This window comes from Pseudanabaena yagii GIHE-NHR1 (assembly GCF_012863495.1).
Taxonomy (GTDB): Bacteria; Cyanobacteriota; Cyanobacteriia; order Pseudanabaenales; family Pseudanabaenaceae; genus Pseudanabaena; species Pseudanabaena yagii.
Map to the genome: position 1 here is coordinate 1 of NZ_JAAVJL010000005.1, position 57,671 is coordinate 57,671.

Annotated in this window: 52 protein-coding genes and 4 pseudogenes (1 of these 56 running past the window's edge); 38 read left to right on the top strand and 18 right to left on the bottom strand. The window is 43.2% G+C overall.

What is annotated here, in order from left to right; genetic code table 11:
* The 4 genes and pseudogenes from HC246_RS23935 to HC246_RS23955 all read right to left on the bottom strand — a co-directional run.
* A pseudogene (locus tag HC246_RS23935) lies at positions 1–501 on the bottom strand (Eco57I restriction-modification methylase domain-containing protein); the annotation flags it as partial.
* A complete protein-coding gene (locus tag HC246_RS26115; protein ID WP_263972570.1) occupies positions 387–2,636 on the bottom strand; it encodes an endonuclease domain-containing protein in 2,250 nt (749 codons plus the stop codon). The pseudogene HC246_RS23935 and the gene HC246_RS26115, both read right to left, overlap by 115 nt.
* A 1-nt stretch (position 2,637) precedes the next feature.
* On the bottom strand, positions 2,638–3,990 hold the full coding sequence (locus HC246_RS23950) for a HEPN domain-containing protein (protein WP_169365953.1): 1,353 nt from the start codon (positions 3,988–3,990) through the stop codon (positions 2,638–2,640).
* A gap of 14 nt (positions 3,991–4,004) precedes the next feature.
* Positions 4,005–6,875: a helicase-related protein gene (locus HC246_RS23955; RefSeq protein ID WP_169365954.1), complete on the bottom strand. Its 2,871-nt coding sequence runs from the start codon at positions 6,873–6,875 to the stop codon at positions 4,005–4,007.
* A 316-nt stretch (positions 6,876–7,191) separates the two neighbouring features.
* Here HC246_RS23955 and HC246_RS23960 point away from each other — a divergent pair, with 316 nt between their 5' ends.
* From HC246_RS23960 to HC246_RS23970, 3 genes are all read left to right on the top strand, one after another.
* Complete coding sequence (locus tag HC246_RS23960; RefSeq protein WP_169365955.1) at positions 7,192–7,983, top strand: ParA family protein; 792 nt, start codon at positions 7,192–7,194, stop codon at positions 7,981–7,983.
* Positions 7,984–8,056: 73 nt separating this feature from the next.
* Entirely contained in the window at positions 8,057–9,178 is a 1,122-nt protein-coding gene (locus HC246_RS23965) for a ParB/RepB/Spo0J family partition protein (protein WP_169365956.1), read from the top strand.
* A 9-nt stretch (positions 9,179–9,187) separates the two neighbouring features.
* Positions 9,188–11,377 carry an AAA family ATPase gene (locus HC246_RS23970; RefSeq protein WP_169365957.1) on the top strand — a complete coding sequence of 730 codons (2,190 nt, stop codon included), beginning with the start codon at positions 9,188–9,190 and terminating at the stop codon, positions 11,375–11,377.
* Here HC246_RS23970 and HC246_RS23975 read toward each other — a convergent pair.
* Both HC246_RS23975 and HC246_RS23980 read right to left on the bottom strand, forming a co-directional pair.
* On the bottom strand, positions 11,367–14,570 hold the full coding sequence (locus tag HC246_RS23975; protein WP_169365958.1) for a hypothetical protein: 3,204 nt from the start codon (positions 14,568–14,570) through the stop codon (positions 11,367–11,369). The genes HC246_RS23970 and HC246_RS23975 overlap by 11 nt on opposite strands.
* A gap of 499 nt (positions 14,571–15,069) precedes the next feature.
* Entirely contained in the window at positions 15,070–15,849 is a 780-nt protein-coding gene (locus HC246_RS23980) for an HAD family hydrolase (RefSeq protein WP_169365959.1), read from the bottom strand.
* A gap of 225 nt (positions 15,850–16,074) precedes the next feature.
* On the opposite strand from HC246_RS23980, the gene HC246_RS23985 reads away from it, so the two are divergent.
* Genes HC246_RS23985 through HC246_RS26130 form a run of 4 tightly spaced genes read left to right on the top strand, consistent with a single transcriptional unit; the run spans position 16,075 to position 20,796 of the window.
* Complete coding sequence (locus tag HC246_RS23985; RefSeq protein WP_169365960.1) at positions 16,075–16,302, top strand: hypothetical protein; 228 nt, start codon at positions 16,075–16,077, stop codon at positions 16,300–16,302.
* 14 nt (positions 16,303–16,316) lie between these two features.
* Positions 16,317–19,844, top strand: a complete 3,528-nt coding sequence (locus tag HC246_RS26120; RefSeq protein WP_169365961.1) for a hypothetical protein — start codon at positions 16,317–16,319, stop codon at positions 19,842–19,844.
* Complete coding sequence (locus HC246_RS26125; protein ID WP_225903108.1) at positions 19,805–20,350, top strand: hypothetical protein; 546 nt, start codon at positions 19,805–19,807, stop codon at positions 20,348–20,350. Before HC246_RS26120 ends, HC246_RS26125 begins: the two co-directional genes overlap by 40 nt.
* Positions 20,236–20,796: a hypothetical protein gene (locus tag HC246_RS26130; protein ID WP_169365962.1), complete on the top strand. Its 561-nt coding sequence runs from the start codon at positions 20,236–20,238 to the stop codon at positions 20,794–20,796. Before HC246_RS26125 ends, HC246_RS26130 begins: the two co-directional genes overlap by 115 nt.
* Before the next feature lie 19 nt (positions 20,797–20,815).
* Here the strand turns inward: HC246_RS26130 and HC246_RS24005 are convergent, their stop codons facing one another.
* The 4 genes from HC246_RS24005 to HC246_RS24020 all read right to left on the bottom strand — a co-directional run bounded on the left by HC246_RS24005 (position 20,816) and on the right by HC246_RS24020 (position 23,344).
* Entirely contained in the window at positions 20,816–21,130 is a 315-nt protein-coding gene (locus HC246_RS24005; protein WP_169365963.1) for a HigA family addiction module antitoxin, read from the bottom strand.
* Positions 21,131–21,147: 17 nt separating this feature from the next.
* The gene (locus tag HC246_RS24010; RefSeq protein WP_169365964.1) at positions 21,148–21,441 is read right to left on the bottom strand and encodes a type II toxin-antitoxin system RelE/ParE family toxin; all 294 of its coding nucleotides are present in this window, start codon (positions 21,439–21,441) and stop codon (positions 21,148–21,150) included.
* 322 nt (positions 21,442–21,763) lie between these two features.
* Positions 21,764–22,660 (bottom strand): DUF2326 domain-containing protein, encoded by an 897-nt coding sequence (locus HC246_RS24015; protein WP_211167947.1) that lies wholly within the window; start codon positions 22,658–22,660, stop codon positions 21,764–21,766.
* Positions 22,657–23,344 (bottom strand): IS1 family transposase gene (locus HC246_RS24020; protein WP_169365965.1). Its coding sequence is split into 2 segments (ribosomal slippage): positions 22,657–23,013 and positions 23,015–23,344, totalling 687 coding nucleotides; the frame shifts between segments, so codons are not numbered across the junction. The genes HC246_RS24015 and HC246_RS24020 overlap by 4 nt, the downstream gene beginning before the upstream one ends.
* A gap of 312 nt (positions 23,345–23,656) precedes the next feature.
* Between HC246_RS24020 and HC246_RS24025 the strand changes: the two genes are divergently transcribed.
* The 7 genes from HC246_RS24025 (at position 23,657) to HC246_RS24055 (ending at position 30,661) form a co-directional block, all read left to right on the top strand.
* Positions 23,657–26,077 (top strand): arylsulfatase, encoded by a 2,421-nt coding sequence (locus HC246_RS24025; protein ID WP_211167948.1) that lies wholly within the window; start codon positions 23,657–23,659, stop codon positions 26,075–26,077.
* 58 nt (positions 26,078–26,135) lie between these two features.
* On the top strand, positions 26,136–26,528 hold the full coding sequence (locus tag HC246_RS24030; RefSeq protein ID WP_169365966.1) for a carboxymuconolactone decarboxylase family protein: 393 nt from the start codon (positions 26,136–26,138) through the stop codon (positions 26,526–26,528).
* Positions 26,528–27,178, top strand: coding sequence for an HAD family hydrolase (locus tag HC246_RS24035; RefSeq protein ID WP_169365967.1), 651 nt, complete (start codon positions 26,528–26,530; stop codon positions 27,176–27,178). Before HC246_RS24030 ends, HC246_RS24035 begins: the two co-directional genes overlap by 1 nt.
* Positions 27,179–27,193: 15 nt before the next feature.
* Complete coding sequence (locus HC246_RS24040; RefSeq protein WP_169365968.1) at positions 27,194–28,111, top strand: bile acid:sodium symporter family protein; 918 nt, start codon at positions 27,194–27,196, stop codon at positions 28,109–28,111.
* Positions 28,112–28,135: 24 nt separating this feature from the next.
* Positions 28,136–28,792 carry a class I SAM-dependent methyltransferase gene (locus HC246_RS24045; RefSeq protein ID WP_169365969.1) on the top strand — a complete coding sequence of 219 codons (657 nt, stop codon included), beginning with the start codon at positions 28,136–28,138 and terminating at the stop codon, positions 28,790–28,792.
* 624 nt (positions 28,793–29,416) lie between these two features.
* Complete coding sequence (locus tag HC246_RS24050) at positions 29,417–30,196, top strand: hypothetical protein (RefSeq protein ID WP_169365970.1); 780 nt, start codon at positions 29,417–29,419, stop codon at positions 30,194–30,196.
* Positions 30,197–30,508: 312 nt separating this feature from the next.
* The gene (locus HC246_RS24055; protein ID WP_169365971.1) at positions 30,509–30,661 is read left to right on the top strand and encodes a hypothetical protein; all 153 of its coding nucleotides are present in this window, start codon (positions 30,509–30,511) and stop codon (positions 30,659–30,661) included.
* Between the two features lie 61 nt (positions 30,662–30,722).
* Here HC246_RS24055 and HC246_RS24060 read toward each other — a convergent pair whose 3' ends face one another.
* Positions 30,723–32,207, bottom strand: a complete 1,485-nt coding sequence (locus HC246_RS24060; protein WP_169365972.1) for an arylsulfatase — start codon at positions 32,205–32,207, stop codon at positions 30,723–30,725.
* A gap of 142 nt (positions 32,208–32,349) precedes the next feature.
* Here HC246_RS24060 and HC246_RS24065 point away from each other — a divergent pair.
* The 18 genes and pseudogenes from HC246_RS24065 to HC246_RS24150 all read left to right on the top strand — a co-directional run.
* A pseudogene (locus HC246_RS24065) lies at positions 32,350–33,618 on the top strand (MFS transporter).
* Positions 33,619–33,630: 12 nt separating this feature from the next.
* Positions 33,631–35,019, top strand: a complete 1,389-nt coding sequence (locus HC246_RS24070) for an MFS transporter (RefSeq protein ID WP_169365973.1) — start codon at positions 33,631–33,633, stop codon at positions 35,017–35,019.
* 137 nt (positions 35,020–35,156) lie between these two features.
* Positions 35,157–35,831, top strand: a complete 675-nt coding sequence (locus tag HC246_RS24075; RefSeq protein ID WP_169365974.1) for a class I SAM-dependent methyltransferase family protein — start codon at positions 35,157–35,159, stop codon at positions 35,829–35,831.
* Between the two features lie 166 nt (positions 35,832–35,997).
* On the top strand, positions 35,998–37,650 hold the full coding sequence (locus HC246_RS24080) for an FAD-binding protein (protein WP_169365975.1): 1,653 nt from the start codon (positions 35,998–36,000) through the stop codon (positions 37,648–37,650).
* Positions 37,647–37,988: a 4Fe-4S binding protein gene (locus tag HC246_RS24085; protein ID WP_169365976.1), complete on the top strand. Its 342-nt coding sequence runs from the start codon at positions 37,647–37,649 to the stop codon at positions 37,986–37,988. The genes HC246_RS24080 and HC246_RS24085 overlap by 4 nt, the downstream gene beginning before the upstream one ends.
* Positions 37,989–38,105: 117 nt before the next feature.
* Positions 38,106–38,246 (top strand): annotated as a pseudogene (locus HC246_RS24090) (orotate phosphoribosyltransferase); the annotation flags it as partial.
* Positions 38,247–38,322: 76 nt separating this feature from the next.
* Positions 38,323–39,384 (top strand): IS4 family transposase, encoded by a 1,062-nt coding sequence (locus HC246_RS24095; protein WP_169362074.1) that lies wholly within the window; start codon positions 38,323–38,325, stop codon positions 39,382–39,384.
* Between the two features lie 30 nt (positions 39,385–39,414).
* Positions 39,415–39,792, top strand: coding sequence for an orotate phosphoribosyltransferase (locus tag HC246_RS24100; RefSeq protein ID WP_169365977.1), 378 nt, complete (start codon positions 39,415–39,417; stop codon positions 39,790–39,792).
* Positions 39,793–39,794: 2 nt separating this feature from the next.
* Positions 39,795–40,415: an HAD-IA family hydrolase gene (locus HC246_RS24105; protein ID WP_169365978.1), complete on the top strand. Its 621-nt coding sequence runs from the start codon at positions 39,795–39,797 to the stop codon at positions 40,413–40,415.
* Between the two features lie 2 nt (positions 40,416–40,417).
* On the top strand, positions 40,418–41,275 hold the full coding sequence (locus HC246_RS24110; RefSeq protein WP_169365979.1) for an aminoglycoside phosphotransferase family protein: 858 nt from the start codon (positions 40,418–40,420) through the stop codon (positions 41,273–41,275).
* 20 nt (positions 41,276–41,295) lie between these two features.
* Positions 41,296–41,832: a GNAT family N-acetyltransferase gene (locus tag HC246_RS24115; RefSeq protein ID WP_169365980.1), complete on the top strand. Its 537-nt coding sequence runs from the start codon at positions 41,296–41,298 to the stop codon at positions 41,830–41,832.
* 46 nt (positions 41,833–41,878) lie between these two features.
* Positions 41,879–42,175, top strand: coding sequence for an antibiotic biosynthesis monooxygenase family protein (locus HC246_RS24120; protein WP_169365981.1), 297 nt, complete (start codon positions 41,879–41,881; stop codon positions 42,173–42,175).
* Positions 42,176–42,178: 3 nt separating this feature from the next.
* Entirely contained in the window at positions 42,179–42,646 is a 468-nt protein-coding gene (locus tag HC246_RS24125; protein ID WP_169365982.1) for a GNAT family N-acetyltransferase, read from the top strand.
* 16 nt (positions 42,647–42,662) lie between these two features.
* A complete protein-coding gene (locus HC246_RS24130; RefSeq protein WP_169365983.1) occupies positions 42,663–43,232 on the top strand; it encodes an ATP-binding cassette domain-containing protein in 570 nt (189 codons plus the stop codon).
* Positions 43,233–43,414: 182 nt separating this feature from the next.
* A complete protein-coding gene (locus tag HC246_RS24135) occupies positions 43,415–44,299 on the top strand; it encodes a CmcJ/NvfI family oxidoreductase (protein ID WP_225903109.1) in 885 nt (294 codons plus the stop codon).
* Positions 44,300–44,365: 66 nt separating this feature from the next.
* Positions 44,366–44,674, top strand: a complete 309-nt coding sequence (locus tag HC246_RS24140) for a 2-oxoglutarate and iron-dependent oxygenase domain-containing protein (protein WP_169365984.1) — start codon at positions 44,366–44,368, stop codon at positions 44,672–44,674.
* 52 nt (positions 44,675–44,726) lie between these two features.
* Positions 44,727–46,019, top strand: coding sequence for an NF041680 family putative transposase (locus HC246_RS24145; RefSeq protein ID WP_169364407.1), 1,293 nt, complete (start codon positions 44,727–44,729; stop codon positions 46,017–46,019).
* Positions 46,020–46,130: 111 nt separating this feature from the next.
* A pseudogene (locus HC246_RS24150) lies at positions 46,131–46,871 on the top strand (isopenicillin N synthase family dioxygenase); the annotation flags it as partial.
* 162 nt (positions 46,872–47,033) lie between these two features.
* Here the strand turns inward: HC246_RS24150 and HC246_RS24155 are convergent.
* Positions 47,034–47,723: an SDR family NAD(P)-dependent oxidoreductase gene (locus HC246_RS24155; RefSeq protein ID WP_169365986.1), complete on the bottom strand. Its 690-nt coding sequence runs from the start codon at positions 47,721–47,723 to the stop codon at positions 47,034–47,036.
* Positions 47,724–47,943: 220 nt separating this feature from the next.
* Here HC246_RS24155 and HC246_RS24160 point away from each other — a divergent pair, with 220 nt between their 5' ends.
* From HC246_RS24160 to HC246_RS24170, 3 genes are all read left to right on the top strand, one after another.
* Entirely contained in the window at positions 47,944–48,546 is a 603-nt protein-coding gene (locus HC246_RS24160) for a Uma2 family endonuclease (protein ID WP_211167949.1), read from the top strand.
* 119 nt (positions 48,547–48,665) lie between these two features.
* On the top strand, positions 48,666–49,199 hold the full coding sequence (locus HC246_RS24165) for a hypothetical protein (RefSeq protein WP_169365987.1): 534 nt from the start codon (positions 48,666–48,668) through the stop codon (positions 49,197–49,199).
* Positions 49,148–49,462, top strand: a complete 315-nt coding sequence (locus HC246_RS24170; RefSeq protein ID WP_169365988.1) for a hypothetical protein — start codon at positions 49,148–49,150, stop codon at positions 49,460–49,462. The genes HC246_RS24165 and HC246_RS24170 overlap by 52 nt, the downstream gene beginning before the upstream one ends.
* Before the next feature lie 80 nt (positions 49,463–49,542).
* On the opposite strand, the gene HC246_RS24175 is transcribed toward HC246_RS24170, so the two are convergent.
* The 4 genes from HC246_RS24175 to HC246_RS24190 form a co-directional block, all read right to left on the bottom strand.
* Positions 49,543–50,199: an HAD family hydrolase gene (locus tag HC246_RS24175; protein WP_169365989.1), complete on the bottom strand. Its 657-nt coding sequence runs from the start codon at positions 50,197–50,199 to the stop codon at positions 49,543–49,545.
* A gap of 22 nt (positions 50,200–50,221) precedes the next feature.
* On the bottom strand, positions 50,222–50,653 hold the full coding sequence (locus tag HC246_RS24180; protein ID WP_169365990.1) for a class I SAM-dependent methyltransferase: 432 nt from the start codon (positions 50,651–50,653) through the stop codon (positions 50,222–50,224).
* A gap of 69 nt (positions 50,654–50,722) precedes the next feature.
* On the bottom strand, positions 50,723–50,911 hold the full coding sequence (locus HC246_RS24185) for a hypothetical protein (RefSeq protein WP_169365991.1): 189 nt from the start codon (positions 50,909–50,911) through the stop codon (positions 50,723–50,725).
* Positions 50,912–50,921: 10 nt separating this feature from the next.
* Positions 50,922–52,226 (bottom strand): MFS transporter, encoded by a 1,305-nt coding sequence (locus HC246_RS24190; RefSeq protein ID WP_169365992.1) that lies wholly within the window; start codon positions 52,224–52,226, stop codon positions 50,922–50,924.
* A gap of 228 nt (positions 52,227–52,454) precedes the next feature.
* Here HC246_RS24190 and HC246_RS24195 point away from each other — a divergent pair, with 228 nt between their 5' ends.
* Positions 52,455–53,210, top strand: a complete 756-nt coding sequence (locus HC246_RS24195; protein WP_169365993.1) for a class I SAM-dependent methyltransferase — start codon at positions 52,455–52,457, stop codon at positions 53,208–53,210.
* 63 nt (positions 53,211–53,273) lie between these two features.
* Here HC246_RS24195 and HC246_RS24200 read toward each other — a convergent pair whose 3' ends face one another.
* Entirely contained in the window at positions 53,274–53,918 is a 645-nt protein-coding gene (locus HC246_RS24200; protein ID WP_169365994.1) for a glutathione S-transferase family protein, read from the bottom strand.
* 131 nt (positions 53,919–54,049) lie between these two features.
* Positions 54,050–55,021, bottom strand: coding sequence for an integron integrase (locus tag HC246_RS24205; protein WP_169365995.1), 972 nt, complete (start codon positions 55,019–55,021; stop codon positions 54,050–54,052).
* A 483-nt stretch (positions 55,022–55,504) separates the two neighbouring features.
* Here HC246_RS24205 and HC246_RS24210 point away from each other — a divergent pair, with 483 nt between their 5' ends.
* Together HC246_RS24210 and HC246_RS24215 are read left to right on the top strand one after the other, a co-directional pair.
* Complete coding sequence (locus HC246_RS24210; protein WP_169365996.1) at positions 55,505–56,239, top strand: CHAT domain-containing protein; 735 nt, start codon at positions 55,505–55,507, stop codon at positions 56,237–56,239.
* A 40-nt stretch (positions 56,240–56,279) separates the two neighbouring features.
* A protein-coding gene (locus HC246_RS24215) for an NB-ARC domain-containing protein (protein ID WP_169365997.1) crosses the window boundary here: on the top strand, positions 56,280–57,671 show its 5' end (the start). It continues 2,574 nt past the right edge of the window; the window shows 1,392 of its 3,966 coding nt (coding positions 1–1,392); it begins with the start codon at positions 56,280–56,282; its stop codon lies beyond the right edge, outside the window.

A 57,671-nucleotide genomic window follows, 5' to 3' on the forward strand; every position in this document is an offset into this window, starting at 1 on the left:
CTTCTTTTGCTTCACAAACTCAGGCGTATTCTCAGGAATCAAATCCAACTCCTGCCATGCCGAGGCAATTTCCGCTAAATCATCAACCAACTGCACCGCCGTCGAGAGTTGCCCTTGAAGATCAGTTGCCTTTGACTTCTTATTCGCCTTCTTCAACTGAGTAGACAGCGCCTTATCATCCCCCGTCACCGCCTTAAACGCCTCATCAGGAATCCCTTTCTTTAATACATCAAGATTTAAAACACCCACCAACGAGTTACCGCACTTAATGCGATGGTCGAGGAAATTAAGGGGCATCCCCTTCGCAAAACCCTCAATCCAAAGCGCCACCTTGCAAAGGTCAACGGCTAGGGGATTAATATCCACGCCATAAATGCAATGCTGAATCACATCACGAGTCGCCTCACGCAAAGGTTCAGGACTAGGCGCAGCCTCACCCGTCCGCACTTTAGCCAATTCCTTCCCAATCCGCCGTGCTGCTGCCAACAGGAAATGTCCCGACCCACAGGCAGGATCGCAGACTTTAATGGAGAGGAGGGCGGCTTCTTGAAGTTGTTGAAGACCCTCACCCCCAGCCCCTCTCCCAAGGGGGAGAGGGGAGCAAGATCTTCTCCTGTTCCTATTCCCCCTCTCCCTTTTTGGGAGAGGGGGCTAGGGGGTGAGGGTAAACTATTGGCATAGCTAGTAGAGTTTTGGGAGAGGGGAGCAAGAGCTTGTTTGATGATTTCTAGAGCTTTTTGGAGGTTGGTTTCTACCAGATGGCTACTGATTCTGACAAAACGCAATCCTAGCGATTCAAGAATTTCTTGGCGCTGTCGATCTAGATCTTGTTGTAAATCGTGAATGCTGCCATCAATTTCTACGATTAAACTCTCAGAAGCACAAAAGAAATCAACCACAAAACTACCAATCGTCTGTTGGCGCTTAAATTTATATCCTTCTAGTTGGCGATTCCTTAAGGCTTCCCACAAGATTGACTCACTCTTAGTTGATTCACGACGCAATTGACGAGCAATTTCCGTCATTCGCGATCGCAACCCCGCAGAAATCTCTAAATAATTCTCAGAACCCCTCTCCCCCCTTGGGAGAGGGGCAGGGGTGAGGGAATTCTTCGCCTCATTCATCCTTTCTGCAATCACAGGCTCCAAGGCACTCTTCACCAACTGCGCCACAAGCTCCGATGGCGTGTAATAGGCTCCCGTCGTTTTGCGATCGCTACCTGCCACTAATAAAAACTCATACTTACCCTGAGACAAACTCACCTGTGGATGAAAATCTAACAAACTCTCGTAAACACTGCCCAACTCCTCCACATCCAGCGCCGCATAATTAACCCGCCGCAGTTGCGCCTTATCGGTCGGTGCATAGAGCGATAGATTACGAATGACAACCATCAGATCGTAATTATCTAAGGCACTGACATTTAGCTCTGGCAAAGTCGTTGAGCCGAACAAATCACCATTTAGCGGTGATAGCCCCAACAACTCACCGCGCCAGTTTTCATCAAAAAGGCAAAACGTCACCCGCAAACCTTGCCATAGGTCTTGAAATCCTTCGCGGCGAGGAACGATCGCCTTTTCTGCTAGAGCGCGTAAACGCTCAATGCTGTAATACTCTTCATAAATGCGTACCTTTTCAGGATCTTCGCCCGTCAGTAACAAATTGCGCGACTCCGCCACCATCAAGAATAACAGGCGATAGATCAGCAACAGGATTTGTCGATAAAAATCGCGATCGCTAATTTTGCCCTCACCCCCAGCCCCTCTCCCAAGGGGGGAGAGGGGAGCAAGAGTGGGAGTAAGAGCATCCCTCAGTGCTTGATTTTTTGGATGCTGTAAGAAACCATTACCTAATTGGGCGATCGCTTTTTCGACACCATCGCGTAGGCGATCGCGTACCCTACCGCCCTGCTGTAAAGTTTCTTGATGATAAAACTCCAACAGGCACTCATGGGCATCGTCCATTCCTATCGGTAAACGCGATCGGTGAAACAGACGATAAAACAACCCAAATTCCGCAAAGTTCTCTCCTTCTAAAATTTGCTCAAGATCAAACTCAATATAAGTAAGCCGCGTCATCAAAGAAGAATCACGCAACAACCGCCACTGCAAACCATTGGTAGTAATCCCCCATAGATGCTCAGTCCGATTGAGATATTCCTGCATCAACCCATGAGCCGACAGCCTCGGATTTCCACTCGGCGGCTTATGGTCAAGTCTTATTCTGCATCCAGTAATGTGAATCGGAGGTGTTTCCGTAGTAGTTGCTTTAGCAACCTCCCCATCCCCAACTCCCGCCCGATGCGAAATCGCAAAACTCTGTCCATCAATAACTTCCGCCTCACCCCTAAAAGTAGGCAAATATCCCAAGTTATAAAGCAAAGGCACAACCCAAGCCTTGCGCGTTTCCGTAGTCCCTGACTCCGAGAAACTTGATTCTTCACGGGATTTTTTAAATCCTGCCCAAAACTTTTTCGCCTCACCCCACACCGTCGCAATCTCATCCGCCAGCTTATCCGCCTTGGCAAAGCCAAAGTCTTCAGGTGCTTGTCCCTTGATATTGCTTCCAAATAAATCGGCAAGAATATCACCCGCAATTAAGTTGCCTTCGATATGTAAACCTGTAGTTATACTCATGTCAATCAGCCCTCAAATTAGTTTGAGTAGCTTCGACACACGAATATTTTTGCTGCTGCATCCATTTATAAAACTCTTCAATGGAATTCATTGATTTGAAATTAGTCTCAGTAGTCATTTTCAAAATTACACGCTTGATAAGATCTATAGCTTCATCAAGCTCTATATCAGAAATACTACTGCTACCTCCATGAGCTATAGCCGATCTATTACCATAAATAGTCTTGGCTTGTTTCTCACAAACAATTCGTTCTTCAAGATTTGTTCCCAAAATAAACGCTACAGATTCAGATATCTGATTAGCAATGCCTGGAGACACAAGAACATTTTTTTCTTGAAAAGTAAAAATTGATTCAAAAGCAAAAACCACTTGAACAAAGGCTCTTGCATTATCATTATCCCTAATAGCTTTTCCCACCCACTCAATGGCAGTAATTATTTTACTTTGCAACTTTGTAGGATTAGGCGTGCTAGCTACTTCCCAAATCCATTCATGTCCAAACTGTGCATTCTTGAAATAATATTCGGGCATTGAGCTAAACTGCTCTTGATCCATGCCTTCAAAACGAATTGGAAATTTCCCATCTAGCTCTACAGGTTGGAAAACACCATTAATTCTAGACCTAGAATGGTGGTTTTTTGGTGATGAAAGCAAAAAGACTTTTTCTATAGATGCTCCAACATACTCAAACACTCCTACATCCAAGGAATTATCTAAGCTTCCCAACATATATCTGATAATGTTGTCAAATTGATGAAACTTTGAACAGGCTAACTCATCTGCCTTAACTGCGTCACGAGCATCAACTTTAACACTTATTATTAAGTGATGTTGAGCAGTATCAGGATTGGATCTTGTCAATAAATCGAGATGTGGAATCTCTTTAACAGCTTCTTGATACTTTGGAATTGAATAAATCTTATAGCCCCCTAGTTCAAAAGTTTCACTTGAGATAAGCTCTGCTCCGTAAAAAGGACGAAAAACTTCCCATGTTTGAATAGGCATCACACTTTCTATTTCCTTCATAAGTCTATCTATAGTTTCTTTTGTTGGAATAGTTCCATTTTTTATGCAGTCAAGAACTATATTCCTCAATTCGTTTTGGAAATATTCATTGGATATACTCTTTTTAATTTCTTTGTATTCACATAAAATTTTTTCGGCACTCTCTTTTAAAATATCTGGTGATAGTAATAGTCTTGAATCACCATACACATCAATTTGCTTTTCTTCATTACAACTCAACAGAGCTAAAATATTTTCTTGCAAATTTGTTGAATCGTCTGTCAATTTTGCATTAGCTACAAGAGTTTTTAATACTTCCAATACATTTGTTTTGTTTTTCTGAGACATGATGAGTTCCCTCGTTATTTTGATTTTAAAACATAGACACCGAGCAGATCCATCGGTAACTGAGCCTTCACTTTGACCTGTCCCTCCTTCGTAATTGCTCTAACTCTACGATGAGATTGCGCTAAATCTTGCGATCGCGACTTCGCAATTAACTCTAATTCCTCCTGTAAATCTTCCATACTTTCTAACAAGTCGCGCATATCCGATCGCACCAATCCCAAACTAGGCGGATCGGCTACGGGTTCGGCAGTTTCAATTAACCGTAAAGCCTCACTTTGCTCTAGCCAAATCGGATTTTCAGATGTTCCTGTAAAACCAACCACTAAACATTCTTCAGCTAATAGGCTTTTATCCTCCTTAAGTCCTTGTTTGGGGCTATCAATCAAATGCCGTAAGCGCAATAGTAATAACGTCGTGCGCTTAGTTACCGCATCTGTCACCGTAAAACCACAACGCGCCGCCACAGGATTAGTGGTATTAGTCAAGACATTCTCTAATAGATACCTCGCCAAGCTTTCGACTAGGGGATGATTGCGCCCAATAAATTCGACTCCTTCTGGTGTAGGACTGACAAAGGAAAGGGTTAGCTTTTGGCGATCGCCTAAGAATGCGGATAGATTTGGCGCAATCTGGGGCGGAATATTTGGCAGCACATAGCAAGGATGCTTTTGGATTGTTTTGGGAATGAGTGAGGCATTCAAACGCCCACAAGCTGATCGCACAAAGCGCTCGATTTCTGTCGCACTACCCAACACGCGATCGGACTCAATTAATTCCTGTTGCACATCTTCAGAAGTAATTGCCCTCTGAGCAAACCTTGTACGGCTAACTTTTTCTTCAGCTTGCTCCCAAATCCGATTCATTTCCTTATCCAGTAGCGCCAACTGTGAGCCAGCATCAAACAGTGATAGCTGTACGCCTGCCGATTCGTATTCAAATAGGGAGTTAAAAATTCGCTCGGTAATATTGGCGTTATCCATCGGCACAGGCACGGTAATTCCCAAGGAACGATGGATTTTCACTGCCTTGCGAATCAATACTTTTAAGACCACATCATCAATGGGATTGTCCTGTCCACAGAGTAAAGCGCATTTCACCTCCGATGCTTTTTGACCATAGCGATCGACCCTGCCCTCACGCTGTTCTAGTCGGTTCGGGTTCCAAGGTAAGTCATAGTGCAGCACTGCTGAGAAATGCTCTTGCAGGTTCACACCTTGACTGAGGCAATCCGTTGCCACTAATACTCTTTGTTCATAGCTGGCAAGCTCATTTAAAAATATCTCCCGTTCATCTTCCGACTGCTCACCCGTAATCGCCAAGACCCGCAAGCGATCGCCCTTTTTATCAAGCTTTTGCTTCAGCACATCGCCTAAATGTTTTGCCACATAATGCGCCGTCGCAATATAGCGACACCAGATAATCGGATGATGTCCTTCATTGAGCAACGTGATCGCCGTAGCGATCGCCTGTTGGAGTTTGGCATCCTTTGCGCCGTAAAGTTTTTCAGCAGACTGGACAAAAGCTTTGAGCTTTTTGCGATCGCTATCTCGATATTGTTGCTGTCCCTGCTCGATCGCCAATGTGGGCTGAGCATCAGCAGACTGCTCCTGTTCTGTCGGATCATAAACATAGGATGCCATCAAGTCTTCATCGATCGATTCTTCCTCTAACTGCTCCGAAACCTCACGTTTTTCCACCTGTTTACTCAAGGTCGCTACCGCAGCCGCAGGGGATGACATCACACAACGAATTAGCGCCAACGCCGCCCAATACCGTCCCCGCTTTTGAGCATAGGACATATCATCGGTAACACCATTAACTAAGCCCCGCGCAAAATCATAAACCGCATTAAATAATTCGCGATATTCTCGCGTCAGCTTGTAACTAAGCTCAGTGGATAGTCTTTCAGGAAATGGGGTTTCACTGCCTAGCCACTGCTTCACGTCAGCGCGACGACGTTGGATAAAATGATTGGCTAAGTTGATTCTCTCTTTCTCTGAGAGATGTTCTAAATTCATCGCCGCAAATTCTGGTTTAATAAAGCCCAAAATTGACAAAAAAGATTCTTCAATACCGCTATGGGGCGTTGCTGATAGCAGCATTAAATGTTGATCTTGCTTTGCCGCGATCTCATTCACTAACTGATGGCGCTGCTGTTGCGAAGCACTTTGACCACTCGGACGCGAACAGGTATGCGCCTCATCAACAATTACTAACTCTGGACAATGGGCTAAAAAACTCGCTCGCCGTTTATCGGACTTGGCATAGTCGAGACTAACGATGATATGGGGATAGTAGCCAAATACATGATGATCTCCCGCAGGTAGCGATCGCTCTAATTTGCCCACTGTCCCCGACCGAATCACGACTGCTTCAATATGAAATTTTTCCCGTAATTCCCTTTGCCACTGATCGCAGAGGTGCGGAGGGCATAAAACCGCAAGGCGCTTAATTTCATGGCGATCAAGCATTTCTCTTGCAATCAAACCCGCCTCAATCGTCTTGCCTATCCCCACATCATCGGCAATCAACAATCGCACTGTCGGCAACCGCAAAGCCATCAGCAAAGGAACCATCTGATAGGGACGCGGATAAACCGACAATCTCCCCAAACTTCGAAAAGGTCCCGCCCCATTCCGTAAACTTAGCCTTGCAGCATCCATTAATAACAAAGCAGCTTGACGATCTTGAATCGCTTCAGGTTGTGGTGCAGGGAACTCGGCTGACTCAATGACTTCCAATCCCAGTTTATTGAAAATGCCACAAATCTCATCCTCGTTACCGCTTAGAGGTCTTAGCCTGATTACATCAGCATGATCTGATGGCAAAACCACCCACTGGCGATCGCGACAAGTAACTACAGAACCAATGTTATAACTAGGCATTGTTGGCATTTTATATGGTCAAGCGCATCAAAATAATCTGCGTAAATGAAAGAACTAGAAAGAGCTAATATGTCGTATTTTAAAATACGACACCCAATAGCAACCAATTTAGCATTAAATTTTCACAATAACTACAGCAAAGCAATTTTTGTTCAGGATATCAACCGAGAGAACAAGTGGTAGGACTTTCTCGTTTTTACTAGAGCTAAACACACTTTAAAGATAAAGAACCCAAAAGTTATGGGATCCGCAACGTATCCCGTAACTTTTGGGTTCTTTGTGTCGTATATTAAAATACGACATCGCTGGCAATGACATGAGCAGAAAACAAATCATCATAGGAATCGTTGCAAATGCAGGCGGCGTGGGGAAATCAACTCTCGCTGTCCACCTCGCCTATGAATTGAGCAAGCATAAAATATCTGTTGCATTAATCGATCTCGATCCTCAACGCGCCCTAGATGTTTTCTGTGGGCTTCCACCCGCCACTCCAGAGACATCCATAGTTGGGGCTTTGTCTAAAGAGTTTACAGGAGATTGGACATTAGTTCCCGCATGGGATATTCCTAACATCGAAGTCTGTCAAGGACATCCAAGTATGGCAAGACTAGCCGATGATCTAGTAATTCGTCGCCGAGGCGAGTACGCTCTTGCTGATCGCTTAAAAAGTCATCCCCTCCGTCATGATGTTGTGATCTTAGACTGTCCCGCCACAATGGGCATCATTTGCGAAAATGCGATCGCAGCTAGCACAGGATTACTTGTGCCAATCCAACTAGAAATGAAATCCATCTCTGGAGTCGCGGATTTAGTTGAATGGGTGATCGCCATCACCGACGATCTCAAACTCGAGCCTTCTCCCCAAATACTTGGACTAGTCCCAAGCCTCTATGACAGTAGCCGTGCAATTCATAGACAATATTTACAACAGTTGCCAGAAATAACTGAGCAGTTAAAGATCAAACTATATCCTCATATTCGAGACTCATCAGAATTTAAAAACTCTAGCGCTAATGGGTTGCCATTACAGAAATATCGCCCGAATCATCCTGCTTGTAGTGATTTTCAAGAGATCGCCAAAGACATCATTAAATTATCAAAAGGCTAAATCATCAAAAGTTTAGGGTTGACGATACAAAATGCTAACCCTATTCAAATCAACCTAAACAGAGAGTACAACAATGGGCAAAATTCCAGCAATTTCACAAAGATTTACTAGTGCAATCCAAGCAACAGATCAAGCACAACGTATTAGCGAACTACAAGCCGAAGTAGAAAAGCTGCGATCTTCTCAATCTCCTGTCCTAGAAAAGCAAATTGAAGCCCTTAGATCTCAGCTACAAGAACAGTCGGGGGAAAAAGATATTGAGGTAAGCAAGATTCAAGCTAATCCTCATCAACCACGTCAGACTATCACCAATGAAAGTATTCAAACCATTGCTAGAAGTCTCGAAAAAGATGGACAAATCACACCATTAATTGTGATACCTCAAGATGACAACTATCTCCTATTAGATGGTCAACGCCGTTGGGAAGCAGCCAAAATCTTAGGCTGGCAAACATTGCGATCGGTCATCGCCATCATGCCCGATGACTTACATCGAAAAGCACTACTGACATTTATTCACCATGAGGATCTTAACCCTCTGGACAAAGCAGAAGCAATTTCTAAAGAAGTTGCCGATGTTACCAGTATGAGTACTGAGGAGATATTGACAGTTCTGGCAACAGTGTTAAGACGTTTAGAAAGACAAAAACAAACAAGTCAACTCACCAGTCTTATCACTGTTAGTACTGAAGAACAAAAATTAGGGCTTAAAAGTTTAGGCGTTAATGAAGCTGAAGAAAAATTACTATTAGTGTTGCTAGGATTAGCCCTCAATCCTACATCAGTCAAAGCCAATCTAATGCCGATGCTCTCCCTACCTAATGATTTAAAGCAATCCATTAGAGAAAAAGGACTCAAGGGAGCTCATGCCTTAGCACTTTCTGTCTTATCAGCCAAAGCCTTAGGAATTTCGGAAAAAATAGCTTCCAAAGAACGTATTAAAGCTACAGAGCAAGTATTATCCCAAGAGTTAAATGTAGCCAAGACCAGAGAACTTGTTTCTCAAATTAAGGCTAAATACATTAAATCAGATCATAGTTCGTCGAAACAAATTATGGCGATACAGCGAAGTGTAGAGAAATTATCTAAGGAAAATATCTCCAACATAGATTCACAACATCTCACAGATCTACGCACATTGTTTCAGCAAAAGCTGGCAGAAATTGAATCTATCTTAGAAATTACAAATGGTTAAGCAAAAATCTTGAACCTATTCGAGAACCATCGTCAACAAATCACCGCATCAGAAGCCCCCCTAGCCGATCGCCTACGTCCGCGCCACCTCGATGAATTCATCGGGCAAGAACATATCCTCGGACAAGGAAGACTGCTACGCCGTGCCATTCAAGCAGATCGCCTATCATCCCTCATCTTTTATGGTCCCCCTGGCACAGGCAAAACTACTCTAGCCCGCATTATCGCCAACACCACCAACGCCCACTTTATTGCTATCAATGCTGTGCTCGCAGGTGTAAAAGAAATCAGAGAAGCAATTGAAACCGCCCAAACCCAACGCGGCTATCACAATCAACGCACGATCCTCTTTGTCGATGAAGTGCATCGCTTCAACAAATCCCAACAGGACGCATTACTGCCTTGGGTAGAAAATGGCACAATCATTCTCATCGGTGCAACTACCGAAAATCCCTTCTTTGAAGTAAATAAAGCATTAGTCAGTCGATCGCGTTTATTTCAATTAAAGCCATTAACTGAAGCGGATTTACGGCGCGTATTAGAACAAGCAATTAGCGATCGCCAAAGAGGTTACGGCAATCTCAATGTAAATGTTACTGAAGAAGCGATCGCCCATTTAGCCAATGTCGCCAATGGTGATGCAAGGTCATTGCTGAATGCCTTGGAGCTAGCAGTAGAAACAACGGAACCCGATAAAGATGGCGCGATCGCTATTACTTTATCCGTAGCCGAAGAATCGATTCAACAAAGAGCAGTTCTCTACGACAAAGAAGGCGATGCTCACTTCGATACGATTAGCGCCTTCATCAAAAGCGTGCGCGGTTCCGATCCTGATGCTGCTCTCTATTGGTTAGCCAAAATGGTCTATGCAGGCGAAGATTCGCGCTTTATTTTGCGACGATTACTGATTTTAGCGAGTGAAGATATCGGACTTGCAGACCCACAAGCAGTGGTAGTCGTGAATGCTTGCGCTGAAGCCTTTGACCGCATTGGCTTACCCGAAGGTCGCTATCATCTAGCCCAAGCCACACTCTATCTTGCCAATGCTCCCAAATCAAACAGTCTCATGGGATTTTTCGATGCGATCGCCGCCGTAGAGCAGGAACGTCAATCCGATGTTCCCAATCCCCTCAAAGATAGCAGTCGCGATAAAAAAGGCTTCGGTCATGGAGCCGGCTATCTCTATCCCCACGCCTATCGCGACCATTGGATCGAGCAGCAATATTTACCCAGCAGTTTGCAAGGACAAGTATTCTATCAACCATCAGATCAAGGGGCAGAAGCTGCGATTAAGTTACAAGTAGAACGCCGCCGCGAAGCTCAATTAGCCGCAATGGTGAGCGGAGTAGTCATAGAATTGCCTGAAATCCTCATCTTTAGCCCCACTGATACTAAAAGCGATCGCTGGTTACAACGCACCATCGGACAGGCAGGTGAAAGATTAGCCAAAATACGCGATCGCCTATTCTCCAAATTATCGCTACAACGTCATCATGTAGTTCTCAACCTAAATGCCGCAACAGGTTTAATGACATGGGAAGCATTGCGATCGGTTCCAGAAGGCGGAGTCTATGCAATGACTTATCAGGAAAATGAGGCGATCGCTTTGCAAGAACAAGCAGCAAGTTTGCCCGAACTGTTGCGTCCAGAAGTTTCGTATGGCTCTTTAATAGAACTGCCAGAAGCGATCTCCTCTATACAGTTTGAGGCGATTATTGGCTATAACGCTTTGATGCGAGAACCTGATAAATTATCCTGCATTCAGCTATTAGCAAATCTCTTGCAACTTGATGGCAAAATTGCTCTCTATGAATCAATTCCCAAACACACACAACGAATTTATCGATTGCTTGATTTACCTGATGAATTTGGCGATCGCTGGATGCAAGCTGAAGAATCAATCTATGCCAATCTTGATGATCCGATGACAAATTGGGATATTGATGATTTGCGATCGGCTTTTGAGAAAGTTAGTTTAAAGGTTGAAATAGAAGTAGAACGCATAATCACACCCATGCAAATTTCTACGGCTTTGTTAAACCGTTGGTTTAGCAAAGCTCAGGCAAAGCCATCCTATGTTAGCCACCTAGCCAAGTTTCTCACTGATGATGAAATTGCGATCATTCAACAATTACTGACAAATAAGCTATTGAATAAAACAGTAGATTGGACAAGTTCAGCAGCAATGATTATTCATTAACCGCCAAGACTGCCAAAGTGGAAAATAACTTATGACGGGCATTAGTCGAAAGTCTCTCCAGAACATGACCATGTAAATAGTTGGGAATATGTTCCGCAAAGAACTCAAAAATGCCAGCCAAAGTCTCCTTGATTGGGATCTCTTCAGACAAAAACAACTCAGTAGTGCCAACCCAAAGATCAACAATTGCTAGATCCTGAGAATCAGTAAGAGCAAACAGACTTTCATTAAAACTATGGATCAATTGGTTATATAAAGTATCTAATAACGAATTGATCCAATCCAAATGATGTAGCAAAGCACCACGAGAAATATCAAAATACTGGCATAGCTGACGTTGAGAAGCATTGAGCAAATCAAAACCACCATCGGTAACAGAGTTAATCACCTGAGATACCTTAAATTGTAAAAGCTCCAAATTAGACATCGCTTCCGCAGTGATATCACCAGATTTAATAAGAGTATGGGGCATATCACCCAAATCAAAATCTGACAAAAAGTAAATAACATCACCCTGATTAAAGCGATCGCCCGCCTTACGACCAAAACACTGCTGGACAGTAGCCAAAATATGGCGATCAACAAACGCCGCAAAAGCAGGATCTTTATCAATTGGATGTAAACCCATCATCGCCACATAATTAGCACGAAGCATCGCAATATTGGCACAAGGAGTGCCGACAACCACAAAAGTCTTTGCATCCTTAAAATCATTAGAACCACGGGAATCGCGGAACCAGAAACCATGTGCATCCGACTTGGCAAACTTCTTAAAATCAATCACCCTAGTAGTGGGATCAAGATTGACAAGATGATTAATGATTGCCTCAACCTTAGCCGACTGAGCATTACTACGCTGCAAACCCAAACGCCCCAGATTATACACCTGAAAAATTTCGGGCATCACCAGTTCACCCGATTGCTTAATCCTATGCACAGGAGCATTGAGGCGCATTTCCAGATCCGACCCATCAATAGTGGCATCGAGATAAAGATTTGCCGCTGACCTGTGAGCAATATCCCGTAAACGCTCATCCAAGAGAGACACCGTTAATTTCTCATATTGAATATGCAAATCCCCATGAGTAATAGCCCCAGAAAGAATATCAAGAAACTCCACCAACCACTGCTTCAAAACCTCACGGTCAATCTTCTTCTCAATATCATGACTATTAAGAGTAGTCATCTGCTTCAGCAAAGAATTAACCCTAGCCAACTCACGCTTATCCCTACCCTTAACATTGTCAAACTCAGAATCGGCAACACCATCAACCGTATCCAGAATCGAAAGATCAGGCTTCAGCAAATCCGCCAGCGAATTCGTATCAATAATTTCAGGTATTGCTGACTTAATCCCATGAAAATCCAGACCATGATAGGACTTATCATCCAGCAAACCATGCAGCTTATTCAGCACATCAATAATCTGCTGCTTATGGTCAAGACTAGAACGAGAAATCACAGCGATCGCCCGATCCACATCCTCACGACCGACTGAAACCTGACGCATCGTCGTTAAACTTTCCGACACCTCCTCCCATACCAATAAAGTTTTGGAATAATCAAACTCAGAGGGACTAGGCAAACTGGCAGGATGGGATCTCAAGATTTTAGAATTAAAAGCGATCGCCCTTTGATGACGAAACCCAAACCCATCACCCGAACTACCACGACAAGCATTGAGCAAAGGGCAAGTCTCGCAAATTATCTTCGTATCAGCGATCGCCTTATCGCGCAAAGCTGAAATCGCGCCAGTGCGAGAACAATTTGCCTTAGTCTCCAAAGACTCACCCGACTTAGCACGACGTAACTTCCCAGATTTATTAGTCAAGCCACTGTGACGCGCAGGCAGAATCGCCCAATCCTGCAAAGTTGCCGTGGTGACATTACGCGAATCATTAGATATATAGATGATTCGCTCAACACCAGCAAATAACTCAGGACGCAATCGCCCCGCATCATAGCTTTTGCCCGTACCCGTCGCCGAAGCATCAAGGACATGTTTATGAGTTAATAATGAATCCCGCCAAGTTTCCAGTCTTGAGCCTGATGCGTACTCAAACTGAGTCGAGATGGGTTGAGGCGATCTCCTAACTTGAGCTTTACTAGTAAAACCTTTAGCAGTCTTCTTGGGAAAAAGCTTGTCCTTCAACCAATGGAACGGTGAAAACTTTGGCTTAGGCTGATAATTAGCAATTTGAAAAAACTGCTCAACCGTCAAAAGCTGAATTGCTGCCCCACTTGATAACTCATCAATATCATCATTAGTTTTGGCAAACTGACCCCACCAAAGAATATCCACCGCAAAATCTAGCTCAGCCAGAAAATCGAGATTTTTCTCATGGCGACGCATTACGGATGGGTTAGCAATATCACCCGCATCGATCGCATATTCCAAACGAGTCACATCAGGTTTAGCCCCAATCGTGTCAAAGTAAATTTGTAAAGTTACTTTATTAGCCACAAACTGTCCACCCGAAGCACCGATTGCCACACAACCACGTAACTTAGAAGCAAGATAAGGCTTAACACCAGTACCCTCAACCAAGACCACACGCTGACAATCAACCTGAATATCACCATGAAAGGCAAGAGGTAACTCCCCATTTTGTTGTTGTGCCGAGATGCCAAAAGGTTTATGCCAGCGATAGCGACCTGAATCAGCATCACGCAAACGGATTTGAAAACCGAGAATCTGACCCAACGGATTTTTAATGGGCAGAATATAGCCAGAAATAGTTGATTTAGCACCCAGATGCTTAATTTCAAGCTCAGACAAACCACGGCTTATTAAATCGGCTTTATCTAAACTATCTAAATCAAGTTTCTGTAAATAACCTTGATAAAGGCGATCTCGTTGAGCCGCATCAGGCAACTTAGCCAGACCATCGCGCTTCGCCTTTTGGTAAGCCATCCGCAGTCTTAAATTGCTAGCACGACGCTCTTGGCGCTCTGAGTCAGACTCAGGACGTTTGCGGACATACTTACCCGCAAAGTAACCGCCACTAGTTTCGCCCAAATATTTCCAATCAGGCAAACCAACATCACTGGGATGGGTCATGCAGAGGATAAAATCTTGATTGTCCGAAGCAATACGACATTTACCCTTGATGTCATCGCAGATAGGGCAAGGATTATTGGACTTAGTAGGTGAAAACTTACGAGAAGAATACTGATTATTTAAGGAAGTCATTAGTTTTGACCTCCAATAAGCCTGTTAAAGGTGATCGATCTAGAGATCGCCTTTAACAAGTCTGGTGACTTTAAAAACATCTAGATTGTCCTGATTGTAAGGTTTGTAGCGACTTCAATCAGAAAACAGACAGACTTTTTGAATTCAGTTCAATAATCAATTATTGGCTTTTGCAAAAAATTTAAAAAATTCGCAGCAAAAACTATTGCTAAACTTATATCTTGCGTTAAGATATAGAGAAGCACTGAACAAAATTGCCCTGCAAAAGCAACATCTGTCCATTTTCGGATATTAAATTTAAAAACCTTCGGGTTTACAAGAAAGCTGGTGAGGTCGAAGTCACTGGCTTTTTTGTTTTTGAAGGGGAAAACGGGTTAAGAAATCTCCTGTAGACAAAAACGGTGATTAAATCATACAGCGATCGCTCTAGATCTGATCCATAAAAGATCAAAAAAAGATCAAAATTTCATAGCTCTCAGGCTCCATAGGCAGGTCACGCTTACATAATGTCATTTATGACACGATTTCGGAGCAGTAGCAGGGCTAACTCTTGGAATCCCGCAAACTCAGAAGCCTGAGTAACGTACTTGGGTAAATGCAGCATCTTGTCGTGATAATGGTGAATGTTTGCTACGCCAACAGAAATGGGAAATAGTTGTGGATTAAACATCGCCTCATCATTAGGGCTATCGCCAATGGTTAGGACTTGCTGCAAGTTGAGTTCAGGAAAATGACTTTTGAGTACTTTATCTAAGCCCGTTGCCTTATCTTGATGGATTGGTTTGATATGACATTGGACATTGCTATAGGTAAAACTCCAACCCATGAGATCGCATTGAGCAGAAATTGCGTGAATATCATCAGTCGATAAATTATCGACATCAAAAGTCCAATCGGTAATGCGGAACTGATTATCAGCGGAAGTCTGAAGATTAGGAAATTTCTGCTTAATGTGATGGAAAGTATTTTCTAAGAGAATACGATGTCTGGATAGATTGGGAATCGAACAAAGCAAATCTTGTTGACCATTGGGTTGCAAAAATAAACCACCATTTTCTGAGATCGCCCCAGCCACAGGTAAATAATTCACTAAAGCACTGACCCAACCCGCCGAGCGACCAGTCACCAATAGAACTTTGATTCCTGCTGATTGTAAATGGAGAAGAGTGGAGATGAAATCGGAGGAGAATTTTCCATTATGAGTAAGAGTACCATCAACATCGGAAGCAATTAAACGGATGTCGGACAAATCAGCTTGATTGAGATTGAGCAGGGTCATAGAGAAAAAATGAAACTACAACCACAATACAGCCAACAGGAAGCTAATGGAAAATCTAGCGATCAGCTGGTGAAGAATAAATAGTATGAATGGAGGATTGACAATCCCCGAAATTGTACGAACAATATTCTCAAACATCAATCTAGAGAAATTGAGAGAAAGTATTTACTAGACTGAAGATTGACCTACCCAATTTTGTATTCCTAAACACCTAAAGAGCAACTCATGAGAAACAATATCCAATCCAAGATTGATGCAGGCTATACCTATGAAGAATTGTTGAGCGAAGGACTAGCCAGCTTTGATGACATTGCCCGCTATGAATCGCAGTATTCCCTGTATGACGAAGATGGCGAACCAAAGTGGAAAAGGGTAAAAGTGAAGCAAAGAGTAAAACCAAAAATCCAACCAATCAAACCCAAAAAAGAACCAGAAATTGACTTGGACTTCTAGCGAGAAACCATAAAATGGAATTTAGACAGATTGACCTGAAGACAGGGCAAGAGTTACCCTTGCCCGTGAAAGCAGTTGAGCATAGCTACCTTGAACTGAAGATCGGTAAAGATATCGAACCGAGTCAACTCGCTGTCGGCAAGATGTACGACGGCATCACCGAAAAAGACATCGAGCAACTGCAAGAGCAAGGACTGTACCTAATCCTTGCCAATGGAAGAACCGCTTACTTTGGCGATCGCGCCATCGCTGAAAAGGTAAGCCAAGAAATCTTCACCAATCATAGCGATGCCGTCGCCTATGGCAGCTTGCCCGTATCCGAAGCCAAGACCTCCATATTCAAAGAGCAAGCCAGAATCCTGATCGTCGATGATGAAACCCTGAACATAGACTCAGCCACAGGAATATACAATGCTGACTGGGGAAATCAACCTATTACCCTAAGCAATGGTATTACCATCAGCAAAAAAGCGATGGGCTTAATCGCTAGTAAACTCGGCGACTGCTATAGCCTTGTCTCTCCCGACTTCGCCAATCAACTGCAAGCTGAACCAAATCGCCCATTTCAATATCGAGCTGCCGTACCTGAATGGCAGGGCGTAATCAAAGGCACATGTCGAGCCAGCTTGCTCTGCCAAGCCCTAGAAGTCGATGGCATTATCGCCAAATCGAGCATCAAAGGTGACAACAAAACCACCACCACAGGCATCCATGAAGTCAGCCTATTCTGGTCAAGAAAAGAAGATGCAAGATTTACCGAACAGAAACTAGGTACTCAAGCTCTCGTCTTCTTTCCTGAAGGAGTCCAAGCAGACGTATTGCCTAAGCTAAAAGTCAAAGCCGAACGCCTCGCTGAAGCCCAATCCGATCCACGCAAGATAGCGCAACTGTATATCGAACGCCATGAAAAGCGCCTACAGCAGAGGCAAGAAGAAACAGGAGATCGCGCTAACATTAACCAAATCATCGAGCCAGAACTAGCACTAGAACTGGGATTAAGCCTACAAGAAAACACAACAGCCAATGAAATTAAACGAGAGACAGTAGCCTCACCTAACGAAGAATACCAAGATTGGCTGTATGACATCCTCAAAAACGACCTGATTGAAGGTGGTCATTGTCAGATCTTAGAAATGGAAGACATCGCCAAACGACTGCGAGAATTCCTACAAAGTGAATGGCAAGAAGTCGCCACAGGAGGCGTTTACGTCCCCAGTGGCATCGCTCAACCTCACAACCAACTGCAAGAAGGCGAAGTCAGTTTTACAGGATTACCCGATGGAGCTGAAGTTGCCATCTACCGTAGTCCCGTCGCCAATGCCGCTAACTTTGACGTATTCACCAATAACCTCACAGTTCTGCGAGAACTAGATCCCGAAGCCTATCGGCAGCGAGGAGTCTGCTACCTCAATCCCAACGATGCGAAACGACTGGTGATCGACTTTGATGGCGATCGCGTGGGAATAATTCCTAGTCAATTGACACCCGAACAACAAGCCAGTTTCCAGAAAACTATTGAGCAATATCCAACCCTAATCCAAGAGATTATCGACAAGAATCTGCCAGAGAACAAACCAATTCAAGTTGAAAAAGAAAAGAAGATTCCCCGCGATGCTGCCAATGGATTTGCCACCCTAGCTAGTGCCGCCGTGAATGCCGCCGATAACCCCACAGGAAGAGTTGCTAATCTCGGCATGAGGCTAGAAGCCTTGCGATGGGAAACCCAATATATCCCAGAAGCCGAAAGCAGCAAATACTTGCAAGATATTGGCAAACACTTCCAAAAACTCCTTGCGGAAGACAAAGATCCTAAGAAAACCTTTCGCATTCTCAATGAATCGTGGCGCAATCAGATTGTCGAAATCAGTCAAATCGCCAGTACCATCCCCAACCTACCTGAACCAGAAAAAGCGACTGCCGTAGCCCAAGGTTTAGCCAAAACCGAGAGACTGCTATGGCAGTTAGACAGCCTCGCAGCCGTGAACTTACAACGCGCAGTCGATACTCCCAAAAGTGCCAGAAAAGTCAATGAAGATGAATTCCAATTCTGTCAGAAAGTCGCCAAATACAAACAGGTCGAGTGGATTAAAGACAAAGATAATAGTTATGCCTACATCGGTGCTGAAGGTATCAAAACCAATACTCAAGACCCCGTAGGCTGGATGGTGGAACAAGCCAATCAAATTTACAAAGAACATAGTCTGATTGGCGATCGCAATTACAATCGCTTTGACCATATCTTCCCCAAAGACAGCCACACCGCCGCAGATAGCGAATGGGCAAAGGGAATCGCTTCGCACTACAACAAGCTCATCTCCGAAGCCGCCGCCAGTCGTAGCCGACTGGAACATGAAGAAGGCGTTGCCCTCACCGCTACTTCTAGCAAAGGCAACAAAATCGAAATCGTCAGCGTAATTAGCACCGACCCCGATGGTGAGTCCCCAATCTGGGAAATTGCCCGCAAAGGAGAAACCGTCGATATCCAGATGGCAAAGAACAAGGACTGGAAGACCGAAAAACAATATCCCTACAAAGCGGTTGCCCTAATTGATCGAGACAAAATTGACGTGGGATTAATCTCCCCAGCCACTGTTACTGCCTATGGTAAAACCATCGAAAAAGACAAAATCTTCGGCAACCTCAAACTAGAATTCCAACTGGGCATTTCCAAAAATGACGTTGACGACAAATTTGCTGCCGCCGAAAAATATCTAGAAACCCAGAGGGATGCAATTCCAGAAACCGAAAGAGATCGCCGAGCAGCCGCCCTATGGCATAACAACAACCGCGCGATCGCAGGCAAGATGTTTACCCAAGTCGTAGCCAACCGACTACAAGAACTACAGGTAGCAAAAATCAAAGTAATTGGCTTGCAGTATGAAACCAACGAACTGAAAGATAAACAATGGCAACCTAATGAATTATTCAATTGCCGAATGGCAATTGAAGCCAATCCTCAAAGTCCGATCTATGACAAGAGGGTAATTCAAGTCCAGACAGGCGACCAATGGAAAAATATGGGCGTTGTCCACAATGACGCAGCCTATATGCCTATTGGTAGTCAGTTCATCGCAAATATCCATATTTCCGCCAGTAAGAAAGATGCAGACTTAGCGATCGATAGAAGTACACTCAAACTGCCTGAAATATGGCACGGACTGTCCCCAGAGCGAGTCAAAGAAGCCGTCAACCTTGATGTCATTGCGCCGCAATTAAAAGAAGCGATCGCCAAAGCTGCCGCCAATCAGCCAACAATGACCGAATTCGTGATAAAACTTGCCGATGAGAACGTGGGCTTAAAAGCACAGGTACAGTCAGGAGGGAAAATTAACGGGATTACCTATCTCTACGAAGGTCAGGCAATAAAAGCAAGTTTAATTGAAATGTCGTGGAAAAATCTCGCCGCGATGGGAGTTAAGTATGACCCAGAGCGAGATCGCGAAGCGCTTGCTACCCCACCACTACAGTCCCGACTGAAACTAATACTCAACCTGAAAGCCCTATGGAGACTCAGAAAAGCAGCACCCATGCAAATCCTCTAGAAAAGATAGAATCGCAATTGAGGGAATCAGTGCGTAGTCATTTTGATTCAGAGCAGCCAGTAAAAATCACAGGAAAACCTGTCAAGATGGTTTATCCCCTTAAGATGCATGGAGAAGCTAATCCATTACCAGTCAATACCTGTATCGAAGCCATGCGTGGACATGGCAGATGCCATACGACGCGGAGGTATGAACCCTATGCTGCCTATGGATTTAAGGAAGGGAACATCGCGATCACGATCGCAGGAGAGCAGAAAGTCGCCTTTAAAGTGGGCAAACAGTACAAAATCACCCCAGAAATGCTGAATGATGCAGCCTATCAACAACAATGGTCGGAGATGGAAAAACATAGTGCCAAAGAACTGACCACCTTTCAAGGACATAGCAACACATGGGGACTGTACTTTCAACCACTGGGCGACTATGTGGATGGCAAGATCGTGCCATTTTCTCGACAGAACCGATCAAAGCCGATAACAGCATCGTTACCGATATTCAGCAACTAATCGAATGGAGTGGCACCGCCGAATATTTGGGCAAGAGCGAGAAATATATAGACCGAATTCAAGATCTCATAGCAGGTGAAAGCATCACCGAAAAAGCACAGCAAGCAATGCACAATGATCATCACACATTAAGCCAGCACGTCGCCTCGCAATGGCGGGAAATCTTGACAATCAACAGTGACTATGTAGAATCACAGGATGGCAACCTCTTATTTGAGCGCAAGGGCAACGAAGGTAAATACAGAGCTACATGGGAACAGACCACCGATACATTGACATTGGATAGTAAAGTCGTGAATCAAGGCAAATTCCAGTATCTACCATTGCTGGTACAGCAAGGACTAGAGATCTCCCACAGCCAAGTAACCGTGAAAGATGCAAAAAACTGCGATCGCGCCCTCCAGTTAATAACTGAAAATCAAAAGGGAAACCAAGAACAAAGATAAAGAAGAGATCACTCTGAGATTAGCCAACAGACAAAACTTTTAATGGTTGAATGGTTTGGAGGTCATGAATTTCCGAAAGTTGAGCATGATAGAGATCCCAAGACTGTTGGAGATTCATCCAGAAATCGGCCGAAGTGGAAAAGAATCTAGCCAAGCGCAAAGCTGTACTAGGAGTAATACCGCGACGACGATTAACAATCTCATTCACCCGTTGATAGGGAACATGAATCGCACTAGCAAGGTCACGCTGAGACAAATTAAGAGGTAGCAGAAATTCCTCCAGCAACATTTCGCCAGGATGAGTGGGGACACGATGGGTTGGGATTCTTGACATAATTTATTACCTTAACTTTAGTGATAATCGACAATTTCCACCTGAGAAGCACCAGCATCAGACCAAATAAAACAAATACGATACTGGTCATTAATCCGAATACTATGTTGACCAAGGCGATCGCCAGCCAAAGCTTCTAGGCGATTATTGGGAGGAGCGCGGAGGTCATCAAGGATAGTCGCCGCATTGATCTGGTCAAGTTTACGAGCAGCAACGCGACTAATTGAAGCAGGACAGACTTTTCTCGCTTGCCTAGTGTTTTTGCCATTAAAGACATCTTCAGTGCCCTGGTTTAGAAAAGAGAGAATCATAAAAGCATAATAACACGGATATCATGCTATCAACTTCATAACTTATGTAAAAGCAGTAGGAGCGCTTACGCTTGAAGTCCATGACGATTGACGGATTAGGAAGAACAATCTTATGGAAGTAGCAATAAGTTCACTGACAGGCAGAACACAGGCGCAACTATAACCGCTTTGACCATATCTTCCATAAAGACAGCCATACCGATGCAGATAGTGAATGGGCAAAGGAAATAGCCAAACACTACAACAAGCTCATCTCCGAAGCCGCCGCCAGTCGTAGCCGTCTAGAACATAATTGAAGCCATTGTTCGCTATTGAGAGTAGCTTAAAAATCTACTCCAAGTAAGTTACCACCTTCATTATCAGTTAGTCTCAACCTTACAAATGAATTAAAATTAAATTCAGGTGAAAATGCTGCTGAAGGAATCATATCTGAATTGAGAGTACAGATGTATTTAAAACCAAGACGTTCTGACTCTCTTGCAGCTAGTTCAAGCGCCAGAGCTACTTGTCGTTCGTCAACTCCATCAAAGATAGTACTATCGTGAATGAGAATATGAGGTGATAACGTATTCTGTGACCATAGTTGAGCCAACATTAGGTCATAACAGAAGATTTTCATTTTCCCTATTCCTTCACTGCGATCTCTCTCAATATCTACTTTAAATTGAAATCCATTTGGGACTACATCAATAGCTAAAGTTCCTGGAGCATTATAAAGAGCCTGTGAGTTTTCATTAAATAGACCGATTGCCCGTTCAGACTGAGTAATACGTTCTTGATAGTCTCTACGAGCTTTTCTCTGTAACTGTTCTTTCTCTATTTTTAGTGCGCTTTTGCCATCTTCAATCTGTTGTAGTTCAGCAATACGTTGATTAATCTCGTTAAGACTTGATACTGTTTCTAAATATAATTCTTGTAGTCTTGTATATTCTTCTAAAGCTCCATGAGTTTGCAATACTTCAAGTCTAGAAGCCCGACGATCAGTTTTTTCCCTGATGAGTGTATCTAGTTCGCCAATAGTTCGCATTAAACGATTAATTTCTATTGACAGAAACTCACTACGATTTCCAATAATTTGACGATGAAAATTTTCTACCTCCTCAAGGCGACGACTTACTAGCCCAGGAAGCTCAATACCAGCACTTTCATATAGTCGAATTACTTCATTTTGAGATGGGGCGCTTTCCCGTTGGCGTTGCACAAATGAAGGATGAATCAAGAAAAGGTGGGAATCGATTTGTACTTGAGATAATGAATTAACAGACGAATTGAATACCGCAACATTTGTTCAGATTTTGAATAACATAAAGTTTTGCGATGCAATCTGGCAAGATAATGTCTCAGTCTCGTATTTTCACCCTCAACTCTGGTCATGTAGGTTTTGCTAATAATTTGATCTTCCGAGTTGATAAACATTTTGTAGACACAGTAGCCATCGGTAACCCAGAAATAGCATTGCCAAACCTTAATCAATGTCCATAGAGGTTCAAAGGTTTTGCTACTCCTATCCCCTAATACCCAAGCCAAGATACCTTGGCTAAAATGATTCACCGCAGTCCATAGCCAAATCAAGTTTTTTTGACCCAACAAAAGTCTGGAGTTCATCCAGTTCACCAACATCAGGAATAGTCTCAATCGGTGGATGTTCTGGTAATTGCTTGGCTGCTTCCTTAACCCAGTTGATGACTGAGTTGTGACTAACATCGGTACATCTCTCAATTTGTCTAAATCCCATGCCGTTGCAGTACATTTTTAGGCATATTTTTTTGACATCTTGGGAATATCCCAGCACTGAGTAATGATCAATGAACTGACGACCGCAATCAGCGCAAATATGATTTTGTTTGTCTCCTCGTTTCCCATTTTTACGAATATGTGTTGAACCACACTTTGGACATTTCATTGTTTTTCATTGCTTAAACTCGTTATCTTTAATATTTACTCATTCATCCCTCATTTATGCAACGCCGAAATTCTAGCCACAGGTGAAGCATTAGTAGAAATTAGCGGAAATTAAATTTAACGTTATCGAGAAAGAATATGGCTGAAACCGTTACTTTACAAATACCAGAGGCATTGTACTAACGCCTAGCGATCGCGGCTGGAGCAACACAGCGATCGCAACTTAACCCAGATCAGACGATGTCTTCTCGACGACCGACTTTTGCTAAAGCCTCGTGATAACAGTAACTATCGGTCTTTGTTTGAGATAATAATGACAAAATTTACAAATTCTTCAAAGAGAGATTTTTGGAAAAGCTCTCTTCAGTTTGTTTTGCAATGGGATACTAAAAAAGCGATCGCCAAACAAATCAGTTTTGTAACTGCGATCGCTCTCATGTTTTCTAGCATCCTCCCTTTACCTGCCTTTGCGGACTATGGCGACACCTTGCCATTACCACAACCACCTTTCAAGGGCAAAATTGGCATAACTTACAAGGAATCTCAACCCGACTTCCCTAAACCAATTAAAGCTCCTGACAAAGCTCCTAATGTGCTGCTAGTTCTCCTTGATGATGTAGGCTTTGGACAAACTAGCTCCTTCGGTGGATTGATTGAAACTCCGAACTTAGATCGCTTAGCGGCTGGGGGATTACGTTACAATCAATTCCATACTACAGCGCTCTGCTCTCCCACTAGAGCCGCCTTGCTGACAGGACGCAATCACCATTCCGTCAGTACAGGTGTGATTACAGAACTTGCATCGGGCTACCCAGGGTATACTGCGATCCTCCCCCGCAGCGCCGCCACGATCGCCGAGGTATTACGCAGCAATGGCTATAACACCGCCGCCTTTGGTAAATGGCACAATACTCCTGATTACGAAACTAGTGCTGTAGGACCTTTTGATCGCTGGCCGACTAGTTTAGGTTTTGATTATTTTTATGGATTTTTGGGCGGTGATACCAATCAATGGAGTCCTAACTTGGTAGAGAATACTCAACATATTCAGAAACCTTTGGATGATCCCAATTATCACCTCACTCCCGATCTCGTTGATCATGCGATTAAATGGATTCGCACCCAGCAATCGATCGCTCCCGATAAGCCCTTCTTTACTTACCTTGCCACAGGCGCAACCCATGCGCCCCACCACGCACCTAAGGAATGGATTGAGAAATACAAGGGCAAGTTCGATCAAGGTTGGGATAAATTACGCGCTGACATTTTTGAGCGTCAGCTTAAACTGGGGATTATTCCTGCGGATACGAAACTCACTCCCCGTCCTGCGGAAATTCCTGCTTGGGATTCCCTCACACCTACGGAGCAGAAAGTTTACGCGCACCAATTTGAAGTATTTGCAGGTTTCCTCAGCCATACTGATGCCGAAGTTGGTCGTGTGATTGAGGCGATCAATCAGCTAGGCGAATTGGATAATACCCTTGTCTTCTTCATTGCTGGTGACAATGGCGCGAGTGCAGAAGGTGGTTTAACAGGCAGTGTTAACGAGTTCAAGGTCTTTAATGGCGTTGAAGAAAGTCCTCAAGAAATTCTCGCCGCCCTAGATGATTTGGGTAGTTCTAAAACTTTTAATCATTTTCATGCTGCTTGGGCTTGGGCTGTGGACAGCCCTTTCCAATGGACTAAGCAAATCGCTTCTCACTTTGGCGGTACTCGCAATGGTCTAGTCATCTCTTGGGGCGATCGCATTAAGGATCAAGGTGCTATTCGCAGCCAGTTCCATCATGTGATTGATATTGCGCCAACGATTCTGGAAGCAGCAGGAATTGAAGAGCCAGAAGTGGTTAATGGTGCAAAACAGCAGCCTATTGAGGGAACCAGTCTTGTGTATTCCTTTGATGATCCTGCGGTGGCTTCAAAACATAAAACTCAGTACTTTGAGATGTTTGGCAACCGTGCCATTTATGACAATGGCTGGGTAGCGGCGGCGCGTCATGGTCGTTTACCTTGGGAGCGATTCTCTAAAACTACCTTTGATCAGGACAATTGGGAACTATACAATGTTGCCCCAGACTTTAGCGAATCTCAGGATTTAGCGAAGGATAATCCTCAAAAGTTAGCAGAATTGCAAAATCTCTTTCTGAAGGAAGCGAAGAAATATAAGGTTCTGCCCTTAGACGATCGCACCATCCAACGCTTTGATATTAACACCCGTCCTAGCATTACCACAGGGCGCAATAGCTTTAGTTACTACACCACGGTCACAGGCATTCCTGAAGGTAGCGCTCCTAATACTAAAAATCGATCCTTCAGTATCACTGCCAATGTGGATATTGCTAAAGATGGTGCAGAAGGGGTTTTAGTGACTCAAGGCGGACGTTTTGCAGGTTGGAGTTTCTTCTTCAAAGATGGCAAACCCACCTATGCCTATAACTTCCTGAATAGCGATCGCACGATTATTCAGTCCTCTGAACCCGTAGCGATCGGTAAATCTAAAGTTAGATTTGATTTTACCTATGATGGTGGCGGGATTGGTGCAGGTGGCACTGGCAAGCTATTTATCAATGATAAGCAGGTTGCCGAAGGTCGGATCGAGAAAACCGTCGGCTTCCGCATTGGCTTAGATGAAACCTTTGATGTTGGTCAAGATACAGGTAGCGCAGTGGTTGATAGCTATCAAGTCCCCTTTAAATTCACTGGCAATTTAGAGCAGGTTAAACTCGATTTATTGTAAGCAAATCCACTAAATCAGGGAATGAGCAAAACTCATTCCCTAAATCATATTTATTACTATGACTAACCTAATCGAATACGAATCCGCTAGTGACGAAGTACGCGCAATTTATGACGATATTCGCACCACTCGCCAAACCGAATATATCAACAATTTCTGGAAAGCTCTTGCCAATCATCCTCCCACTCTCCGTCGCACATGGGAAACCCTCAAGGAGGTCATGGGTGGTGAAGGCGAAATTGATCCCCTGACAAGGGAATTGATTTACATCGCCGTTAGCGTCACTAATGGCTGTGAATACTGTATCGCCTCCCATACTGCTGCCGCCCGTGCTAAAGGATTAACCGAAAAAGTTCGCGGTGAGTTACTAGCGATCGTCGCAGCTGCAAATTCCACTAATCGCCTTGCTAATGGCTATCAAGTTCCCGTCGATGAGCAGTTTAAAATCTAATGGCAGCAATTTTATTCGATCTTGATGGAACCCTGACCGATCCGAAGATTGGGATTACGACCTGCATTCAATATGCGATCTCCCAACTTGGTAATCAACCACCAACCACCGATGAATTGCTGTGGTGTATTGGTCCACCATTGAGCGTAAGTTTTGCGAAACTTCTAGAAACCGAGGATCGGGTTTTGATTAATCATGCCATTTCTTTATATCGCGATCGCTTCTCAACCGTCGGCTTATTTGAAAATGAGCTTTATCCCGAAATCCCTGAGGCTATTGCATCTATTCGTGCAGAAGGCTATCAAACCTATGTAGCAACTTCTAAACCCCATGTATATGCGAAACGGATTGTCGAGCATTTTGAGTTGTCTGCTCTCTTTGATGGTATCTATGGCAGTGAATTAGATGGTACACGGAGCATTAAAGGAGAATTGATTCGTCATATTCTGCTGACGGAAAACCTCGATGCTAAAGCAACCGTGATGATCGGCGATCGCTCTCATGATGTGATTGGCGCAAAGCAAAATCAAGTTTTTGCGATCGGAATCACCTATGGCTATGGCTCCATAGAAGAGTTAAACAATCATGGTGCTGATGCTATTGCTCATTCCCCCCAAGAAATTCTGCCATTGATTCCCCTCAAATCATAAATCCCTTAATTCTCTATGAATGAATTATTATCTCGTCTTAATCCCAATCTGCTTCAACAAATAGACTTCTACTTCCACAAAATCGACTTTATCTTCCTTAATCGCCTTTCCTTTTTGCTATTTATTCTAGCAATGTTGCTAGCTACAGGATTAAGTCTCACCGTACCGCAGATTATCGAACCTCTTCGCAATTGGCGGCTAGTCCTTCGCTCTCTCATCGCAAATCTTGTAATTGTACCAATTTTAGTTTTAGGACTACTGCACTTTATACCCGTAAGTGAACCGATTAAGATTGGCTTTACAATCCTTGCAGTCGCGGCTGGCCCCCCTGTGTTACCGAAGTTAGCACAAATGGTAAATGGGAACCTTGCCTTTGCCGCAGGATTGATGATGGTCTTGATGCTTGCCTCCGCTATCTTTATGCCAATTGTCTTACCCCTAGTTTTAGATGGTGTACAGATTAGCCCTTGGCAAGTTGCGAAGCCCATATTTGTGTCCCTATTACCTCCCTTAGTGATCGGGCTATTGATTAGATCGCGCTTTGAGGCGATCGCTATCAGCGTTATTCCATTTCTGCGTCGAGTCAATAGCTTTGCCCTCATCTTGGGTTTAGCTTCATCCCTCGCTTTACAATTCAATAGCCTGATTGAGTTGGCAAAAAGCGGTATCGTCTTGGCGATCGCTATTTTTATCATTGTTGCCTTTGCCGTAGGATATCTGCTCGGTGGACCGAATATAGACACAAGGTTAACCCTTGGCGTAGGTACGGCTCAGCGTAATATTGCAGGAGCATTAATCGTTGCTGGTACAAACTTTGAAGATCCTGCGATTATCAGTGTGATTGTAGTGACAAGCTTATCTCTATTTGTGGTGATTCGCTTAATTGCTAGACAATCCTTTGTGAAACAAACTCCATCCACAGAACTTTCCTGATTTTTCAAACTTGGCTAAATAGATATGAAATTTACTCCTTTAAACGATCGCCTTCATAACTATCTTTTGTCTGTTACCTTAAGAGAGCATCCTCTGCTCAAGGAACTACGCCATGAAACTGCGAACCATGCTAGAGGCAATATGCAGATTGCCCCAGAGCAGGGTCAGTTAATGGCTTTATTGATTCAATTGATTGGGGCTAAGAAGACCTTAGAGGTAGGTGTATTTACGGGTTATAGCTCTCTTTCCGTTGCCCTCTCATTACCTGAAGATGGGAAAGTGATTGCCTGTGATGTTAGCGAAGAATATACCAGCATTGCTAGACGCTATTGGGAAAAGGCAGAAGTTGCTCATAAAATCGATTTGCATATTGCCCCTGCGATTCAGACCCTCGATCGCTTACTTGCCGAGGGTCAAGCAAACACCTTTGATTTCGCCTTCATTGATGCGGATAAAGAGAATTATGATGGCTACTACGAGCGATCGCTACAGTTGGTGCGGAAAGGTGGCTTAATTGCGATCGATAATGTCTTGTGGAGTGGACGAGTGATCGATCCAGAGTTTCAAGATGCTGATACTTTAGCAATTCGCGCTCTCAATGAGAAGTTACATCAAGATCAACGGATTTCTCTATCGCTATTGCCTGTATCCGATGGTTTGACCCTTGCTTTAAAGTGTTAGATCTCAACCAAATAAGCGATCGCCTTTTTCTATCATTAAGTGCGATCGCCATATACAGTTTCATGGTTTTCTTATTTCTGATTCTTTCTGATTCTATTTTTAACGTGATGTGTAACCAAAAGATCGCGTTGATATGTGTAAATAAAAATATCTTTTTGTATCATTTTGCTCTAAATGAATATTGTCTAAAAGTTTCTGCCTAATCTACCTGTTTAGATGATTAGCCAGAAAAATTCCGTGTAATTACCCAAAAACAGGATCTTTGCCAGAATTTTTTTGTATAACATACCCTACAAGGTGATTAGGCAGAAACTTGACCTTCAGCCTATATTGCCTATAGTCAGATTAGAGAGAGATTTTCCATGAACTACATAGTTATGCCGACCTAATGGAGTAGGTTAGATGGGTGCACATAATAGAAATTATTTGTAAAGTAAGTAGGAATAATCTATGCCATCGTTAATGATTAATAGAGACGGTCGTCCTGAAATGTTTGTAATAAGTAGTGACAAAGCTCTTTGACATCAATGGACAGATACAACTGGTACGTGGAGCAGTTGGGCAAGCCTTGGGGGAACTTGTAAGCAAATTTCAGTAGTAGCCAACCAGGATGGACGACTGGAAGTGTTTGCTATTGGTAGTGATGACGCTGCTTACCATATCTGGCAAACAACTCCTGGTGGTGGATGGAGCAGTTGGGCAAGCCTTGGGGGAACTTGTAAGCAAATTTCAGTAGTAGCCAATCAGGATGGACGACTGGAAGTGTTTGCTATTGGTAGTGATGACGCTGCCTATCATATCTGGCAAACGACTCCTGGTGGTGGATGGAGCAGTTGGACAAGCCTTGGAGGGAAAATTAAACGAATAGGAGCAAGTCGGCAGCCTAATGGGACTCTTCAGGTTATTGCATTAGGCATTGATGATGAGTCCTATCGCATTGCTCAAAATACACCGAGTGGTGGATGGGATAATTGGCAGCGTGTCTTTATGGATAACAGGAGCAGTTCAAGTTTGAGTGCTCTTAGCGGTTTATCTTTTGTTGTAGGAAGTTCCATCAGTTCAAATCTCTTTATGGCTGTTGCAGATACGATGCCATCTAGTCCCTCTTCCAAAAAAACAACGAAAGAACTTGCAGAAGAATGCGTCTATGAAATTGCTAAGGCAACAGCGGCAACGTCAGCGGCAACGGCGGCGGCTGGGAGTGGACTCACTCCTGTTGCTATTGCCGCCATCGTGTTAGCTGGAGCTGCCATCACTTCTGCTTCTCAGAAATGTTCTGAAGCCATCGATCAAGGATTTGAACCAGATAGTTCTGATGGATCTGATAAATCCACACTACGCGGGATTGATGAACCACATTATTATGACTATGAGCCTAGCCATTCTGGAGTCATGGTTGCATGATGTGGTTAAGCAACTGATTGCAAATCTCAATGTGCAATTTTTGTAGTTAGTCCCTAGAAAAAGTCTGTCAACAATGGAGAAAGAACGGCATAATCGGGTAAGAGGGAGGTTTTCCCTCCCCGTCCCCACAGCACTCCGCATGCGTCTCCGCACGGGGCGCTTCCACAGAGAGGTTTAGCGCGATCACCGATCTCGTAGGTTGGGTTGAGATGACGAACCCCAACATTGCCTTTATTCCTTACCTTAATATTTCCTCGCTAATAAAATTGGAGTTCTCACTTCGTCAGAGAGAGTAATTATAGTAACTCAGCAATGAGGTTATCATTTCTCATAGTTGGGTTGCATTCCTTAAACCAACCTACAAGATCAGCGATCGCTCCCAACAGCTATCTGCGCGATCGCGCAGATAGCTGTTGGGAGCTTTGTCTCTGGATATTAACGGCTAGACGGACAAGCGATCAATAGCCAGTAGTAATCGAACAACGCGATCGACGATACTGGATTGAAGCAACAAGTATATCTTTAATTATCGATTAGCACGTTTTGGCGTATAGGAATTGGGCGCACCCACTGGCACATTGGGATACTTCTGCACACTGGACTTGTAATCAGACACCAATTGCACCATTGGATATTGAATCCATGTGTTGTAGGGTTCAGATACCTGTCTAGCCTCATGGGGATCGCGAGTCAGATCAACCAGTTTAGCCACCGTGGAATATCTAGCGATCGGGCTAGTCTTAGTTTCTTGCCAAGCATAATGGAGCTTCCAATCATGCCACTTTACAGCTCGCAAATCGTCCGCAACAAAGACCACAAAACCTTCACGCCCAGATTTAGGATTTTTACCAAGAAAGAAGTCCGCCATATTTATTCCATCTATAGCCCGATCACTAGGAACTTTTGCCCCCACAATCGATGCTAGAGTTGGGAAAATATCAACTTCATGGACAATCTCATTAGTCACCTTACCTGCGGGAATCTTGTCTGGCCAACGGATGATAAATGGAACTCGTAAACCACCTTCCATTGCGGTGAAATAAGTACCTGCCCAAGGACCACTCCAACCACTATATTGTCCATCGCCCACGGTGCTATCTTCCACTCCATTGTCGGCGGTGAAAATCACAATCGTATTCTTCTCAATTCCGAGTTTGGCGATCGCCTCCAAAAGCTGACCTACATAATGATCAGTCTGCACCAACATATCGGCATAGTCGCCATGACCGCTTTTACCCGCAAAATCGGGATGGGGCAGGGTGGGATAATGCATTGCTGTGTAAGGAACATAGGCGAAAAAGGGTTTACCCGCTTCGTGGTTGCGCGTCATAAAGGCGATCGCCCGTTGGGTGAGTTCGCCATCAATCAAGCGCCGTTCGTTGAGGTCATAGATTTTTTGAGGTTGAGGTTGTTTTCCTTTATAACTTTCAAAAATCCAAGGCTTATTGGAATCAGCGATATTCACATCCCCAGCGATCGAATAGCGACTGATGGTTTCTGGTGTCAGCCATACCGATTCATCGGTACTATTGGGAATGCCATACCATTCATCAAAACCTTGATCCGTCGGCCAGCGTCCTGTGGAGCGTCCCAGATGCCATTTCCCAAAAGCACCCGTTGCATAACCGACATCGGAAAGGGATTCGGCAAGGGTTGTTTCCCACGGAATTAGCCCATAGAGCGGTGTGCCAAGGGGAATGCTCTGTGTGCCGCTACGGATGGCGTGTCGTCCTGTGAGCATTGCGGAACGACTGGGGGTGCATTGGGCTTCTGTATTGGCATTGAGAAGTCTTGTGCCTTCGGCTGCTAGGCGATCGATATGAGGAGAAGGAGCGCCACGCAGGGAACCACCACCATAAACGCCCCAGTCTCCCCATCCTGTGTTGTCAGTGAGAATGAGCAGAATATTCGGTTTTGGTTCTGTTTGAGTATCTGGTTCGGCATAGGTGGGGGGACAGAGCATCAGAAATAATGTCATGAGCGCGGTAGCGATCGCGATCGGTAATCTCATTGATTAATCACCTTTTTACGAATATTTGTAACGTCGCTAACTTGACTAAATCTATAATCATGTCAGAAGATATTTGCTTATCTATTATTTAGATTATCTAACAATTAGTCTCATAAAAACTATCCGCATGGCAAAAACATCAATGGGCTGGTTCAATTTTAATGTGGATCTTCCAGCATTTAGATCGCGTAACTATCGACTCTACTTTGCTGGACAAAGCTTGTCGATGACGGGTAGCTTTATGACCCAAGTTGCCGTTCTCTGGCTGATTTATAAGGTTACAGATTCAGCGCTGTTGTTGGGAATCGCAGGATTTTTTGGGCAACTGCCCGTATTTTTACTCGCTCCCGTCTCAGGTATTCTCGCCGATCGCTACGATCGCAAATACTTGATGATTTTGTTACAGGTATTTGGGATTTCGATCTCGCTTGCCTTGATGGTTACGAGCTTTTTGGGATGGGCGAATTTCTGGGTATTGCTATTGTTAGGAACCCTTGGCGGCGTTCTCAAGGGATTAGATGTGCCGATTCGCCATGCTTTTGTGACGGATATCGTCAATCGCGAAGAGATGAATAGCGCGATTTCTCTGAACTATGCATTTCTGAATACGGCGCGGCTATAAGGTCCTGCGATGGGAGGAATTGCGATCGCTTCAATTGGTGCAGGTTTCTGCTTTCTCTACGACAGCATCAGTTATATTGCCGTGTTAGTTGCCCTATTTGCAATGCGGATCGCGCCTCGTAAAATCGAATCCCACAAAAAGCATCCTTGGCAAAATCTGAAGGAAGGATTCAAATATGCCTATAAGGTTGTTCCCATTCGTTCCCTATTGCTGTTGCTAGCTTTGGCAAGTCTGATCAATATGTCATACGCTACCTTGCTCCCAATTTTCTCAGTACAAGTTTTTCAAGGTGATGCGGCGACAATGGGATTTTTAACTGCGGCATCGGCTTTAGGGGCGGTCTTTGCCTGTCTCTATCTCAGCTTTCGGAAAGGGATTCAGGGACTACATCGATTGATTGCTTTCTGTCCTGCCAGTTTAGGCATTGCCATAGTTGTCTTCTCGCTTTCCCATGTATTTTGGCTCTCGGTGGCAGCATTAACCGTAGTTGGATTTAGCTCAACGCTTCAGGTTGCTGCTAGTAACACTGTTATTCAGCATGGTGTGGAAGAATCAAAACGAGGAAGAGTGATGAGCTTCTATACGATGTGCTTTATGGGTATGTCACCTTTTGGGAATTTGATTTTGGGGACTTCCGCAAATGCGATCGGAGCGCAAAATACACTGATTATTGGTGGTGTGGTTTGCATTGTCGGTTCTCTTCTCTTTGTGCAGTTTTTACCTGCGATCGCTGCATGGGTGACAGCAGGTATACAGGAGCATCATTCAGTTTCTGCACAGGCGCAGTAGGAGGAATGACAAATGGACATGGAAAACCCCAAACGGCGATCGCACTTATATAAGGTGAATTTACATCAGGTTGATCAATTACCTACGGAATTGATTGATCCTCCCCACAATTCCATTACTAATAAAATCACCAATAGCATTTACAAAAGCTTTCCTGCCTTTAAATCCCGTAATTTCCGCCTCTATATCATCGGTCAGGTGTTCTCTTTATCGGGAACCTTCATGACGCAGATGGCGATTCCTTGGTTGATTTATGACCTAACGAAATCCCCTTGGTTGCTAGGTTTATCAGGATTTTTAGGTTTTCTGCCATCGTTAATTCTGATTCCTTTTTCGGGAGTACTTAGCGATCGCTGGGATCGTAAAGATCTCTTAAAATTAGTGCAGATTCTCGGTATTAGCGTATCAGCAACCCTAACCCTTGTGACTGTTCTAGGTTTAGCCGAATTCTGGTCATTATTGATTCTCAGCATTCTCGGCGGTGTTCTCAAGGGGCTAGATATGCCTGTGCGCCATGCCTTTGTCGTGGAAATGGTGGATGATCGACAGGATTTAAGCAATGCGATCGCTATTAATTCCACAATGCTCGCCTGTTCGCGCTTAATGGGACCTGCGATCGGCGGACTACTGCTAGCAACTGTGGGCGTGAAGTTCTGTTTTCTCTATGACACCATCAGTTATGTCGCCGCCATTTGGGCGTTAGCGGTGATGACCCTTCCCGCTAGTAAACCGATGCAAATCTCACAGAGGATTAGCACTTGGGGACGCTTGCAGGAAGGATTTAATTATGTTGCTGACTTTCTGCCCGTGAAGGCGATTATCTTGCTATTGGCTTTGCAAGGCATCTTCGGATTTTCCCATGTGGTGCTATTACCGATCTACGCTGCCGAAATTCTCCAAGGTGGCGAAAAGATTTTGGGCTGGTTAAGTGCATCTCCTGCTTTCGGAGCAATTCTTTCCTCAATTTATCTCAGCCAACGTCGCCAAGTGGCAGGTTTAGAGCGATTGATAGCACTTTGCCCATTTTCTACTGGTCTATGTGCGATCGCCTATGCCTTCTCGACTGTTCTCTGGATTTCGCTACCTTTACTCGTAATCATGGGAGGTATTTCCACTTTGCATATTTCCTGTAGTAATACTGTGATTCAAACGATTGTCGATGATAGTAAACGCGGCAGAGTGATGAGTTTCTATTCCCTTTCGCTGATTGGAATGTTGCCAATCTGTAATCTATTTACGGGAACTCTCGCCCATTGGCTCGGTGCGCCCCATACTTTGCTAGTCACTGGCAGTATCTGTGTTCTTGCTTCGGCTTGGTTTTGGCGACAGTTACCGCTAATTTCTAAGTCGATTCTCAATGCAATGCGATCGATTAATAAAGCTGAGAAAGCTGTAGCTTAATCGAAGAGATCCCCCTCAATCCCCCTTGTAAAGGGGGAAGAAGAGAAGAATATTCTCCCCCCTTTACAAGGGGGGCTGGGGGGGATCTAAAACCTCTAACTTCTACACCAAATTTCAAAATTAAAGGAACTAATATCATGGCTAAAGACTGGTTTGCATGGCACGATCTATATAACTCTCAGGAGCTTTTACAACAACGATTAGCGATCGTTCAGAAATATATCTCTGATAGCCTTGATGCTGCCCCCGCAGGCACAATTCAAATTGTTAGCGCCTGTTCGGGTGATGGACGGGATTTATTGGGAGTTTTGGAAACCCATCCCCGTGCTAAAGATGTCAGAGCGCGGTTAGTGGAACTCGATCCCAAATTGGTCGAACGTGGCAAAGAGGCGATCGATAGATTAGGACTCACCGAGCAAATTGAATTCATCAACGGAGATGCCACGCTTACCGCCAATTTTGCAGGTCATGTTCCTGCCGATGTGATCATTGTTGCAGGTATTTTCGGCAATTTGCCCAATGAAGAAATTTTGCAAAAATTAATTCGCAATCTTCCTTACTTTGCGAAAACAGGCGCTTTTGCGATTTGGACTAGAGGAGAGCGCGATGGATTTCGTTATTCAGATCGGGTAAGAGCTATTTTTCAAGAAAATAGTTTTTCGGAAGTAGATTTCCAGTTAACCGCTACAGGCAATATGGCAGTTGGTCGTCATCGCTTTGATGGTCAAACTATTTCAGAACCTCTTGATGAACATTTCTTTGAGTTTACAGGAACTCCCGAAAAAGCTGGTTTGTTTGTTTCTACGCCCTAGATTAACGATCCCCCCCAGCCTCCCTTGTAAAGGGGGGAGAATATTTTTCTCTTCTTCCCCCTTTACAAGGGGGATTGAGGGGGATCTAAGCCTTGAAACGTAGATAGATAGTGATGATTCTAAATAGCATCAGTTCTTAAATTTCAAACTAGAAAGGAAACAAACAATGTGTATTGAAAGAGAAGAAGAACTTCAGTTAACATCTGATGTATTGGTAATTGGTGGAGGTCCCGCCGCCGCATGGTCAGCATGGTCAGCCGCCGTACATGGCGCAAAGGTGATTATTGCCGATAAAGGATTCTTAGGAACCAGTGGAGCCGCCGCCGCTAGTGGCAATGGCGTGATGGCTCCTACACCTGACAATTGGGAAAAAGCTAAATGGAATCGCTATCACTCTACTCAAACTTTAGGTAACATTCGCTGGATTGAGCGCGTCATTGAGAAAGCTTGGTTGAGTATGCCCCTTGTCGAAGAATGGGGTTATAACTTTCCTAAAGAGAATGGCGAATCGGTGCGCCAGAGCTACTATGGTCCCGAATATATGCGCGTCCTTCGCAAGAATCTGCTAAAAGTAGGCGTACAGATTCTCGATCAAAGCCCTGCCTTAGAACTACTCTTAGCAGAAGATGGTTCTGTTGCAGGGGCGAGAGGTGTGCAACGTCAGCACAATCGTCATTACACCATTCGGGCAGGAGCCGTCGTTCTCGCCAATGGTGGCTGTGCTTATTTGAGCAAAGTACTTGGCTGTAATACCAATACAGGCGATGGCTTATTAATGGCAGTGGAAGCTGGCGGCGAACTCTCTAGCATGGAAGCTTCTAGTCATTACGCAATTTCTACCGCCTTCAATGCCACTGTAACTAGAGGCGTTCCCTTTGGTTGGGCAAGTTTTACCGATGAGGCGGGTAATGACTTAGGCGGTTATATCAATGGTCGTCGCGATCCTCTCTTTCTGCCTACGGCGCTCTTGAAAGGACCTGTTTACGCAAGACTCGATCTCGCTACCGATGAAGTAAAAGCAGTCATTGAGAAATCCCATTTCATCGCCTATTTACCCTACAAAAAAGCAAACATCGATCCCTATACGGAACGAGTGCCTGTAACATTACTATTGGAAGGAACAGTTCGCGGTACGGGTGGAATCCGACTCGTAGATGAAACCTGTGCCACCAAAGTCGCAGGACTTTATGCCGCAGGCGATGCTGCTTCCCGTGAATTCCTAGCAGGATTAGCCTCTGGTGGTGGTGGACCTAACGCAGCTTGGGCAATTTCCACAGGGCAATGGGCAGGAGCAGGAGCCGCCGCCTTTGCTCTGAGTTTGGGTGCTCATGCCAATGAACGAAAAGCTCATCCTGCGGGACAAGCGGGACTGCGATCGCACTCATCCTCTTCCGAAAAATTTGATAGTGAGGCGATCGTCAAAGGTGTCCAAGATGAAGTATTTCCCCTTGATAAAAACTTCTTCCGTTCCGAACAAGGACTTTTAGATTCTCTTTCCAAATTAGAGAAACTATGGGAACAGGTGCAAGCCAATCCTAAGCAAGATACAGCGAGAGATGTGGAATTTTCGCGTCGGGCTGCTTCCCTCACCGCAGTGGCACGATGGGGCTATTTCAGCGCTTTACATCGCAAGGAAACTCGTGGCGGACATATTCGCACCGACTATACGGAAACCGATCCCAATCAGCGCTATTACCAAGCCACAGGCGGTTTAGATCGCCTCTGGGTCAGACGTGACTGGATTACGGAAGCGATCGCCACACCACCCAATTCAGCACCCACAGCTACTACCAAAATCCCTTCAGGAGTCGCATCATGATCGAACTTGTTAGCCATAAACTCTGCATCAGTTGCAATGTCTGCGTTCAAGTCTGTCCCACCAATGTCTTTGATGCAGTTCCCAATCAACCACCTGCGATCGCCCGTCAGCAAGACTGTCAAACCTGTTTTATGTGCGAGGCATATTGCCCTGCGGATGCGCTCTATGTTGCGCCAGAGTCCCATACTGATGTGGCGGTGAATGAGGATGAGTTAATTGATCGCGGCATCATGGGTGAATATCGGCGTACTTTAGGCTGGGGCTATGGTCGCCAGAATAATAGCGAACAGGACATGGCACATCGGTTACGTTTACTTCCCCGTCCTTATCAAAGTTAATTTTTGATTTACTTTTAGAGAGATCGCTATAGATTTTGAATTTTAATATCTAGCGATCGCCTTTCGTATAACCTAAATATTAGCCAACTGTGCTGATATAGAGTTTTCATGCAAAATATGACTCAAGATTCTAAAATCCAAATTGCTAGAGACATTCATAGACATTGCTACTTGACTGGCTCATTTACTTTGCGATCAGGCAGAATCGCTACGGAATATTTTGATAAATATCAGTTTGAAGCCTTACCTAGCTTGCTTAGTACAGGACAAAAAGTTGCAAAAGTAGGCAGGGAGGGGTTTTATAAAAGATAACCACATCGTAAATAAAACCCCTATGAAAGAGATTAACCTATTCCGAGAAAAGTTGCAGCAACATCTGCAATGGAATAGAGCAAGACTAGCCTTTGTGTCCATGTTCTTGATCGCGCTAATGCGAGTAAAGACAGTAAACCTAGCTGAAATTGCCACAGGATTTAGTGGTTATGCCAAAGTCGAATCACACTATAAGAGGTTACAGAGATTTTTTCGAGACTTTGAAGTGGACTATGAAAAGATCGCACTCATGGTCGTCAAAGTCATGCAAATCCCCGAACCTTGGGTAATTTCTATCGACCGCACCGATTGGGAATTCGGTAAAACCGTGTTTAATGTGCTGACATTGGGAATAGTGCATTACGGTATTGCATTCCCGTTGGTATGGATGATGCTGGACAAAAAAGGTAACTCAAACACCCGTGAGCGCTGTGAATTGTGTAATCGATTTCTGGAAATATTTGGAGACCGCAAAATCGACTTTTTGAGTGCAGACCGAGAGTTTGTCGGTGAGGATTGGTTAGATTACTTGTTGTGTGAACCATGTAACCGTTTTCGTATCCGCATTCGTAAAAATACTTTGCTCAATGACGGGCAGAAAAAACTGCGTGCCGACATTTGTTTTCAAGACCTCCAAGTTGGTCAGTCCAAAGTATTGTCCAAGCCCAGAAAGGTTTGGAACCATTGGCTTCGTATAGCCGCTATGCGTCTTGATGATGGCGATTTATTAATTGTCGCGACGACTCATGACCCTGATACGGCTATTGCTGACTATGCTAAGCGTTGGGCTATTGAGACTTTATTCGGGTGCTTTAAAACCCGTGGCTTTTGTTTGGAGTCCACTCATCTTCAAGATCCTGAACGTCTTTCCAAACTAATTGCTTTGCTTACTCTGGCTTTATGTTGGGCTTTTTCTTCTGGGCTTTGGTTGGCTCAACTAAATCCCCTCAAGCCTAAAAAACACGGTCGTCTTCCTAAAAGCATTTTTCGCCTTGGTTTTGATTTCCTTCGTCACATCATCTTTGACTTACATCTCAATTCTCAAGCCTTCTTTAACTCCATTAAATTTTTGTCCTGTACTTAGCCTAGCTTGTTAAAAGAAGTTACTAAGCACATGGTAGAGCTAATTCCCAGCGATACGGAAGTATTAGCAGGGCTAGAAATGGGTGGCATCCCTGTAGTTACTATGTTGTCTTATCATTCAGGGATTCCCGCAGCATATGTACGCAAAAAAGCGAAGGAATACGGAACTGCAAGACTAGCTGAAGGTTCGGAAGTCCGTGGGAAAAAAGTATTGCTAGTTGAAGATGTGGTGACTTCTGGTGGACAAATATCGATATCGGCGCATGACTTGAGACAGATTGGTACTTCTATAGACTACGCCCTATGCGTCATTGATCGCCAAGAAGGTGGAACTGAAGCTCTTAAACAAAATCAAATCCAGCTTCTCTCTCTCCTAACGAGAGAGGATATTTCTAGTGCGATAACATAAACATGATTAAATGCGTTATTTTCGACTGCGATGGAACCTTAGTTGATAGTGAGTATTTATGCAATCTGGCTCTTGAAATCAACTTGTCACAATTGGGTGTTCAAGAAAGCGCCATGAGCCTAATGGAGCGATATAGAGGTTGGAAACTATCTAAAATTTTTGATGAGCTAGAGGCAATTCATAACGTTAAACTCAATGAGAATAAATATCGGAGTTTAGTTGCAGAACTTTTCGAGCAGGAACTTAAACCGATAGAAGGTGTAAGCGAGGCTTTATCGAAAATCCAACAGGCTAAGTGTGTAGCTTCCAGTGCGCCGCTAGCCAAGATCGAGCAAGCTCTCAGAGTCACCAATCTAAGCAGCTTCTTTGGTTCGCATATTTTTAGTTCATACATCGTGAAAAGCTGGAAACCCGATCCTCAATTATTTCTCTATGCTGCTCAAGCGATGAATTTTCATCCAGAGGAATGTACTGTGATCGAAGATAGTGAAGTTGGATTGATTGCGGCAACAAAGGCAGGGATGCAAACCTATTTTTTTAATCCTCAAAATTTAGAATGCAAAATCAATAATGTTATTTCCTTCGATCGCATGATTGATTTACCATCATTTTTCGTTAATTAACCATGATTGATATTCCCCTTGTTTACAAGCTTCTAAAAGAACAACATCCCGATCTTGCCGATTTGCCAATTCAGTTTTTAGATGCGGGTTTAGACAATGCCATGTTTCGACTTGGCGATCGCTTATCGGTAAGACTACCGCGTCGTGAAGTAGCCGCAAAATTAATTGAGAACGAACAAACTTGGCTACCTATCTTCGTCGATCACTTACCCATTCCGATTCCCAATCCCTATAGAATCGGTCAACCAAATCAAGATTATCCCTATCGATGGAGTATATTGCCTTGGTTAGATGGCATCTCTGCCGATCGAGAAGAACCTGACCCCAATCAAGCGAAAATCTTGGCTAAATTTTTGCGATCGCTCCATATTCCTGCACCTGCTAATGCACCAAAAAGCATCTTTCGCGGTGTACCCTTGACTCAACGGGCGGCGGCTATAGAAGAGCGAATACAAAGACTAGAAGTACAAACAGAACTAATGACACTAAGTATCAAACAAACTTGGCAGATAGCTCTAAATACACCCATTGATGTTGAGGAAACATGGATACATGGCGACCTCCATTCCCGCAATATCCTTGTAAAAAATGGCGTGATCGCAGGAATCATTGATTGGGGTGACATGACATCAGGGGATATTGCCACCGATCTGGCTGCGATCTGGATGCTTTTTAGAGATCGCCATGCACGTCAACAGGCGATCTCTACCTATGCCGATATTTCCGAGGCAACATTACAAAGGGCAAAGGGATGGGCGATCGCTTTTGGGGTAATGTTACTAGACTTAGGGCTAACAAACGATCCGAGATATACCATCATGGGAAAAAGAACATTACAGCGTCTGGCTGAAGATATATAAACGGGTGAGTGAGGGTTCCCATGATTTTACGAATTGCCAATGTTAATGATATACCAGCGATCGCTAAGGTTCATGTCGATACTTGGCGAACTGCCTATCACGGGATTATTCCCGATGAACACTTAGAGAACATGTCTTACGAGCATCGAGAAAAGATGTGGCATCAGGTTCTGAGACATCCTAATAACTATTTTGTCTATGTAGTGGAAGATGATTTTGGGCAGATTGTCGGCTTTGCTAGTGGTGGTTTAGAACGAACAGACGATCGCATTTATCTTGGTGAATTGACGGCAATCTATGTTTTACAAAGCCATCAAAAGCAAAAAATTGGGCATCGTTTAGTTGGTGCTGTTGCCGAAAGACTAGCCCAATTAGATATCCATTCTATGCTGATATGGGCTTTGGCTGATAATCCTGCTTGTAACTTCTATAAAGCCTTGGGTGGACAGCAGGTGTATGAAAAAGAGGTTGAAATTGGAGGCAAGCAGCTTATTGAAGTGGCTTTTGGATGGTTAGATACCGCAAGCCTATGTTCTCTTTCTAGTAGTAGAATATGATGAAATTCTTTTATTTCATTCTGAAATAAGTTTTGACCCGTAGATTATGATCTTAGAAGTTGCGATTCTTGATGTTAAACCTGATTTGACGGAAGACTTTGAAAGTACTTTTAAAGCTGCCTCAAAAATTATTGCTTCGATATCGGGCTATATCTCCCATGATTTACATCGTTGTCTAGAAACTAAAAATCGCTATATTCTCCTTGTACGTTGGCAAAAATTAGAAGATCATACAATCGGGTTTAGACAGTCACCAGAATATCAAGAATGGCGATCGCTACTTCACCACTTTTACGATTCCTTCCCTACTGTAGAACATTATGAAAGCATCATACTACCTTGACTCATGAAATTAATCGCATACAGTTCCGAATTTCAGAATAGTTTGGAAGAATTTTTAGAAATAATGTATTCGTACAGAGGATATAAATTTGATCCAATTGACTTACATTCTGATATGAGGAATATTGAAAATATATATCAAAATCAAGGTGGAAATTTTTGGATTATGATTGCCAATTCCACAGTAATTGGCAGTATTGGATTAAAGATATTAAACAAAGTAGATGGAATAGGAGAGATTAAAAGATACTTTGTTTTACCTTCATATCAGGGTCAAGGAATAGGTGCATTATTAATGGAACATTTATTATTAGATGCAACCAAAAATGAATTACACATATTAAGATTAGATACGATGAGAGAATCTATCGCAGCAAGGAAGATTTTTGAAAAATATGGATTTCAAGAAATTAGTAAATATAATGACAATGAAATAGCAGAAATATTTATGGAACTAAAACTTAAAAAATAAAAAGCAAAAAAAGGGTATGGAAGCAAAATTTCCAAATTGCGGTCACAGGATTTCGATTGTTGGCACTTCAGGCTCAGGAAAAACCACCTTAGCAAAAAATATTTCCCAACAACTCCAGATACCCCATATCGAATTAGATGCCTTACATTGGGAGCCAAATTGGACTGAGGCTACCGATCAAGTATTTCGCGATCGCATATCAGCAGCTTTAAAAGGCGATCGCTGGGTAGTTGATGGCAATTACAGCAAAGTGCGTGACCTTGTTTGGAGTAGAGCCGATACAGTAGTATTTCTCGATTATCCATTTTTGACTGTGCTGGGGCAACTTTTGCGCCGAACCATTAGGCGATCGCTCACGCAAGAAGAACTTTGGAGTGGTAATCGTGAAAGTATCCGCAAGGCATTTTTTAGCCAAGATTCTATTTTGATGTGGATGTTAAAAACCTATTCCCAAAATCGTCGGAAATATCCAGCATTATTGCAGCAGTCAGAATATGAGCATCTGTATTTTGTGCATTTGCGATCGCCCAAAATTACAGAGCAATGGTTAATGTCATTAGGACTTTTGTCGCACAGCGCAACATAGAAATAACTACATTGGTTACAAAGCCACTCAGCCCCTAGCCATCTTGGATCTTAGGCTTAATAAAATACTACGGCAAGTCGATAGATTTACAGTAGTATCTGCTAAACTATAGCAAATATGACTGCCATGCTCCTATAAAGTCACTCCTCCCCAAAGTAACTCTGCACTAGAGGACATTAACTATGAGTTTAGAAAGCCTGATAGCCGATCGCCCAACACTGAATGAAACTGTGGCAGATACGGAGCCAGAATACGTTGAAGCAGAACTAAATTACATCAAACCCCAATCCGATAAGCCCCATAACTATACCTACGAACCGCCAGCAGGTATTCCAAGACAAAATACGGTTAATGAAGCAAGGCGTTTAAAAATTCGTAATGGGCGATCGCTTGCTGCTAATCTATCTCTCGATCAGCAAGGATTTGCTTTTATTTCCCATCGCTCGGCGGTAACTAATTTCGATGATGAAACTGAGATTCGTCAAATCTATTTCCCTGAAGCAGAGAAATTTCTCAAAGAAGTTACAGGCGCATCGAGAGTTCTCGTTTTTGACTTCAACCTTCGCAATGCTCAAAAGTTAAAGGCTGGGGAAACCAGATTTAAGGAACCCGTCAAGCGGGTACATAATGATTTTACGGCGAAGTCTGGCTATCGGCGATCGCGGGATGAACTAGTAGCGATCGGGGTCGAGAATCCCGATGAGATCTTGCAGCACCGCTTTAACATCATTAATGTTTGGAAACCGACTGGACATCCCGTTCAGGAATCGCCTTTAGCCGTTTGTGATGCTCGCAGTATTAAACCCAGTGATTGGGTAGCAAGTGATTTGATTTATCGCGATCGCGTTGGTGAGACCTATTTAACTACCTACAATGAGTCGCATCAATGGTTCTATTTCCCCCATATGCAAACTGATGAGGTCATTCTCATCAAGTGTTTTGATTCTGCTGAGGATATTCCTGCTAGATTCACGGCTCACACTGCCTTTGAAGATCCCACCAGTTTACCCAATTCCATTCCCCGCGCTAGCATTGAATTACGGACACTAGTTATTTACGAAGAATAATCATCTAAAAAGCATTGCTATGCAATGCTTTTTAGATGATTATTCTATTGAAGCTACCATATCCCTATGTCAACTCTATCCACAGTAGATATTTCTCAAATTCCTTTGATCGATATTAGTCCTCTTTTATCTGGTAAGAATTCAGAAGAGATAGCTAAACAGATTAGAGCGGCTTGCATCAATACAGGCTTTTTCTACATCATTGGGCATGGAATTGATGAAGGCTTACAAAAAAGATTAGAACAACTTAGCCGCCAATTTTTTGCTCAAGACATAGAAACCAAACTTCGTATCAAAATGTCTCTAGGCGGTCGGGCGTGGCGTGGTTATTTCCCACTGGAGTTTAGACTAAAAAAGGTAAAAAAGGCAGAGTAAAAGAGATACAAACTGCCTAAAGTAGATGAAAAGTAAAGAGACATCTACAGCCATGATTATTGATAAACTACAAGACTTTCGTCAACAGGTATATAGATTTTTAGGGAACGGACGGGATGCAATATTTGACTTGATGGATGCAGTATTGACCAGTCCGAGAGTGAAATCATTTGTAGAATTATCGTTATCCGCAGTGTATCGAAGAAAATGGTCAAGTCTGTATGAATCATTAAAAGACAGTCGCCCCAACCGAGGCAGGATAAGACGGTTATGTGTGGAACAAATACCCAAAGACATCCGCCCTTTGCTAGCAGGAGACCATACAGGATGGGGAAGACCCCATGCCAAAACGCTAAAAGACAGGAGTTTTGTGCATCAACCGAATTTGGTAGAAGGGAACAAACCGATCGTGTTAGGGCATGACTACAGCACCTTGGCATGGATACCAGAGATGACAGGGAGTTGGGCAATCCCGTTATGTCACGAGCGGATCAGTAGTTTTGAGACAGCAGGGCAAAGAGCCGCATTCCAACTGAGTCAAGTATGTCGAGATTTAACGGTAAGACCAATCGCTACTTACGACAGTGAATATGGCAGTGCCGTCTTTATGAATTTGACTGAGGATATCCCTGCCGATTTACTAATACGTCTACGTCCTAACCGATGCTTATACAAAGCCCCTGCGCCCTACAGTGGTTATGGTCGTCCTCGTAAGCATGGGGATAAATTCCAACTTGCCAATGCTGATAGTTGGGGAGAGCCATCGGCAACTTTTAGCTTAGAAGATGAGACGGTTGGACAGGTGCAAATCCAGCAATGGTCTAACTTACACTTTCGGCAAGCAGCCCAACGACATATTCAAGTTATTCGAGTTACACATTCTCATTGCTCTGGTTTGTGGTTAGCTTGGGTGGGTGAACAGATGCCGACTTTAGACTCCCTTTGGCGCTTGTACTTACGTCGTTTTGCCATCGACCATTGGTATCGTTTTGCCAAACAAAGATTACATTGGACTCTTCCCCATTTGTTGACTCCTCAGCAAGCTTTGCGTTGGAGTGACCTTATGCCTTTACTCTCTTGGCAATTGTGGTTGGCTCGTCAACTGGTTATTGATACTCCTTTGCCTTGGCAGAAACCTCAAACCAATCTTAATTTTGGTCGAGTCGCTCAGGGCTTTGCCGCACTTTTGGTCAGGATTGGCTCTCCTGCTTGTTCTCCCCAACCTCGTGGTAAGTCTCTCGGTTGGAAATCTGGACGCAAGCGTTCTCCTTTTTCTCGCTTTCCTGTCGTCAAAAAACGAGCTTCTCGCTCGAAAAAGGTCAATCAAGACTACCTTAATTCCTAACTTTCAATATTCTCTTTTTCTCTCTCTTGCTTTTACTCAGTTCTCCGTTTTCTGGGTCACTTTTTCCTGCTCTTTTTCTGATTCTCTTAATCAACTTAGTCTAAATTCCAGTTCCCAGTGGACGGCGAATTAACTTCGGGTAAGCCAGATCTGAAAGAAGGAATTTATTTCGGAGAGGAGTTAGATATTACTCATCCTTCTGTGCAAGCAGAGCTTCCTATGCATGGAGCTAATCTATTTCCTGATATTCCTCAATTTCGTGAGACGATTTTAGAATATCTATCTGTGATGACGGATTTAGGGCATATAGTAATGTCAGAGATCGCACTCAGTTTAGAACTAGATGCTGATTACTTTCGCGATCGCTATACCAATGATCCTCTAATTCTGTTTCGCATTTTTAACTATCCCGCCGATCCTCAGCCTTTAGGTGAATCTTGGGGCGTGGGAGAACATACAGACTACGGTTTGTTAACAATTCTTAAACAAGATCATTTGGGTGGTTTACAGGTCAAGTCTAAATCTGGCTGGATCGAAGCGCCACCAATTCCGAATTCCTTTGTTTGCAATATTGGCGATATGCTCGATCGCCTCACGGGTGGATTTTATCGCTCCACACCCCATCGAGTCAAAAACTTATCAGGATGCGATCGCGTATCTTTTCCTTTTTTCTTTGATCCCAGCTTTGATGCAGAACTGCATCCGATTGAAATTAAGGAAAGAAGTATCAGCGAAGACAAAAATGAACGTTGGGATCAAACTAGTGTCCATGAGTTTCATGGAACCTATGGCGATTATGTCCTAGGTAAAGTTGCGAAGGTTTTTCCAGAATTAAGACAGAAAGTCCTATAAATAAAAGAGTGGTGGTGCTTTGCATACCCACTCTTTTATTCTTTTTTAGAATTTGTATACTACTTATCTTGGTACGATGAGAGCTGTGTAACAGTTGGCATAGTAATTTGTACTACATCAATCAAAAAGAAGGCGATGCAAAGCATCGCCTTCTTTTTGATTTTAAAATGTCTCAACCCAAGGACGTAATTCTATTTCCCATGTCCATGCGTTACGAGGCTGGCGCAGAATGCTCAGATAGGTCTGCGCGATCGCATCAGGATCGAGCAGACTATCAGGTTTATCAACTGGTTCAGGTCGTCTGTCTGAACGAATGCCGCCATCAATGACAAAATGGGCGACATGGATATTTTGAGGCGCTAATTCACGGGCAAGGCTTTGAGCTAAACCACGCAGTGCAAATTTTCCCATCGCAAAGGGAGCGGATCGGGCATAGCCTTTGACACTAGCCGAAGCACCTGTAAAGAAAATTGCACCTTCACCCACTTTTAGTAATCGTTTTGCTGCCGCTTGAGCTACAAGAAATCCGCCATAGGCAGTAATTTCCAGAGTTCGTAGAACTTCAACGGGATCTAAATCAACAATTGCGCCTGAAATTCTGGCGCTAGGGTTATAAATCACAATTGTGGGTACTCCTAATTGCTGTTCCACTTGATTGAATAGTTGCTCGACTTGATCGGGCTTGGAAGCATCGACAGTAAATCGCGAAGCTCCAATTTCTCCTGCTAAACCAGCAAGTTTATCAATCTGTCGCGCTGCAAGGGCAACGGTTATTCCTTCTTTGGCAAATAAACGCGCAAGGGAAGCACTCAATCCGCTCCCTGCGCCAATAATTAAAGCGATCGCTGTCATAGTTTAAATATCTACAAAATAGGATTATGGTGCTAAATCTAGGTCAAAGGTCAAGGATGCTAGGACACAAAACTAAGCCTTTGCAATACTTCAATGAAGATCGCTTACAAGTATTCCAGTGCGCTCTACTTTTCTACACATTTCACTTATTGAAAATGATATATTTAGCTATATAAATCCTGTAGGAATCCCATTAGTTTAATCAGTGGAGTTAAATCTAATGACCCAAGCGATCGCAACAAATGATCTAGACTTAATTCAGCCATTAGCTAATTCAAAAGCTTTGACTGATGAGCAGTTTATGTCATTACCTGAAGATGGCAATCGTTATGAATATGTGGATGGAGAGTTAGTCATTGTGGCAAATTCTGGTGTGGAGCATGGCTATTTAGCTCTTACTCTCGGATATTTTCTGACAGGTTTTGTGCGGACTCATAAGCTTGGGGTGACTTGTGATTCGAGTACGGCTTTTAAGATGAAGACTGGCAATAAGCGATCGCCTGATCTTGCTTTTATTGGTAAAGAAAGGTTGCAAGGGGTAAAGCGTTTACCCAAGGGATTTTTTGATGGCGCTCCCGATCTGGCGGTAGAAATTATTTCTCCCAATAATACTTTTGAGGAAATCCATAATAAGTTAGTGGAGTATTTTGAGAATGGAACGCGCTTGGTATGGGTGATTTTGCCTGATGAGGAATGTGTGTTGGTTTACCATAAACCTAAGCCTTCTAAGCTTTTGCAGTTAGAAGATAGTCTTGATGGTGAAGATGTAATTCCAAACTTTAATCTTCCTTTATCGGAGTTATTTCAAGAGTTATCTTTTTGAAAAATTGCCCCTAAAACCTTCATTAATTTATTGCATTAGACACTTTGATAGACACCCCACTAAATTAACTTTTTTATTATAATATCAGCAACTACATATCCTTTATTTTGTGAAACCCTATGCCAGCAAATGATAACTGTGATCCTTCAAAAACAACTGAGGTATCAGCATTAGGAGATTCAGGATCAATAGCTTTATCTGGAAGTGTTCAAATTTTAACTCTTTTAGGTGCAAGTGTCGCTGCACCTCTTGGACTCGCTCTTACTGCTGTTGGTGCAGGTGGAACTGTACTACTTGGGGCTTGGCAAATGGAGCAGCAAAAAAAATTCATAGAAAAAATCACCCAAGAAATATCTAATATTGACAGCAAAAAATTAGATAAAGAAGTTTTGGAGTCTTCCGAATTCAAAGAAATTGTGGTTCGTATTTACAATGAGGCAGGTCTAGCATCTTCACGTAAACAAAGTACTTTTGCAAAGGGTTTAGTTAACTCTGTTCTTTATCCAAATAGTAAACTTACTGGAAAACTAATTTTTATTCGTATAATTGCTTCTTTGTCAGATGAAGAATTACAGATTTTGGAAGTCATGAAAATGCTTGGATGGACAATGTACCATTTCTTGGGAAAGACTCTATTCAAGAGTCTCTCTTAGATTTAGATATTAAACAGATTCAGGTAGCTTGTCAGGGACTTGTTCAGCAAAGTGTATTAGAATCCATAAATCCTGACGTTTGGGGATTAAGTATACTTGGTAGACAGTTGGTCACTTGGCTAAGTGGCAAAGAAGAGCAAGAAGACTTTGAAAATCGTCAGAGATCTTATATAACAGGACTTAAAGGAAACCTTAAATCAGAAATAGTTACAGAAGTACTTCGTGAAAATGCTATGGCAAGCTTGCGAAATTCTGGGCTTTGAGATATCTAGTACTTGATTAACACGATAACCTTTCAAAAATATTTATGTACTACTCAAAGCCTTAATAAACTGTACTAATTCTAAGCTTTTAATAAATCTAGCAATTGACGCATATCATCAAAAACTAACTTTGCGCCTGCGGCAATCAATGCCTCATGATGAGAAGAATGGCGATCGCTTGGTGCATAACCCAACACTCGCATCCCTGCGGCAGATCCCGCCTTTACACCTGCTACCGAATCCTCAATCACCACACAACTCTCTGGCACATAGCCCATCTGACTAGCAGCATGGAGATAGACATCAGGAAAAGGCTTCGGGCGATCGACATGGTGACAGCTATAGAGCTTTCCATTGAAATGCTCTAACAATCCTGTTAATCCCAAAACTAATTCGATATGCCGAGGACTACTATTGGAGGCAACACATTTTGGTAGAGTAAGTTCCTTTAACACATCGACAATTCCCGCAGTCGCTTGCAATTCTTGTTTTAAGGCAGCAATTTCTCTCTCCTTAGATATTTCTATCCATTCAGCAGGAACGGGTCTGCCATTGCTTTGCTCAATTATCTCCAAACAGCTTGCATAGGACAGTCCTACAAATTTTTGCGTGACTTCTTCATAGGTAATCGCAAAACCTGCTTCCGTCAAAGTTTCCGCAAAAACACGATTGACGATGATTTCGCTATCAACCAGCACGCCATCACAATCAAAAATCACCAGTTCCAAATTCGACATAAGATTAGTTAATAGTTACTTTTTACGGAATTGATTCCACTAGCCAAAGCCCCAAACTCTTGTCTTGAAATTCTCCATTTCCCTCACTACACTGTTCGTTAATTAGATATAGTGGCGGTGGGAAATTAAAGGGCGGAAGTGTAAAGTTTAACAAGCGCCAATCACCCGTTATGATATCTTCATTTAGTTCACAATTTGGGAAAGTGGTTGTTAGTAGATAGTTAACCCGATTGCGCTTGATGTTAATAATTGTGCGCTGAATATCAGCAAAAGAGAAATGCACCAAACAATCGCGACAAAAGAGCAGATCAGCCGAAATTAGATCATCTTGGGTGATATCTAACGACATAAATCTTCTATTCAATTGTCCATACTTTTCTTGATTTTGGTTAATAATTTCAGGGATAATATCAGCACCAATATAACTTACAGAGGAAAGGTCAACAAACTGCATCCAACTAAAATCGCCACAGGGTAGATCTAAAAATGTGCTGATTTGTAATCTTTGCAATAACGATGGTAATTAAGTCTGAATTTGTTGCGTTTGCGTTGTACTAGCTCCATCTCCTGAGATCGAATCTTGACCACTCCAATGATTAGTTCTGTAAATATTTTGAAAAGTATCCTTAATTGAATACGCAATTCCTTGCCCTAACAACTTCTGAAAATGATAGGGATCAAAGGGAACATTTTCTCTACGATTGTTTGACATAATTAACTAATTAAGGAGAGGCAGGAATTTGTAATGATTTTGTTTCGCGATCAATCCAACGGCTGACGGATGGTAACTGTGCCGAGAACCATACTGCACCTAGAATACTTAAAATGCCGCAGATAATCAAAGCATTAGTTGCACCAAAGCTATTGGCTAACGTACCTGCAAATAGATTCCCAAAAGGCATCATCCCCACCATTGCGAGGGCATAGAAACTCATTACTCTTCCGCGTTTGTCCTCCGTAACTAGAGTTTGGATAATCATATTACTACTGGTAATTTGCAGAATAGTGAAGCCGCCCGTAAAGACGAGAATCACAATTGATAGCCAAACCTGTCGCGACAGAGAGAAGGAAATTAAACTTATACCGATCGCTACTTGAGCGAATACGATTAAACGTTCCAATCCTACGATTCCGCGCCTGACGCTGAGATATAAACAGGCAAAGAATGAACCAATCGGAGCAGAAGTACTCAGATGAGCCATAGTTGTGGCATTTCCATTTAAAATTTCCGCAGCAAACACAGGCATGAGCGCAATGTGCGCCATTCCCACCAGTCCTTTTAAGGCAATCATCAACAGGATCGCACGGATCGGCTGCGTTTGGGAAACATACACAAACCCCTCTCGTAATTTCTGAAAAGTCTCTCCTAAGCTAGTACGGATATTGGAATGAATCACAGGAAGCCGCATTGCTTGCAGAGTCAAAATTGCAGGGATATAGCTAATTGTGTCGTAGAGAAAACAATATTTTACCCCTAACGTTGCTACCAAAATCCCGCCCACCGCAGGTCCTAGCACGAGAGAAGAACTCAGCATCACCGAGTTTAAGGCGATCGCATTACTACTATCAGCGCGATCGCCCACGGTTTCGGTGACGATGGTATGACGCACGGGCATATCTAACCCTTTAATCATGCCGTTAAGGACACTCAAAACTAACAGGATTGGGAAAGTAATTAGATTGGTAAAAGTCAGAATTGTTAAAGCGAGAGATACAGCAATTCCCACGATCTGCACAAACATCAATAAATCGCGCCGACTCCAGCGATCGCTTAATACGCCCGAAAAGGGAATCACAATTAATGTAGGCAGAAATTGCACAAATCCTGCTACCCCTAGCATCCATGCTGAGTGGGTCAAATCATAAACCAGCCAAGGAATCGTTAACTGCTGGGTCATGAATGTCCCAGACATCGATAGCAACTGTCCGCCAAAAAACAGGCGAAAGTTCTGCCAACGCATCGCAGGTAAATAGTGATAAATGATGTTGATTATGCGATCGCCTAGCGGTCTACTCTGATTTGCCATGCAGCTTCTTCTTTATGGTCTACTAATAGTTAGGTTGACTAACTATCTTATAATAATAGCAATTATTTAACTGTGCTAGCTAACACGCTTAACCAATAGAGCGCCATCAAAGAGAACTTGCTTTTCGCCAAAATCTGTGAGACACTTGCGGTCACTCAGCCGCCCCATGTCAATGTCAATGAAATCTTGATTAGACCGACAGAACAGGAAAATTAGGATAGAAAAATAGTGAACAATATTCAAAGCTTTTCGCTCAATTCGGAACAATATGCCAAACATAGACCTCAATACCCCGATGAGCTTTTTTTATTTTTGAGCGAAATTTCCGAACATCACGAGCGCGCATGGGATTGTGCAACAGGAAATGGGCAAGCAGCTATTTCCAGTGCAGAATATTTTTCCCATGTTGAAGCAACTGATGTTAGTGTTGAGCAAATTCAAAACTGCATCACCCATCCTAAGATCAACTACAGTGTTTCTCCTGCTGAACATACTCCATTTAAGAATCAGTCATTTGATTTGATTACAGTAGCTTTGGCAATACATTGGTTTGACCAAGAAAAGTTTTTTCAAGAAGTGGAACGAGTACTAAAACCCAAAGGTATTTTGGCTGTTTGGGGTTATGGTCGGTTAGAAGTTGAACCCGAAATTGATGAAGTTACTACTAAGAATTTACTTGAGCCGATTGAACAATTTTGGGCAAGCGGCAATCACCAACTAAGGAATCGTTATCGTGATTTAGTTCTTCCATTTGATGAAATTAACATCCAAAAGACTTTTTCAATGAAGGTAGAATGGAATTTACAGCAATTATTAGGGTATTACCGTACTTGGTCGGCGGTGAAACGCTATGCAGCAGAACTTGGAAACGATCCAGTTGAACAACTGGAGCTAAAATTGCAAACAATTTGGAATGAGCCTGATAAAACTAAATTAGTACAATGGCCTCTGTTTTTAAAAGCCAGCCGAAAGCCCACAAGTTAAGAAATTGATAAGTCTAAAGACTTCACCTTCAAAAAATTCTGAGTAGTGCTTTGCGCCACTTTACTATTTTGGCAAATTCAGAACAACACGAGCATCGGGATCTTTCTCTAACACTCGTCTCACCGCAGGACGTTGAATTAAGCGATCTTTATGGGCGGTAAATGCTTGTAAATCATGGACGGTAAGCTTTTGGCGTACACCTGACCAGTAGAAAATTAAGGCATAGGGATCAGCGATCGTGTATTGATCGAATAGCCATTCTTTCCCTGTAAGTAGGCGATCGATTTCCTGAAGATAATTCCAAAAGGTATTACGCCCAATTGCTTGAATTTCCGCAAATGCAGATTCATCGGTGGTGTATTGATGAGGCTGCCTGATATGACGATGGGCTACATGAACACTGGAAGCAAAGAAGGCAGCGAGGGAAATAACTTGTGCTTTCGTAAAGGTATCGATTGGTAGTAGTTTGGCTTCAGGGAAATGTTCGGCAAGATAGTAGAGAATGGCAACGTTCTCAGTCAATATGGGTTGATGATTAACTTTCAAGGCTGGCACTCTACCGCGTGGATTAATGGCAAGATAGGCTTCAGTTTTCTGTTCGCCATTGGCTAAATCCACTCGTTGAGCTTGATATTCAATTCCTGTTTCTTTGATCGCAATATGGGAAGCGATTGAACTCGATCCATAAGCGTAATAGAAAATTGTCATATCTTTTATCTTTTTGTCCTTTTCGTTATAGATACGTTCAATGTATTTTAAATTGTATTAACTCACCTACAAGAGCAGCGCTCACACTTAACCTAAAGTAGAAATCTGCGGTATTTGGTTATTAGTTTCATCTAGCGATCGAGCGGACTAATTACGCCTTTTCCACCCCGATTCAGCACATGGGTATAAATCATGGTTGTTTTCACGTCTTTATGTCCCAGTAATTCCTGCACCGTGCGAATATCATAGCCATTTTCTAATAAATGCGTGGCAAAACTATGACGAAAGGTATGACACCCCACCCGTTTTTCTATTTTTGCTGCCCTTACAGCCTGTTTCAATGCCTTTTGGATACCGCTTTCATGAATATGATAACGACACATCAATTCGCCACGAGGATCTTTAGCGATCGCACTAGAAGGAAACACATATTGCCAAATCCATTCTTTCGCCGCATTGGGATATTTTCTACTCAAAGCAAAAGGTAAATGCGCTTCCCCATAACCCCGAGCCAGATCTTGCTGATGAATACGTTTGACAATCTGTAAATGTTCTTGAAGTTGCTCTACAACATTGCGAGGTAGCATCGTGACTCGGCTTTCCATACCTTTGCTATCACGCACCATAATTTGTTGCTGAGCAAAGTCCAGATCCTTTACCCGCAGTTGCAAGGCTTCATTCAGCCTCAATCCCGAACCATAAAGCAGCTTGGCAACGATCTGATAAACGCCCGTAAGATTGTTTAAGATTTCTAAAGTTTCCGCAACAGTTAAGACTGTGGGTAAGTTACGAGGACGCTTTGCCCTTACTGCATCAAGGTTAAGACCTAACTCAAGTTCTAAGACTTCTCGATACAAGAACAAAATTTCACTCAAAGCCTGATTTTGCGTTGAGGCTGCCACATTTTCATTGACTGCTAAGTGGGTCAAAAAAGCATTAACTTCATCGCCACCCATTTCGCTAGGATGACGCTTGTTGTGAAACAAAATAAATCGCCTGATCCACTGCACATAGGTTTCTTCGGTGCGGTAAGAATAGTGCTTCACCCGTATGCGATCTCTAACGCGATCTAACAATTTTCGAGGCGGCGGCTCAGCTTGCATAATGAAGTTATCCAGAAACTAATCTAAATAATATACTATGCTGTCAGGCTAACACGCCATTTGGGTGATTAGGCAGAATTTTTCCGTCTAATATCCTATATAGGTTAGATAGCCAGAATTTTTCTGCATAACATCCCCTATAGGGTGATTAGACAGAATCTTGACTTTCAGCCTATATCGCTTATAGTCAGATTAGACAGAAATTTTCCGTCTAATACATAGTTAGCTGGCTTCGTACAAAGACCTTGCACTAGTACTTCGAGGTTATTGGTGAGAGCGGAAACGCCCAGAAGGTTGTCTACTGTGACAGCAGTTCGAGAGGAGCGGTAAGGCTCAAAAGCCCTAAGAGGCAATCGATGAAATTAGAATAATTAGGAGCAGCAATCAATACTAATATGCGATAAAGGTTATGTGTAAAATTCTGGTGGTAGCTTTGACTATGCAGTTGTTTGGTAGAGCTAGCAAAGAGGTTAATGATGTTATATGACCAATTCTGATGAACAGCGCAGCAAGTTCAATATTAATATTGGGCAAGTAGAAGGTGGAGATTTTCAGATTGGAGATCGATACTATAGCCACCTTTCTGAAACTACCTCTTCAAAATTGGAAGTCTCTCAAGGCACTGGTGAGTCGGATTCCAAGTTGAGCAACTTGCAGAAAACGATCCTCTTCCTTGCTTCTAGCCCCATTGATCAAGCAAAGCTTCGATTAGAGGAAGAGGCACGAGAAATTGATATTGGGTTACGTCTAAGCAAATATCGGGATCACTTTACACTACAACAACGATGGGCAATTCGCTCTGACGATTTGAGGCGGGCGTTATTGGATTTTCAGCCTCAGATTGTTCATTTTTGTGGGCATGGGAGTGGTATGGCGGGTTTGGTGCTAGAGGATAAAGTGGGGAAAAGCCAACTTGTTCCAACAGAGGCATTGTCAAGTTTATTTAAGCTGTTTGCTAGTCGAGGGCTGGAGTGTGTACTACTTAACGCTTGCTTCTCTAGAGTTCAAGCAGAGGCGATTGCTGAACACATTCCTCATGTAATTGGCATGAGTGAGGCGATTAAAGATGTAGCAGCAATCAAGTTTGCAATCGGATTTTACGATGGTCTTGGCGGGAATATGTCTTATGAGGAAGCTTATGAGATGGGTCGTGTGGCAATTGCTCTTGAGGGCATTCCACAAGATTTAATTCCAGTATTAATCCGAAAATCCGATTAATGGTTGTGAATTATTAACTATCTGAGCCAGCATAGCCCCCATGATTGACCCAGAGAAGCTATCAGCGATTTTTGAACGAATTGCCAATGGTGAAGAAACCAAAGGTGATATAGAGATGCTGCGGCACTCTCTCCGCACAGGTCAAGATCGAGAGCGACTACAGCTAGGTAAATTTGTCATAAATATTGATCGTGCCGAAGGAATTCAAATTGGCGACCGCATCTACCAAGGAGCAAATGCAGAAACTATTAGGACAACTTTACAAGAAGTTTTACAGGAAATCTCGATTCCTAATCAGCAAATCAGTGTTAATGATTTAGGCAAACTAAGTAATGTACTGGAACTGCCTCCTCACTATTTGCCTCGGACAGAAGATATTGAGGCATTGAAAGCTTTGGTGCTGCGAGGAACTAATCAAAAGCACTTTACTCATACAAATCTATTAAGCTACTTAGCAGGAAGACTGAAGAGTAATAAGCATAAAAAGGGAGTGCTCCCAACCAAAGAGACTGTCGTGATGACGGGCACATCTCTAAAAGTGGGTTTGCAAGGCATGGGTGGTATTGGCAAATCCGTCTTAGCAGCAGCACTGGCTAGAGATGAAATAGTGCGGCAAGCATTCCCTGATGGTATCATTTGGGTCACCATGGGTCAGGAACCTGCCTTAAACGTGCGGCAAACCCAAGTTGCTAGAGCATTTTTGAGGAGTCAACCCACTTTTGAAGATGTGCAAGCAGGAAGGGCTTTTTTAAGTGACTTGTTGGCATCCAAAACTTGTCTATTGATATTAGATGATGTCTGGCAAGTAGATCATTTAGCAGCGTTTAATATTTTACCTGCTCAGTCCCGATTACTGATTACTACTCGAAATGGGGAACTAGCAAGAGTCATTGGAGCACAAAGCTACCAGCTAGACCTTTTAAGCAATGAACAATCACTTCAGCTACTGGCTAAGAGTTCTGAGCAAGAACTGACCACTCTACCTGAGGAGGCAAAAGCTGTAGTGCAAGAATGTGGTAATTTGCCTCTAGCATTGTCGATGATAGGAGCGATGGCACGTCGTAATCCAGGGCGGTGGGGAGGTTTACTGAAAAGACTACGGCAAGCCGATCTGGATAAAATCCGTCAACAGTTTACAGACTATCCCTACCCTAGCCTTTTGCGGGCAATCCAAGTCAGTGTGGATGACTTAGAGCCAGAAATACAAGCCCGATACTTAGACTTAGCAGTCTTTCCAGAAGATGTAGCAATTCCCTTATCAGTACTACAAACCTTTTGGAGCACCATAAACTTAGATGGTTTAGAAGTAGAAGAATTAGTTGAATCCCTTGTGAACAAGTCACTAGCTCGTCAGGATGAGGAGGGACGAATCAGCTTACATGATTTGCAACGAAGCTACATTGGTAAGCAAATTTTACAGCCAGTAACACTC

What these genes read in the sequence shown, in the direction of transcription:
- HC246_RS26115 (WP_263972570.1), bottom strand. Translation starts at nt 2,636, where the DNA reads ATGAGTATAACTACAGGTTTACATATCGAAGGCAACTTAATTGCGGGT.
- HC246_RS23950 (WP_169365953.1), bottom strand. Translation starts at nt 3,990, where the DNA reads ATGTCTCAGAAAAACAAAACAAATGTATTGGAAGTATTAAAAACTCTT.
- HC246_RS23955 (WP_169365954.1), bottom strand. Translation starts at nt 6,875, where the DNA reads ATGCCTAGTTATAACATTGGTTCTGTAGTTACTTGTCGCGATCGCCAG.
- HC246_RS23960 (WP_169365955.1), top strand. Translation starts at nt 7,192, where the DNA reads ATGAGCAGAAAACAAATCATCATAGGAATCGTTGCAAATGCAGGCGGC.
- HC246_RS23965 (WP_169365956.1), top strand. Translation starts at nt 8,057, where the DNA reads ATGGGCAAAATTCCAGCAATTTCACAAAGATTTACTAGTGCAATCCAA.
- HC246_RS23975 (WP_169365958.1), bottom strand. Translation starts at nt 14,570, where the DNA reads ATGACTTCCTTAAATAATCAGTATTCTTCTCGTAAGTTTTCACCTACT.
- HC246_RS23980 (WP_169365959.1), bottom strand. Translation starts at nt 15,849, where the DNA reads ATGACCCTGCTCAATCTCAATCAAGCTGATTTGTCCGACATCCGTTTA.
- HC246_RS23985 (WP_169365960.1), top strand. Translation starts at nt 16,075, where the DNA reads ATGAGAAACAATATCCAATCCAAGATTGATGCAGGCTATACCTATGAA.
- HC246_RS26120 (WP_169365961.1), top strand. Translation starts at nt 16,317, where the DNA reads ATGGAATTTAGACAGATTGACCTGAAGACAGGGCAAGAGTTACCCTTG.
- HC246_RS26125 (WP_225903108.1), top strand. Translation starts at nt 19,805, where the DNA reads ATGGAGACTCAGAAAAGCAGCACCCATGCAAATCCTCTAGAAAAGATA.
- HC246_RS26130 (WP_169365962.1), top strand. Translation starts at nt 20,236, where the DNA reads ATGGGGACTGTACTTTCAACCACTGGGCGACTATGTGGATGGCAAGAT.
- HC246_RS24005 (WP_169365963.1), bottom strand. Translation starts at nt 21,130, where the DNA reads ATGTCAAGAATCCCAACCCATCGTGTCCCCACTCATCCTGGCGAAATG.
- HC246_RS24010 (WP_169365964.1), bottom strand. Translation starts at nt 21,441, where the DNA reads ATGATTCTCTCTTTTCTAAACCAGGGCACTGAAGATGTCTTTAATGGC.
- HC246_RS24025 (WP_211167948.1), top strand. Translation starts at nt 23,657, where the DNA reads ATGACAAAATTTACAAATTCTTCAAAGAGAGATTTTTGGAAAAGCTCT.
- HC246_RS24030 (WP_169365966.1), top strand. Translation starts at nt 26,136, where the DNA reads ATGACTAACCTAATCGAATACGAATCCGCTAGTGACGAAGTACGCGCA.
- HC246_RS24035 (WP_169365967.1), top strand. Translation starts at nt 26,528, where the DNA reads ATGGCAGCAATTTTATTCGATCTTGATGGAACCCTGACCGATCCGAAG.
- HC246_RS24040 (WP_169365968.1), top strand. Translation starts at nt 27,194, where the DNA reads ATGAATGAATTATTATCTCGTCTTAATCCCAATCTGCTTCAACAAATA.
- HC246_RS24045 (WP_169365969.1), top strand. Translation starts at nt 28,136, where the DNA reads ATGAAATTTACTCCTTTAAACGATCGCCTTCATAACTATCTTTTGTCT.
- HC246_RS24055 (WP_169365971.1), top strand. Translation starts at nt 30,509, where the DNA reads ATGAGGTTATCATTTCTCATAGTTGGGTTGCATTCCTTAAACCAACCT.
- HC246_RS24060 (WP_169365972.1), bottom strand. Translation starts at nt 32,207, where the DNA reads ATGAGATTACCGATCGCGATCGCTACCGCGCTCATGACATTATTTCTG.
- HC246_RS24070 (WP_169365973.1), top strand. Translation starts at nt 33,631, where the DNA reads ATGGACATGGAAAACCCCAAACGGCGATCGCACTTATATAAGGTGAAT.
- HC246_RS24075 (WP_169365974.1), top strand. Translation starts at nt 35,157, where the DNA reads ATGGCTAAAGACTGGTTTGCATGGCACGATCTATATAACTCTCAGGAG.
- HC246_RS24080 (WP_169365975.1), top strand. Translation starts at nt 35,998, where the DNA reads ATGTGTATTGAAAGAGAAGAAGAACTTCAGTTAACATCTGATGTATTG.
- HC246_RS24085 (WP_169365976.1), top strand. Translation starts at nt 37,647, where the DNA reads ATGATCGAACTTGTTAGCCATAAACTCTGCATCAGTTGCAATGTCTGC.
- HC246_RS24095 (WP_169362074.1), top strand. Translation starts at nt 38,323, where the DNA reads ATGAAAGAGATTAACCTATTCCGAGAAAAGTTGCAGCAACATCTGCAA.
- HC246_RS24100 (WP_169365977.1), top strand. Translation starts at nt 39,415, where the DNA reads ATGGTAGAGCTAATTCCCAGCGATACGGAAGTATTAGCAGGGCTAGAA.
- HC246_RS24105 (WP_169365978.1), top strand. Translation starts at nt 39,795, where the DNA reads ATGATTAAATGCGTTATTTTCGACTGCGATGGAACCTTAGTTGATAGT.
- HC246_RS24110 (WP_169365979.1), top strand. Translation starts at nt 40,418, where the DNA reads ATGATTGATATTCCCCTTGTTTACAAGCTTCTAAAAGAACAACATCCC.
- HC246_RS24115 (WP_169365980.1), top strand. Translation starts at nt 41,296, where the DNA reads ATGATTTTACGAATTGCCAATGTTAATGATATACCAGCGATCGCTAAG.
- HC246_RS24120 (WP_169365981.1), top strand. Translation starts at nt 41,879, where the DNA reads ATGATCTTAGAAGTTGCGATTCTTGATGTTAAACCTGATTTGACGGAA.
- HC246_RS24125 (WP_169365982.1), top strand. Translation starts at nt 42,179, where the DNA reads ATGAAATTAATCGCATACAGTTCCGAATTTCAGAATAGTTTGGAAGAA.
- HC246_RS24130 (WP_169365983.1), top strand. Translation starts at nt 42,663, where the DNA reads ATGGAAGCAAAATTTCCAAATTGCGGTCACAGGATTTCGATTGTTGGC.
- HC246_RS24135 (WP_225903109.1), top strand. Translation starts at nt 43,415, where the DNA reads ATGAGTTTAGAAAGCCTGATAGCCGATCGCCCAACACTGAATGAAACT.
- HC246_RS24140 (WP_169365984.1), top strand. Translation starts at nt 44,366, where the DNA reads ATGTCAACTCTATCCACAGTAGATATTTCTCAAATTCCTTTGATCGAT.
- HC246_RS24145 (WP_169364407.1), top strand. Translation starts at nt 44,727, where the DNA reads ATGATTATTGATAAACTACAAGACTTTCGTCAACAGGTATATAGATTT.
- HC246_RS24155 (WP_169365986.1), bottom strand. Translation starts at nt 47,723, where the DNA reads ATGACAGCGATCGCTTTAATTATTGGCGCAGGGAGCGGATTGAGTGCT.
- HC246_RS24160 (WP_211167949.1), top strand. Translation starts at nt 47,944, where the DNA reads ATGACCCAAGCGATCGCAACAAATGATCTAGACTTAATTCAGCCATTA.
- HC246_RS24165 (WP_169365987.1), top strand. Translation starts at nt 48,666, where the DNA reads ATGCCAGCAAATGATAACTGTGATCCTTCAAAAACAACTGAGGTATCA.
- HC246_RS24170 (WP_169365988.1), top strand. Translation starts at nt 49,148, where the DNA reads ATGGACAATGTACCATTTCTTGGGAAAGACTCTATTCAAGAGTCTCTC.
- HC246_RS24175 (WP_169365989.1), bottom strand. Translation starts at nt 50,199, where the DNA reads ATGTCGAATTTGGAACTGGTGATTTTTGATTGTGATGGCGTGCTGGTT.
- HC246_RS24180 (WP_169365990.1), bottom strand. Translation starts at nt 50,653, where the DNA reads ATGCAGTTTGTTGACCTTTCCTCTGTAAGTTATATTGGTGCTGATATT.
- HC246_RS24185 (WP_169365991.1), bottom strand. Translation starts at nt 50,911, where the DNA reads ATGTCAAACAATCGTAGAGAAAATGTTCCCTTTGATCCCTATCATTTT.
- HC246_RS24190 (WP_169365992.1), bottom strand. Translation starts at nt 52,226, where the DNA reads ATGGCAAATCAGAGTAGACCGCTAGGCGATCGCATAATCAACATCATT.
- HC246_RS24200 (WP_169365994.1), bottom strand. Translation starts at nt 53,918, where the DNA reads ATGACAATTTTCTATTACGCTTATGGATCGAGTTCAATCGCTTCCCAT.
- HC246_RS24205 (WP_169365995.1), bottom strand. Translation starts at nt 55,021, where the DNA reads ATGCAAGCTGAGCCGCCGCCTCGAAAATTGTTAGATCGCGTTAGAGAT.
- HC246_RS24210 (WP_169365996.1), top strand. Translation starts at nt 55,505, where the DNA reads ATGACCAATTCTGATGAACAGCGCAGCAAGTTCAATATTAATATTGGG.